This is a genomic window from Streptomyces sp. CWNU-52B, from assembly GCF_047444975.1.
Lineage (GTDB): Bacteria > Actinomycetota > Actinomycetes > Streptomycetales > Streptomycetaceae > Streptomyces.
Window position 1 is genome coordinate 396,124 of the sequence record NZ_JBLFJV010000005.1, and the last position, 55,818, is coordinate 451,941.

Sequence of the window (55,818 nt, forward strand, 5' to 3'; positions counted from 1 at the left end):
GCGCGCAACGAGCACGAGTGGCGTGACACGCATGTCGAGGTCCGGGGTCCGTCGGTGGACGGCATCGCCGCCGCGTTCGCGCAGAACTGGGCCGAGTGCCACGACGAGCTCTTCGACGCGCGCGACCGGTTCGTCACCCATGACCCCCAGGGCGGGGCCGTGGTGCAGGTGGTGCGCGGCTCGGCCAGCTTCGGCTGGCAGGACATGCAGACCCTGCTCCGGGTGATGCTGGAGTCCGCCGAGGAGCGCTTCCGGCTGTGCACGGCCTACTTCTCGCCGGACGCCTTCTTCGTCGAGCTGCTGTGCGCCGCGGCCCGCCGGGGTGTGGAGGTGGAGATCCTGCTGCCGGGCCCGCACACGGACAAGCGGGTCTGCCAGCTGGCCGGCCAGCACCACTACGAGGACCTGACCGCCTGCGGTGTGAAGATCCACCAGTACCAGCCGACGATGATGCACGCCAAGGTCGTCACCGTGGACCGGGTCGCCGCGCTGGTCGGCTCGACCAACTTCAACCGGCGCTCGCTCGACCACGACGAGGAGATCATGCTCGCCGTGCTGGACGAGGAGTTCACGGCGACGCTCGACGCCCACTTCGACGAGGACGTGGCGGCCAGCACCCTGATCAGCAAGGGCCGCTGGAAGCGACGCTCCGTCGTGCAGCGGGTCCGGGAGACCGCGGTCATCCCGATCCGCCGCTTCCTGTAGACCCGCCGGCGCGGGCCCGTACGGTCAGGCGGGCTTCTCGCCCGTCCGGCAGATCTGGCGGGCGATCTCGCGCAGTTTGACGTTGCGGTCCTGGGACGTCTTCTTCAGCAGCTTGAAGGCCGTGTCCTCGGTCAGCCGATAGCGTTCCATGAGGATGCCCATGGCCTCGCCGATCTCGTGGCGGGTCTCCAGGGCGTGGCTGAGCTGCTGATGCGTACGGGCCGCGGAGAAGGCCACGGCCGCGTGGGAGGCGAGTATCCAGCCGGCCCGCTGAGCGGTGTCGTCGAAGGTGTCCGGGCTCTCCGAGTACAGGTTCAGGGCGCCGAGGTCGTCGTCCTCGGTGAACAGGAGGAAGCCCATCATGCTTCCCATGCCCATCTTCCTCAGCTCGGGGGCGAAGAGCGGCCATCGCGTACTCGGCTGTCTCAGGTCCTGGATGGTGTAGATCTGCTGACGGTCGGTCACGGCGTCGAAGCACGGGCCTTCCCGCAGATCCCCCTGGATCCGGTCCGCGAGGCGCACCCGGTCGCTCGTCGCCGCCAGGGCGTGCACCTGGCCCTGGCGCACGGTGAGGATGCCGGCTTCGTCGCACCCGTTGATCAACACCGTCGCGTGCTCCACGACGCGGTCGAGGGTGCCCTGGGCGGAGTCCTGTGCCAGCAGGTCCCGTGCCATCTCCGCCACGGCGATCGCGAACTGCTCCCAGAGTTCACCCGGCTCCTGCGACATGTGTCACCTGCTCATTTCTCTGAAGAGTCCCGACTCTGAAGCATCCCGGACGCCGTTTCGGGAAGACAGGGCTCATCCTGCCACCCGTGTGTCACCCGTCGGGTCGGGGCGAGGTGTTTCGGGTCGGGCCCGTCCGCGCACCGCCTCGGAACGGTCTCCGCAGGAGCCCTCGGCAGGGGTCGGAGCATCGGTGCCCGGGGAGGCGGGAGCGAGGTCGGAGAACGAGCTTCGAGGAGGTGCGGCCGTAGCCGCACTTCCGGGGTCAACAGTGCGTAGGCTGGGGGGTGTGCAGGGGTGAAACCCGAGGTGCGAAGCACTTTCGGGTCTCATCGACCGGGCTTGACCACCCGGCGCTCAGGGCTCCCCCGAAGCAGCGGGACTCGTCACCGTCGACAGGTGTCGGTCCCGGCGACGGGGGCAGACGAAGCCTGCTGAAGGAAGCTTTTGGTGCGGTACCCGAACGGGGTGGAGAAGTGAGCCTGGAGCAGGACCGAGCGTCCGGTCTCGTCGACGACATGAGCGACGAGGTGGCGGAGCCGTCCGAAGACGAACGTGACGCCTGGACGCGGGTCCGCCGCTCGGCCACGGGAATGCGGCATCACGAGGCGAAGAGCGCACTGGACCGGGCCCGCAGGGCGGCCGGCGACGGTTCGCTCACCGGCCGCGACGCGCTGATCGCGCGGGCGGAGGTCGAGGAATGGGAGCGCATCACCGAAGCGCTCTCCGACCACGCGGGGGTGTACGACGCCGCTGACGACCCTTTCGTCCAGGGTGAAGCGGAAGGTCGCACCCATCACGCGCCGACACCGCCCGACCGCCGGTGAACGCCGGTCGTGGAGAGGCCACCACGCGGCTCGGGCCGCGTTGTCAGTGCCCTCCGGAAGAATGCCGAGCAGCGAGCACACCGTCGCCCCTGGCGACACGTGATCGAACCCGTCCGTCGAAAGGCCGCCCGCACATGACCCCCACATTCCACCGCCGTGCCGTGCCGCCAGCCACGAACGGGGAGCGCTGATCATGCTGCGAGCTCTTCCGCACACGTCCGCTCCACTCGACACCGCCGGTGCCGAGGTCCTGCGTCTGATCACGGTGCAGCGTGTCCCCGTCTGCCTGACGGTGCACGCCAACGGCCGCCGCAGATACGGCTATTGGCAGTCCGCCACCCCCGGCTCCGGGTACGGAGGCTGCTATGTGGCCCTGCCCACGGACGAGTGCGACGCGCTGCAGGCGGCCGGCCGGATCGTGCTGGGGGACCCGATGGTCGACCCGTCGAAGACCACGTACCCGGTGCGTCCGGCCGAGCGTCCCGCGCCGCGTCCAGCGGCACGCCCCGCGGTCCGTCCCGCGGTGCGGCCCGTCCCGCGTTCCCCTGAGCGTCCCGCACCGTCGGCGGTGGCCGACGTACCCCGGCGTCAGGCCCTCACGGCCTGACGGACGGGGCATCGGGGCAGGGCGGGGAAGCGCGGTGTGCGGCGGTCGGGGTGGGGGACCCGGCCGGTGAGAGGCCACGCCTTGCGCGGTCCCCTTCGTGGCCGTCACGTCCTCGGACTCTTTGCGCCGTTTGCGTTCCGGCCTTCGCCCTGGTCCCAGGACGGGTGATGTTCCTCCCCGGATGCCTCACCTACGGGTCAGCGGCACCACGGCCGTGATGCGTTTTCCACCGGTCCCGAGCTCCGAGATCGTGATGTCGCGGGCCAGCCGGCAGACGATCGGCCAGCCGTGGCCTCCGGGCCGCATGGCGTCCCGCCCGCTCACCCGCCGGGTGGGGACGGGGAACTCCTGGCTGCGGTCGCTCACCGACAGACACACCCCCCGGTCGTCCAGCGTCACCTCGAAGCCGGTGACGCCGCCGCCGTGCAGCATCGCGTTGGTCGTGAGTTCCGAGGCGACGAGCAGGGCGTCCCCGATGATGTCGTCGTCGCCCACGATCTCGCGTCGCCGGGACCGCCGCGCCTCTGCGAGCGCGTGCCTCACCTCCTCGCGCACCTCGGCCGGACTGCGCGGTCCGGACGAGGTGCGCCGAAGCGGCGCGGGCGCCGTCGTCGGACTGCTCCGCTCTGTCATCTGGTTCTTGGCCACTGCGGATCAATTCCTTACCTGGCCTCGTCCGTTCGATCTACTGATACGGCTGACCGCGGAGATCCGGTCCAAACGCGGTGATTCGCGAAGCGGAAGAGTTTCCCCCGAACGGCCGGATCGCTCCCGTCCACGAAGGCGGACATCGGCGTCGGACGGCCTCCTTGTCCGGAGTACTGACAGGGCCAACCCAGCTCTGTAGATTTCTGCCGTCACGAAAATGCACAACCTGAGCCGAGCTGCTCAGCAGGGTCCGGCGCGCGAACGTACTTCCACCAGTGCTTTCCGTCAGGAGGAGCCCATGCGAAGGCGCATTCTGGGGCTTGCCGCAGTGCTGACCACGATCGTCGCCGCGGCCGGATGCGGATCCTCGGACCCGGGGTCCGACGGCTCGTCGTCCTCGGGCGGGGACAGCACCACGCGGGTCAAGGTCGGCATCATCCCGATCGTGGACGTGGCCCCGCTCTACCTGGGACAGAAGAAGGGGTTCTTCGGCAGCCGCGGCATCGACCTCGACATGGTGAGTGCCCAGGGCGGCGCGGCGATCATCCCCGGTGTGGTGAGCGGCCAGTTCCAGTTCGGGTTCAGCAACACCACCTCGCTGATGGTCGCTCAGGTCAAGGGAGTCCCGGTCAGGTCCGTGGTGAACGGCGCGGCGTCCAACGGAAAGGTCGGCGGTGACGTCACCGGGGTGGGCGTCAGGAAGGACAGCTCGATCAAGTCGGCCGCGGACCTCGCCGGGCACACGGTGGCGGTGAACACCCTGCGGAACATCGGAGACACCACGGTGCGCGAGTCGGTCCGGGTGGCCGGCGGCGATCCGTCCGAGGTCAAGTTCGTGGAGATACCGTTCGACCAGATGCCCGCCGCGCTGGACGACGGACGCGTGGACGCCGCGTGGATGGGCGAGCCCGCGATGACGATCGCCAAGGGGCAGGGCGTACGCGTCGTGGCGTCGCCGTTCGCCGAGACCGACCCGAAGCTCACCGTGGCGACCTGGTTCACCTCGGCCGAGCTGGAGAAACGGGACCCCGAGCTGGTGAAGAGGTTCACCGAGGCGATGACCGAGTCCCTGCGGTACGCCACCGACCATCCGGACGAGGCACGCCGGATCCTCACCACGTACACCAAGATCAGCGGCGATGTCCTGGCGAAGCTCACGCTGCCGAGCTGGCCCGCGGAGGTCGACACCGCCTCCCTGGCGAAGCTGGCGGCCCTCGGCGAACGGGACGGGCTCTTCGGGGACAAGAAGCCCGACCTGGATGTCCTCTTCTCCTGACCCCACCCCTGTTCTCCTGACCCCACCCCTGGCGACACGGTCCCGATACGCCGTATCGTACGATGACCCGCATGCCACGGAACTCCCCGTCCCTGGACCGGGCGACCCCCGACCGCATCGCCCGGACCGCCCTCCTGCTGGTCGACGAGGCGGGTCCCCAGGCGCTGACCTTCCGCGCGCTGGCCGCCCGGCTGGGTATCTCCCTCGCCTCCCTGCAGCGTCGCTGCACCGACCTGGCCGGACTGCTGGACCTCTGCACCGACCACCTGGCGGCCCGGCTGCCGGAGATCGAGCCGGACACCGGCTGGGCCGCGGCCACCGAGGCGCGGTTCACCGCCCTGTACCGGCTGCTGTCGGCCCATCCGGGCCTGGTCGCGCTGCGCGGCGCCCGCCCCTGGCTCGGCCCGAACCTGCTGGCCCGTCTCGTCGAGCCCCAGCTCGCCGACAGTCTCGCGGCCGGGATGACCCCGCAGGAGGCGATCACCGCCTATCGGCGGATGTACCTGCTCACCCTCGGCAGCGCGAGTTTCGTGGACCACCGTGATCCCCGGGCCACCCGGGCGGCCACCCGCACCGCCCTCGCCTCGCTCGACCCGGCGGACCACCCGGCGCTGACCGGCCACGTGGCGGCGATCCTGCCGGCCCTGACGGACCACGAGGTCTACTACGGGGCGCTGCGGCAGCTCATCGCCGCCGCCCCGGCCCGCTCGTCCACCGGCGGGCGCCCCCGGTGACCGTGCCCGAAACCCACCCTCCCCGTCGACGGAAAGCCAGGACTCCCCGCATGAGCGACAGCACCACCACAGCCGCCCGCATCTTCACCAGTGACAACGCGGCCGGCGCGTCCCCGGAGATCGTCGACGCGGTGGTCAGGGCCGCCTCGGGGCAGGCCTCGCCGTACGGGGCGGACACCCTCACGGCCGCTGTCGGGCGCCGGCTCTGCGAGATCTTCGAACGTGACGTCGACGTCCTGATCGTCTCCACCGGCACCGCCGCGAACGCCCTGGGCCTGGCCGCCCTGACCCCGCCCTGGGGCAGCGTCCTGTGCCACCGGGACAGCCACATCAACAACGACGAGTGCGGGGCGCCGGAGTTCTACACCGCGGGCGCGAAGCTCGTCCCGCTCGGCGGCGACGACGCCAAGATCGACCCGGACGAACTCCGCGCGGCCGTACGGAACAAGGCCGGGGACGTGCACAGCGTGGAGCCCGCCGTCGTGAGCGTCACCCAGGCCACCGAGACCGGCGCCGTCTACACCCCCGACGAGATACGCACCCTCGGTGCCCTCACCAAGGAGCCGGGCCTGCGCTTCCACATGGACGGCGCCCGCTTCGCCGGAGCCGTCGCGGCGCTCGGAGCCACCCCCGCCGAGCTGACCTGGCGGGCCGGAGTCGACGTGCTGTCCTTCGGAGCCACCAAGAACGGCACGATGACCGCCGAGGCGATCGTCGTCTTCGACCGCTCCCTCACCGCCGAACTCTCCTTCCGCGCGAAGCGGGCCGGCCAGCTCGCCTCCAAGACGCGCTTCCACGCCGCCCAGCTCGACGCCTACCTGACCGACGACCTGTGGCTGCGCAACGCGGCCCACGCCAACGCCATGGCCGCCCGCCTCCAGGACGGACTCAAAGCCGTGCCGGAGGTCGAACTCCTGGGCGCCGCGGAGGCCAACATCCTCTTCTGCCGGCTGCCCCGGCAACTGACCGAGCGGCTGCTGTCCGACGGCTACGCCTTCTACCACGACCGTTACGAGCCCGGTGTCGTCCGCTTCGTCGCCTCCTTCGCGACGACCCCGCAGGACATCGACGGGCTCCTCGACGCCGTCCGCCGCCCCTGACGGAGCGTCACCTCCGGGCGGCTCCGAGCCGGTGGAAAAGAACGGCGCACAACCCTAGGGACCGACTGGACGGTATGTCATTCTACGGGGCAGGACGAGCCGACGCCCCGGGAGAACGCGATGCATCAGGCAGTACGGTCCCGAGTCGAGCCCGGCCACGGACCGCCGTCCGCCGCGCTCTCGCGTGCCCCCAGGGTCCGTTCACTGATCGACGCCGACGCGCTGCGCGTACTGCACCGGTCGGCGCGAGTGCTCCTGAACAACCTCCCCGAGCTGACCGACCGGCTCGTGGCGGTGCTGCGGGACCGCGAGCCCGCCTACCGGACCACCCTGGAGAGCGATCCCGTCGGCACCTGGCAGGAGGTGCACCGGTCGCTGCGGCACAGCGTCAGCTCCCTGCTCGACCCGCGCGGCGCCCGGGACGCGGCGCTGCGCTGCTCGTGGAAGATCGGCGCCACCCGCGCCGAACAGGGGCTGCCGCTGGACGCGCTCCTGCACGCCTTCCGGCTCGGCGGCTCCCTGATCTGGCAGATGCTGGTCGAGGAGACCTCCCGGACCGCTCCCGAGGACGTCCGGCTGCTCGTCCATGTGGCCGCCGACGTATGGAACTTCGTCGACGAGCACTGCACCCTCGTGGCGGACGTCTACCGCAAGGCGGAACGGCAGCACGCCTGGCGCCAGGAGCACCGGGTGCGCCTGCTGACCGCGGCCCTGCTCGACGGTACGAGCCGTATCGCCGACGTCGCCGAGACGGCCGAGGCACTGAACCTGCCGGAACAGGGCCGGTACGCCGTGATCGCCGTCGCGGGCGGGCGCCCGGCGGGTCGCGCGTCCGTACCCGGCGCCGTCGTGCCGGCCGGTGCGCGCGTGCACTGGCACATGGGGGTGGACGTCGACCACGCCATCGTCCTGGTGGACGACGGTGACGGCGCCGCTCCCGGGCCGGCGCTCGGGCTGACCGCACCCGCCGGTACGCGGGCCGGTGTCGGGCCCGTCGTGGCGGGACTGGCCGCGGTGGGCGACGCCCGGCGGCTGGCGGACATGGCCCTGAGCATGTGCGCGGCCGACGGCGGCACCGTACGGCTGACCGAGCGGCTGCCCGCGGCCCTCGTGATGTCGTGCCCCGAACTCGGTGGCGCGCTGGCCGAGGAAGTGCTCGGGCCGCTGCTGCGCCTCGAACCGTCCGACCGGGACATCCTGCTCGACACGCTGGCGGCGTGGCTGGAGTGCGACGGTTCGGCGCAGCGGGCGAGCACCCGCCTGTACTGCCACCGCAACACCGTCCTCAACCGGCTGAAGCGGTGCGAGCAGCTGACCGGCCGTTCGCTCGCCCGTCCCGCCGACATGGTGGAGTTCAGCCTCGCACTGACCGCCCGGCGACTCCTGCGCGACTGAGGGCACGCGGGGGCACGGGGGGCGGGCGGGGGCCAGCCGCATCACGGGGTGTACGGGATGCCCCGTATGCGATCGTTCGAAAGTTACCTCAGGGTATGGCGTGACTTCTCACGAGGGTATCAGTAGAACCCGTTTCACTCTATGGAGAGTGAGGAGCCGCGCATGAACGACAGACCCCCACGTGGGAAACGCCTCGAAGGCGTCTCCCGGCGAAGATTCATCGCTGGAACTGGTTCTCTTCTCGGATCGGCCGCACTCGCCGGACAGACGGTCGGGGTCCACGCCGCCACCGCCACCCCCGACGCGGCCACGTCCGCGGCCGCGGTGATCGAACCTGGCGCGCATGTGCCCGCCCTGGTGATCGGCACCGGCTACGGCGGCTCCGTGGCCGCGCTGCGCCTGGCCGAGGCGGGTGTCGACGTGCACATGGTCGAGATGGGCATGGCCTGGGACACCCCCGGTACGGACGGCAAGATCTTCGCCAACACCACGAGCCCCGACTACCGGTCCTACTGGCTGCGCACCAGGACGAAGCAGCCGCTCAGCAACTTCCTCGGCTTCCCTCTCGACAAGGACGTGCCGCGCCACACCGGGATCCTGGACGCCGAGGAGATGGGCGGCATCGTCGTCTACCAGGGCCGCGGCGTGGGCGGCGGCTCGCTGGTCAACGGCGGCATGGCGGTCACCCCCGAACGGGAGAACTTCGCCGCGATCCTGCCGTCGGTCGGTGCCGACGAGATGTACTCCGTCCACTACCCGCGCGCCAACGCGGGGCTCGGGGTCGGCACGGTCGACCCGACCTGGTTCGAGAGCGCCGACTGCTACCAGTACGCCCGGGTCGGCCGTAAGCACGCCGAGCGCTCGGGCTTCCCGTTCGTCTTCGTGCCCGACGTGTACGACTGGGACTACATGGAGAAGGAGGCCGCCGGGACCGTGCCGAAGTCCGCGCTCGCGGGCGAGATCCTCTACGGCAACAACTATGGCAAGAAGTCCCTGCAGAAGACCTACCTGGCTCGGGCCAAGGCGACCGGACGGGTCGCCATCTCACCGCTCCACAAGGTCACCTCGGTCGCGCCGGCCGGTTCGGGCGGCTACACGGTCGTCATCGACCAGCTGAGCACCACCGGCACCACCACGGCCACCAAGACCGTCACCGCGGACCGGGTGTTCTTCGCGGCCGGCAGTGTCGGCACCAGCAAGCTCCTGGTCCGGCTCAGGGCGACCGGCGCGCTGCCCGGCCTCAACGGCGAGGTGGGCAAGGGCTGGGGCGACAACGGCAACGTGATGTGCGGCCGTGCCAACCACCTCTGGGACCCCACGGGCGCCCTGCAGTCGTCCATCCCGTGCTCCGGCATCGACAACTGGGCCGCGGGCGGCGCGTTCGCCGAGGTGGCTCCGCTGCCCACCGGCATCGAGACCTACGCCTCGTTCTATCTGTCGATCACCAAGAACCCGCACCGAGCCCAGTTCTCGTGGAACGCCGCGACGGGCAAGGTCGACCTCGACTGGCAGACCGCCTGGAAGCAGCCGTCCATCGACATGGCCAAGACGATCTTCGACAGGATCAACGCCAAGGAGGGCACGATCTACCGGACCGATCTCTTCGGCACCTACAAGATCTGGGGCGACCACCTCACGTACCACCCGCTCGGAGGCGCGGTCCTCGACAGGGCGACGGACAACTACGGCCGGCTGCACGGGCATCGGGGCCTGTACGTCATCGACGGCGCGCTCATCCCGGGCAACACCAGTGTCAACCCGTTCGTCACCATCACGGCGCTCGCCGAACGGAACATCGAGACGATCGTCGCCGCGGACCTGTAGCGGCGCCCGGGGCGCGGAACGAGACAGGGGCCGCCCGGACGCACCGGACGGCCCCGCCGGGCTCAGTGCCCCGGCAGCACGCACATGGCGTCGATCCCGAGGACGCGATTCAGCCGCCCGAACGCCAGCCACGAGCCGAGGCTCATGGTCAGCTCCACGATCTCGGCCTGGCTGTAGTGCGCGGCCATCCGGTCCCAGAACTCCTCGTCGAGGCCGTGGTGGTCCAGGGCGTACCGTTCCGCGTACTCGGCGGCCAGCCGGGTGCGCTCGTCGAAGGCGTCGGCCGTGCGCCACTCGGCCACCGCGCCGGCGAAGCCCTCCTCGACCTTGAGCCCGTCCCGCTCGGTCCGCCAGTCCAGGCAGAAGAGGCATCCGTTGATCTGCGCGATCCGCAGCCGCGCGGCCTCGAACTCACGGAGCCCCAGGGTCGTATGGGCGTAGACGGCCAGCGAGAAGTTCGCGGCGGCGGGTCCGATGCCGGGGACCATGTCGCCCCACACGTATTCGATCGCGTTCCTGCCTTCGGGGATGTCGACGTTCATCCGGGACTCCTTCGGGGCTCCTGCGGGACGGCCTTCGATGGGGCGGGCTGCCGGCGGGGCGGCGGCGTCACTTCCTGCCGAGCCTTCCGACCGCCGGTCGCAGCGGGACGTCGAGCGCGTCGTACAGGCCGGGCGCCGCGTCCACGAGCCACTCGACGGCGCCGACCAGCCGGCCGACCGCCGTGGCGTTCCCGCCCGCGGAGCGGTTCTCGCCCTCGTCGGTCGCCTCGACGGTGACCTCGATGCGCGGGCGGCCCTCGACGATCACGCGATGCGCCCCGTCGCCGCCCGGCGGTACCGGCCAGTCCGGCGCGCAGGACGGGTGGATGCGGGTCACGTGCTCGATGACGATCCTGGGCTCACCGTCGACGAACCCCTGCACCTCGAAGCGCACCGCGCCCTGGGTGCCCGCCTCGAACTCGCCCATCGTCCGGGTGCTCACCGTGGTGTCGAGCGCGCGGCGCCGCAGGGTCTCCCGGATCTCGTCGAGTTCGACGCCCAGGGCCCTGGCCATCAGCCGTATCTGCCCGCCCCACACCATCGTCGGCACCGACGGGGCGAGCATCGGCGGCTCGTAGTCCATCGGCTGCCCCATCCCGACCAGGTACCGCACCGACTCCTCCTGCTCGTACGTGGAGTAGTCGAAGATCTCCTGGCAGCGGATGGCGTCGACGACCGTACCGAGCCCGCTCATCAGCAGGGGCAGTACGTCGTTGCCCCAGCCGGGGTCGACCCCGGAGGCGAACAGCGCCCCCGCGCCGTCCGTGACGGCGGCGAGCACGGGTTCGCGGAACTCGGGCGGGGCGTTGCGCTGGTCGTAGAGGGGGTACAGCGCCGGAGTGACGACCACGGCACCGCCGCGGATAGCCCGGCAGACGTCGGCCAGCGCCTCGTCGGGCCGGATGTCGCCGGACGCCGCGTACACCACCGCGCGGGGTCCCGCGCGCAGTACGGCCTCGATGTCGTCGGTCGCCGGCACACCCAGGCCCCGGCCGAGGCCGGCCAGCTCGCCCGCGTCCTTGCCGACCTTGCCGGGGGTGTGGACGAGCACGGCCGTGAGGTCCAGCGCGGGGTGCGCGTCGACGGCCCTGATGGCCGCGCGGCCGACGTTGCCGGTACCCCAGACCACCGTGGAAATCATGCGCGGAGCGTAACCTGACGTGCCGTCAGTTGCCATAGTCCTGCACCGGCGGGCGGGCGTCGCGCGAACCGGGTGCGGGGCCGGGCGGGCGGTCCGTAGGTAACGGTTTCCGAGGGGTGTGGCTCTGCCGTTGCCTGACGGGCCCTGCGTGATAGTCTTGATCCAGTTGCAGTTGTAGTTCCCGCACACTTCAAGTGCCGCAGGCGAATTCGTATTCGTCGGGCACTTTTGTATTTCCGGCGTTTCTTATTCCGGACGGGGTCAATTGCGGCGTCACAGGGGTCCACACAGTGCGGGCCCCCGGGTACTGCCCCGAAAGGGATATTAAAATGGCTAGTGGAACCGTGAAGTGGTTCAACTCGGAAAAGGGCTTCGGCTTCATCGAGCAGGACGGCGGCGGCCCGGACGTCTTCGCCCACTACTCGAACATCGCCACCCAGGGCTTCCGTGAGCTCCAGGAAGGCCAGAAGGTGACCTTCGACGTCACGCAGGGCCAGAAGGGCCCGCAGGCGGAGAACATCACTCCTGCCTGATGCCGTAGCGCACACAGCAGCTGGGGTCCCACCTCGCGGTGGGGCCCCAGCTTGTTGTATTCTCAAGGGCTTCGGGGATCGACCACCGGAGATTCTGCCGCCCACGGCTGTTCTGTCCGCTGCGCCGCGCCGGCACTCGGCACCGTCGGATTCGGCTTCGATCTCGGTTTTCCGCGGTCGGATTTCGGCTTCGGTCTCGTCTTGCACCCGGCTCGTTCTTGCAATTCATTCGGTTCTCACCTGCCGAGGATTCCTCGATACGTGCCATATCGAGGAAGGTTCTTTCCATGAACCGATCAGGTCGTACCAACGATCGTTTCGCGAACAAGCGCAAGGACGGCTTCGGCGGCTCGGGCCGGCCCCGTTCGCAGGGGCAGGGGCGTCCCGTCACCCGTTCGGGCGGCGGTGGCCCCCGTCCTTCCCCTGTGCAGGGTGAGTTCGCCCCGCCGGCCACCCTCACTCCCGCCCTCCCGGCGGTGGCGTCCTTCGGTGAACTGGGCCTGCCCTCCGCACTGCTGGAGACACTCACCGGTCTCGGCGTGGTGGAGCCCTTCCCCATCCAGGCCGCCACGCTGCCGAACTCCCTCGCGGGGCGCGACGTGCTGGGCCGTGGCCGCACCGGCTCGGGCAAGACGCTCGCGTTCGGCCTGGCGCTCCTGGCCCGTACGGCCGGACGGCGTGCCGAGCCGAAGAAGCCGCTCGCCCTGATCCTCGTCCCCACCCGTGAGCTGGCCCAGCAGGTCACCGACGCGCTCACGCCGTACGCCCGGTCGCTGAAGCTGCGGCTGGCCACCGTGGTCGGCGGGATGTCGATCGGCAGGCAGGCCGGGGCGCTGCGGTCCGGCGCCGAGGTCGTCGTCGCGACCCCCGGCCGCCTCATGGACCTCGTCGAGCGCAAGGACTGCCGGCTCGACCGGGTCGGCATCACGGTGCTGGACGAGGCGGACCAGATGGCCGACATGGGCTTCATGCCCCAGGTCACCGCGCTCCTCGACCTGGTACGGCCGGACGGCCAGCGCATGCTGTTCTCGGCCACCCTCGACCGCAACATCGACCTCCTGGTCCGCGGCTACCTGCACGACCCGGTGGTCCACTCGGTCGACCCGTCGGCCGGTGCCGTCACCACGATGGAGCACCACGTGCTGTACGTGCACGGCGCCGACAAGTACGCCGCCGCCACGGAGATCGCCGCACGGGACGGGCGGGTGCTGATGTTCCTGGACACCAAGCACGCCGTCGACCAGTTCACCAGGCACCTGCTCGGCAGCGGGGTGCGGGCCGGGGCGCTGCACGGCGGCAAGTCACAGCCCCAGCGCAACCGCACCCTGGCGCAGTTCAAGAGCGGCGAGGTCACCGTGCTGGTGGCGACCAACGTCGCGGCGCGCGGCATCCACATCGACGACCTCGACCTGGTCGTCAACGTCGACCCGCCCGCCGACCACAAGGACTACCTGCACCGCGGGGGCCGTACCGCGCGGGCCGGCGAGTCCGGCAGCGTCGTCACGCTGGTGCTGCCCAACCAGCGCCGCGACATGACACGTCTGCTGTCCGACGCCCGTATCAGGCCGCAGGTCACCCAGGTCCGCTCGGGTGAGGCCGAACTGAGCCGCATCACCGGCGCCCAGGCGCCCTCCGGCGTCCCCGTCGCCGGAAGCGCTCCGGTCACCGAGCGTCCGCAGCGCGGCGGCGCCCCCTTCCGGGGCATGGGCACCCGCCCGGGACGGGCCGGCGGCGAGTCGCGCCGGACGGCCGAGGCACGTATGACGGCCGAGGCCCGCAAGGCCGCGCGGATCCGCCGCGGCGCGTAGCGGCGGCGTCCCGCGGCTTCACCTGGCTTCGAGCGGCGGTGAGCGCCGTGATCGACCATCCTTGACATAGATGCGATCACATTGCCCACATTGGGGAAGTCGAGACCCATGACTGAATCAGAGTTCCCGTCGCAAGGCCGGCCCGTCGATCTCTACCTCGATCTGTTGCGGGTCCGCATGACCCCGACCGACTACGCGCTGCTGCTCCGCATGGTCGAACCCGTGCTCGAAGCGATGCAGGAGCAGCGGGCCGGGCCCATCGAGCTGAGTCTGGAGGGCGAGGAGGGCGACAACGTCTCGCAGGAGGTCCGCGACGAGGCGTCCCTCGTGGTGGCGGTGGCCGTCACGGGCCGGATGGACAACGAGATCGTCGAGATCGAGACCGAGGAGGGCGGACCCGTCAGGGTGGTGACCGACTCGGGTACCGCGGCCGACCCCGCCCGGTGCCAGGAGATCGCCGACTACATCGGTGAACGCCACCGCCAGGACGAGGAGCTGCGGGGCATCGCCGAGGCGAGCGGACTGCCCACCGACGTCTGACCGCGGATGTCCGACGCCGGCCGTCCGACCCCGACGTCCGCAACCCCGTACGGACCGGTGCCAGACGCGTCACACGGCACGGATTCCCGGTGTGCGCGCGGCGCGTCCCTGCGATGCTGCGCCCGTGCCGATCACTTCACCCGTGCCGGAACCGGTCACGCCCGACGCCCCCGTCGCGCTCCGCCGCCCCCTGCTCACCCAGGAGTGGCTGGACCTCACCTTCGTGCACTGGGCCGTGGACCCGGGGGCCGTGGCCGGGCTGCTGCCGGCCGGCACCACCCCCGACACCCTGGACGGCGTCACCTACGTCGGACTGGTCGCCTTCCGTATGCACCGGGTGGGCTGGCTGCGGCTCCCGGGCGTGCCCTACTTCGGCTCGTTCCCGGAGACCAACGTGCGGCTGTACTCGGTGGACGGGCACGGGCGGCGCGGTGTGGTCTTCCGTTCCATGGACGCGTCCCGGCTCCTGCCGGTCGCCCTGGGGCGCCTCGGGTTCCGGCTGCCGTACGTGTGGTCCCGGATGTCCGTGCGGAGGGGCCAGGGCCTGGTCGTCTACACCGGCGCCCGGCGGCTGCCGGGCCCGCGCGGCGCGTACAGCCGTCTGGTCGTGCGGCCCGGGGAGCGCATAGCGGAGCCGACCGCTCTCGAACACTTCCTGACCGCCCGGTGGGGTATGCACAAGCCGGTCTCCGACGGCACGGGTTTCCTGCCCAACGACCATCCCCGCTGGCCGCTGCACCGCGCGACGCTGATCACCTGCGAGGAGAACCTCGTACGGTCGGCCGGCCTGCCCGCCCCCACGGGGGAGCCGGTGAGCGTGCTCTACTCGCCGGGCGTCCCCGTACGGCTCGGCCGCGCCATGGCGGGACCGCCGCGCGGGTGAGGCCGCCCGCGCCTCACCGGCCGGGGCCGGGCTCCGGGCGCCGCGTGGTGAGCAGCAGTGCTATGTCGTCGGGGCGGTCGGCCACGTGCCGCGCCCTGGCGGTGAGCCGGTCGGCGACCGCCGCGAGCGACCGGCCCCCGGAGCGGCCCCCCGGGCGCCCGGCGGGGGACCCGGCACGGGCCAGGGCGACCCGCAGCGCGGTGATGCCCTCGTCGATGTCGACACCGGGCCGCTCGACCAGCCCGTCCGTGTAGAGGGCCAGGATCGAGCCGGGGTCCAGTCGCAACTCCGTCACCGGGTAGGTGGCCCCCGGATCCACCCCGAGGACGACCCCGCCGGGGATGTCCAGGACGTGGGTGCGGCCGTCCGGGAGGCGCAGGACCGGCGGCGGATGTCCCGCCCTGGCCACCCGGGCCAGACCGGTCAGCGGATCCAGCCGGATGTAGCAGCAGCTGGCGAACAGACCCGGGTCGAGGTCGATCAGGAGATGGTTGGTGCCGCTCATGACCTCGTCGGGCGGCCGGTCCCCGAGCGCGAAAGCCCGTACGGCGCTGCGCAGTTGCCCCATCGTGGCGGCCGCCTGGACGCCGTGTCCCTGGACGTCGCCGATGACCAGCGCGAGACCGTCGCCCGACTCGACGACGTCGTACCAGTCGCCTCCCACGTCCATGCCCTGGGTGCCCGGCAGATAGCGCCCGACGGTCTCCACCCGCGGGTGCGCGGACAGACGCCGGGGGAGGAGCGCCTGCTGAAGACCTCGTGCGAGCGCGGCCTCGGTGTCGTAGCGGTGGGCCTTCTCCATGGCGTGCGCGATCAGCCCGGCGAGCGCCGTGAGGACCGTGCGTTCCTCGGTGCTGAAGTCGCGGGGGCGGTCGAAGCCCAGGATGCAGGATCCCACCGGACGCCCGGAGGCGATCAGGGGCAGGAAGGCACGGGAGCCCTCCGTGGCGTCGAGCGGGATGCCCGGGTAGGCGGCCGCCAGTTGCTGCATCGACTCGAAGAAGAGCGGGTGGCCACTGGTGAGGGTCTCGACCCCGGGCAGCCGCGCGTCCAGACCGACCCCTTCGAACGGTGCGAGGAACCCCGAAGGGAAGCCGGTTTCCCAGGCCAGATAGAGGTGGCGCTCCTGCAGCAGATAGATGGCGAGCCGGCCCCCGCCGAAGGCCGGCAGCAGCTCCTGCATCACCACCGCGGAGACCTGCCGCGCGGTCACCGCCTCGGTCAGCGCGATGGCCAGGACGATCGGCCGGTACAGCGGAGCCATGGAGGTGACTTCGGCCGTCGGTCCGCCGGGCGGCGGCATCCCGGCCACCGCGGCCCCCTCGTACGGGGGCGGCGGGCCCGCCGCCGGCTCGGCCATCCGGTTCGCCGGCACCACGGTGCAGGTCAGGATGTCGGCCCCGGGATAGACGGAGAGCGCCAGCCAGTCACCGCCCCCACGGGCCTTCGGGGGCGGGTCCTCGCCGTCGGGGAGCGGCCGTACGACGTGGAAGTGCGCCGGTTCCGAGGACAGCAGGGCCTCGCGCAGATGGTCCTCGTAGGAGGACCGCTCCAGCCAGGGCACCTCCTCGCCCAGGGGCCGGCCCAGCAGCCGCGCGCGTGGCCGGCCCAGCAGCCGGGCGGCCCGCTCGTTCGCGTAGACGATCAGGCCGAGGCGGTCGAGACAGAACACACCCTCCGGAAGCAGATCGGCCGCTCCGTCGGCCGCCGACCCGATGCCCGGATCGAGGACGAGGCCCCGCACGGCCCGCGCCCCGTTCGGCACGGCCGTGTCCTGCGGGTTCCAGAGCTCCAGCAGCCGCAGGCTGCCGTCGGCGGCGCGCACCGGCAGGGGCAGGGACGGGGGTCTCCCCGCGGCCGTCTCCCGTAAGGCGGCCAGGAGCTGCTGGGCGTCGGGGGCAGCCATCGCGTCCGCGAGCGCCCCCGGGGTGTCCGTGCACGCATTCGGCGCCACGCCGAGCAAGGCGCGCAGAGGGCTGTCCGTGGTCATGACGTCGGACGCCGGATCCCAGCTGAACCGCCCGACGCGGCCGGCCGGAGGACGGGTGGCCGGTGGCCGTACGCACAGCGGCTCGCCGTCCCAGGCGACGTCCGGCCCGCCGTCCTCCTCCAGGTTCCACAGCGCCCGCCCCAGGTCCTCGGCCAGGCGCGCCATACGGTCGCGGTCGGGCAGGACCTCGGTGGCGTCCGAGGCCGAGCGGCGCAACAGCGTCAGCACGCCGTACGTCGTCGACTTCCCCACGACGGGTACGTACAGGGAGCCGAACTGGAACGGCAGGCTCGCCGCGAACTGGGGATAGCGGCGCATCGTCTCGGTGGCGTCCGGGAGCACCACCTGGACGCCCAGCCGGTAGGCGTCGGCCACGGGGAACCTGCGGTCCACGTGCAGGCGCCACCAAGGGCGGAACAACGGCCCCGGCAGTCCCGAGAGCACCGCCAGCCGTAGGAGGCCCGGCGTGCCGGAACGCAGGTACACGCCTCCCGCGAAGCCGCCGGCCGCGCCGATCGCCTCCGTCGTGACCCCGGTGAGCAGCGAGTCCAGGCGTCCAGGGGTCCGGGTCTCGTGCTCGGCTCTCCCAGTCATCGGCCCTACCTCATCCGTGCGCCGCCCGGGTGGCTGACACAGCAAGAATGCGCCACGAGCCCCTCGGCCTGCACCCGGGAGGAGCGTTTGCGCGCATGGACCGGACGAGGCTACCGGGGTGTACGCGATCCGTGGTCCGCCGCGCGGGTCGGTCCGCATGTCCCGCCGAAGGAGGGGAACGTGGAATGTGGATCACACGCCGCCCCGGCGCGTCCTGGTAAGGAGCTCCCATGACCACGTACGTCATCACCGTCCCCGGTACGTTCGTCAACGGTGTCGCGGACGCGGCGCGCTCCGACATCGAGCGCAGGCTCCGCCCCCGGGACCCCAAGAACACGGAGCTGGGCGAGAACGAGGAGCTGAGCCTGCTGTCGGTCGAGGAGGGCGGCATGTTCTCCGCCCGGATCGAGGTCGAGGCGGCGGATCAGGCCGGTGCCGAGGCGGAGGCGGTCCGGCTCGTCTCGCAGGCCCTGCGGGACAGTGGCTTCCCCGAGAAGGACGTCCCCCTGGGGCCCGCCTTCGTGACCGGCATCGACCGCGAGTTCTGAGGGACCCGAGGGCCGAAGCCCCTCACCGGCCGGGCCGGCGCCGCGCCGTCCGCTCAGAGCCGTGCGCCGTTCTCCCCCGCCTGCTCGACCAGCCGGGACAGCTCGACGCGTGAGCGCACCCCGAGCACGGCGAAGACCTTCCGCAGGTGGTAGTCGACCGTCCGGGTGCTGACGGACAGGTGCAGGGCCACCTCGCCGTTCGTGGCGCCCTCGGCCACGCACCGCGCTATCCGCAGCTGCTGGGGTGTGAGGCCGTCCAGCGCGCCGGACCGGGCCACGGCCGGGGCCGCGCCGTTCGCCCGCAGCTCGGCGCGCGTCTGGTCCGCCCAGATGCGGGCTCCGCAGCGCTCGAAGCCGACCAGCGCGTCCCGCAGGCAGGCGCGCGCCTCCCGGAGCCTGCGCCGCCTGCGCAGCCACTTGCCGTACAGCAGCCGGGTACGCGCCGACTCGAAGCCGCCGCCCGCCCGCGTGTGCAGCGTGAGCGCGTTCTCGTACCAGGCGTCGGCCCGGTCCGCGTCGGCCACCAGCGCCCGGCACCGGGCGAGCTGGGCGGGCGCCTGCACGTCGGCGCCGAAGCGCGCCCACAGCGCGAACTCCTCCACGACGGCCCGCGCGGCGTCCCGCTGCCCGGCGACCACCGCGGCCTCCACGTAGCAGGGCATGGCCAGCATGCGTACGGCGAAGTGGCCGCCGTCCGGGCCGGGGCGGACCAGCGGGCCCAGCCGGGCGGCCGCCTCGAAGGGGCGCCCGCGGCCCAGTTCGGCGCGGCCCAGGGCCCATTCGGCGAGCGTCGCGGCCTGGCGGAGTCCATGGCGCCGCGCGGTCGCCAGCGCGGCGTCCGCGTGGTGTGCGACCTGCGCCGACTCGTCCGCGATCGACGCCGCCAGGGCCAGTACGGCGTGGTGATGGGCCGCCACGTTGCTCTGTCCGTACCGGTGCGCGGCGCGCAGCCCCTCCTCGGCGTGTGTCCGGGCCCGCGCGTGCCGGCCCGTCCTCAGCTCCGCGTAGGCCAGCAGTTCCAGGGCCCGCGGCAGGGACGCCTCCGGCCCCCGTGACCGGGCCGCCGCGAGTGTTCGGGCGCCGATCCGGCAGGCGGCGGGCACGTCTCCCAGGAGGAGGGCCGCCGCGCCCGACCACAGCAGCCGTTCCGGTTCGTCCTCCTGCCAGGCGTGCTCGACCACGTGGCGCAGCGACGGGACGGCCCGGCCGAAGTCCCGCTCCAGCATCGCGCGCAAGCCGTGCAGATAGTCCCGCGGCAGACCCGGCTCCGCGGCGGCCGGGGCGGGCGCCCGCTGTGCGACGGTGACCGCGCGGACGGGCACGACCGTACGGTCCGCCGCGTTCAGGGCCCGCAGACAGGCGGCCTCGTCGCCCGTGGCCCAGGCCGCCTCCGCGGCGCCGAGACCCGCGAGCAGGGCGTGGGCGGGCTCGTCGGCGGCGAGCAGCGACCGGGCGAGCAGCAGGGACTCACCGGCGTCGGCGGCGGGCCCGTCGCGCAGCGCCAGGGTGCCGCGCAGCCCTGCGGAGCGGCCCCTGACGGCGGCGGGCAGGGCGCTGTCGTGCGAGCGGCCGATCAGCCGGCGGGCCGCCGGCGCGCGGCCCGCGAGCAGTGCCTGTTCGGCCGCCGCCGTCAGACGCTCCGACCGCAGCGGTCCGTCCGCCGTCAGCTCCGCGGCGCGCGCGAACGCCGCCGAGCGCTGTCTTCGGGAGGCGGTGACGCGCGGGTCGGCCGCCGCGGCGGCCAGCTGGTCCGCCAGCGGCGGGGCGTGTCCGGTGACGGACCAGGCCCGGTGCAGCAGCGCGCCGAGCCCGGATCCCTCGCCCGCCAGGGCCGCGGCGAGCGCCCGGTGGGCGGCGCGGCGCCGGTCGGGACGGGCGCAGGCGTACACGGCTCGGCGGACGACGGGGCTGGTGAAGCGGTACCGGCCGGCGGAGAGCACGAGGACGTCCGGGACGCGGTCCAGGGCGCGTACGGCCTGCGGGCGGTCGAGCCGCGCTGCCGCCGTATGGACCAGTTCGGCGTCGGCGCCGGACTCCGACTCCGGGTCCGGGTCCGGGTCCGGCTGCTCAGGACCGTACTTGAGTGCGGCCGCCGCCAGGAGGAGGAGTTCGCACGCTTCGGCGGGGAGCCCCGCCAGGTGCGGGCCGGCCACGCTCCTCAGCGTCTCGGCGTCGGCGAGCGGCCAGGGCAACCGGCGCGCGCCGGACAGCTCGTCGGGCGACAGCCGGGCGACCAGGGCGCGCAGCAGGGCCGGGTTGCCCCGGGCCTGTGCCAGCAGTTCCGCGCGGACGGCCGGGTCGACGGGACCGCTCGTCGTGCCGTCGAGGAGGGCCTCTGCGGCGTACGGAGGCAGCGGGGCGAGTGTGCGGACGGGCAGCGCCGCGAAGTCGGGGCCGGCCGCGTGATGCCTGGCGACCGTCAGGAGCAGCCGCACCGGCCCGGCCGTGTGCAGCCGCCGGGCCGCGAAGCCGAGGGCGGCCCGCGAGGGCACGTCCCACAGGTGCGCGTCGTCGACACACACCAGCAGGGGCGAGCCGGCGGCGATCGAGGCCAGCAGCCGGAGCAGGCACTCGGGGTCCGTCCGGACGTCGAAGGCCCGTGCTCCCGGCAGGCCGCCCGCGGCACACCGCAGCGCGTGCACGCCGCTTCCGCGGAGGCCGGACTCCGCGAGGCCGGCCCGCACCCGCAGCGCGCGCCCGCCCCCGGCCTCGAAGGCGCGGGCCGCCCACTCGGCCAGCGCGGTACGGCCGAGGCCGGGGTCCCCGGCGAGTACGAGCACCGGGGTGTCCGCGCCGGACGGGTCCGGGTCCGACAGGGCGGCCAGCGCCGCGAGTTCCGCGCTTCGGCCGTGCAACGGGGGAGACTGGGGCACGTTCGTCCGTCCGGTCATCCCTGTGACGTTACGTTCGCGCGGCGCGGGGCGGAAGCGGTCGGTCCGCGCCTCCCGCCGCGCGGTGTTCGCCCCTCCCACCTGCGCCGACGCGGCCGGCATCCGGTGCTTGCGTGTACCCCTGCCCAGTGGCGTGCCCATAGTTCTGTGCACACGCACAGCGCCGGTGGGCGGCCCGTGTTCCCCGCACGGCCGCCCACCGGCTGCTCCTTGTGGTGCCTGTCTCAGGAGGTGTGCGGGCAGTTGCCCCGGTACTCCTCGATGGTCAGGCTCGGCCGCGGCAGCGGGCAGAGGAACTGCTCGTAGCGGGTGTCGTTGTCCACGAACCGCTTGAGCCACGAAACGCTGTACTTCGCGATCGTCGTGTCGGACGAGTTCGGCGTGAAGTGGGTCGCGTTGTTGAGCTCCAGGTACGCCTTGTCGGTGGAGGACGGCAGGCTTCCGTAGAACGGCTCCGCGTGCGAGGCGACGGGCGCGATCGTGTCACCGTCCGCTCCGAAGATCAGGGTGGGGGTGCTGACCTCGGGCCAGGACTTGTCGAGGTTCCAGGGCGTCAGCGGGATCGCCGCCTGGAGGGACGGGCGGGTCTTCGCGGCCTCCAGACTGCCGCCGCCGCCCATCGAATGCCCCATCACCGCGAGCCGGGTGCTGTCGATCCGGGTGCGTACGCTGCTGCGCTGGGTGAGGTAGTCGAGCGAGGCCAGCAGCTGCCGGCCGCGCGAGTCGGGCTGGTCCAGGGTGGTGAGGGTGTCGATGGTGAAGACGACGAACCCCTGGGAGGCCAGCCGGGCGCCCAGCCATGAGATCGAGGACTGGGTGCCGGTGTACCCGGGCGAGATCGTCACGGCGCCGAACGTGCCGTCGCCGGTGCTCGTCGGGTAGTAGACGGTTCCGCCGCCGAAACCGGTGACCGCCAGCGACGAGACCGTCGTCTGGGAGACGCTGTACGGACCGCGGACCGCCTCGATGCTCGACGTGGTGGGGGCCGGGCCGCGCTCGTAGGGGTTGTCCGCCGCGTGCGCCCCGGGGGTCGCCAGGGAACTGAGACCCACGACGGTGGCGAGCGCCGCGAGGGCGCCGGTGACACGCCTCGCGGCCCACCCGCCGGGGCGCCGCGGGCGACGGACACCGGACACGGGCGGGACCGTACCGGGGGTGAGCGAGCTGTTCTGCGAGTGCTGCTGCACGACGAAGTCGTCCTCTCGGTCGTGACGAACCGCCGGACCGGGCCGGGCACACGGAGGACCCGCGTGACACACCCGGAAGCTCTGCCGACGGCACCGACCTGCGGCCGGCCACGCCACTGTCGGGGCACGCGAGGGGCGCGGCCATCGGCAATATCACCGGTCATCGGTGCCCCCGGACCCGGACGTTCGTCAACCGGCGCGGATCGGACACCCCCTTCGAGCAGGCTCGGGCCACCCGCGCGCGGCACCTCTAGGCTCTGAGGCGCGACCCCTTCGGGATCCGGGCTCCGGCCGTGCACGCGGGGAGAGGCAGAAGGAGAGGCTGATGGACTACTACGACCTCGGCACCCACGGACGTGCCGTGACGACGGCGTCCGCCCAGGCCCAGCTGTGGTTCGACCGGGGGCTGGTCTGGTCGTACGCCTTCCACCACGAGGAGGCCGTCTCCTGTTTCGAGGCCGCCGCCGCGGCCGACCCCGACTGCGCCATGGCCCACTGGGGCCTCGCCTACGCCCTCGGCCCGAACTACAACAAGCCCTGGGAGTCCTTCGACGGCGCGGATCTGGCCCGTACCGTCGACCGCACACACGCCGCCGTGGAGCTCGCGCGGGAGAAGGCGGCCGGTGCCACCCCCGTCGAGCGGGCCCTGATCGGCGCGCTGCGCGCCCGCTACCCGCAGGCGAAGGCCGTCGAGGACTGCTCGGTGTGGAACGAGCCGTACGCCGACAGCATGCGCGCCGTGTACGAACTCGCCCCCAACGACCTGGACGTGGCGACGCTCTACGCCGACGCGCTGATGAACCTCACTCCGTGGGAGCTGTGGGACCAGCGCACGGGCGAGCCGGCCGCCGGCGCACGCACCGCGGTGGCCAAGGAGGTGCTGGAGCGGGCCATGGCCACCGAGGAGGGCGCGCGGCACCCGGGGCTGCTGCACCTGTACATCCACCTGATGGAGATGTCCTCGGCCCCCGAGACCGCGCTGCCCGCCGCGGACCGGCTGCGCGGGCTGGTCCCCGACGCCGGTCACCTCCAGCACATGCCCACCCACCTGGACGTGCTCTGCGGCGACTACCGGCGCGTCGTGGCCGACAACGGCACGGCGATCGAAGCCGACGAGAAGTACCTCGCGCGGTCCGGGCCGATGAACTTCTACACGCTGTACCGGTCGCACAACTACCACTTCAGGATCTACGGCGCGATGTTCCTCGGACAGTCGGGGACCGCCCTGGAGACGGTGGCCCGGCTGGAGGCCTCGGTCCCGGAGGAGCTGCTGCGCGTGCAGAGCCCGCCCATGGCGGACTGGCTGGAGGGCTTCCTCGCCATGCGGGTCCACGTCCTGATCAGGTTCGGCCGCTGGGCCGACATCCTGCGGCTTGAGGTGCCCGCCGATCCGCGGCTGTACTGCGTGACGACGGCGATGCTCCACTACGCGCGCGGCGTCGCCCTCTCGGCGACCGGCCGGATCGACGAGGCCGAGACCGAGCGCGGGCTGTTCCGGGAGGCGCTCACGCGGGTCCCGGAGACACGGATGCTGTTCAACAACACCTGCGCCGACATCCTCGCCGTCGCCTCGGCGATGCTCGACGGCGAACTGGAGTACCGCAAGGGTGATCACGACGCGGCCTTCGCCGCCCTGGAGCGGTCGATCGAGCTCGACGACGGCCTGCCCTACGACGAGCCCTGGGGGTGGATGCAGCCCACCCGGCACGCGTACGGCGCCCTGCTCCTCGAACAGGGACGGGTCGCCGAGGCGGAAGCGGTCTACCGGGCCGACCTGGGGCTCGACGACACGCTTCCCCGCGCCTCGCACCACCCCGGCAACGTCTGGGCCCTGCACGGCTTCCACGAGTGCCTCGTCCGGCTGGGCAGGACCGGGGAGGCACGGATCGTGGCCCAGCAGTTGAAGCTCGCCGCCGCGGTGGCGGACGTGCCGATCGAGGCGTCGTGCCTCTGCCGCCTCGACCGCGACGCGGCCCCCGTCGCCGACGGCACGGGAACGTCCGGCGCCTCTGTCACCCCGGTGGCTGACGGCGGTTGCTGCTAGCGGTGGTGCCGCTGATGCGGCAGCCGCCGTGCTGTCCGGCCGGCCGACGGCCGCAGCCTCTTGTCCGCCTCGAATGGCTGACCGTACGCTGACAAGTCATAGCACGTCGGGCGTGAGCGACCGGGGGAGCCGTCATGTCCTGGGACCACAACGACTTCCGTGACGGGTTCGTCATACCGCCGATGCCGACCGCGCCGCCGCCCGCACCCGCGGACCGCCGGCGAGCGGCCGCGGTGGCGCTGCTGAACCTCGGCGGGCTCGGGCTCGGCTACGCGATGGTGCGCCGCTGGTGGCTGACGGCGGCCTGCTGGGCGGCGACGGGGGTGCTGTTCCTGGTCGCGCTGCCCGCGGACCCGGACGGCGTCCCCACCGGCGCCCTCGTCGCGTATCTCGTCCTCCTCGGCCTCGCGGCCGTCCACGGCGCGGTCGTGGGCCTGCGGACCCGGCCGGCCTGGCCGCCCTCACCCTGGCTCGCCGTCGTCCTCGGGCTCGTGCTCCTGGCCGTGCCCGCCGGAGGCGTCGCCCTGTACGACGGCGCGCGCGACGAGGCCACCGAGCAACTGCTCCTGGACCGTCTGGAGCGCGCGGACGAACTGGTCCGGGCGGCCGGCGAGCGGCCCTTCTCGACGGCGGAGCCCGACTACCGGCGCGCCCTGGCCGTCTACCACGACCTCCGCGGCGACCACCCCGGCTCGCGGGCGGCCGACCGGGTCCCGGACCGGCTCACGGCCTACTACGCCACCGTCGGTTCCGCGTACGAGCGGCGGAACTACTGTGACGCCGTCGAGCCCTTGAAATACCTCCGTACGGTTCCGCGCACCCTGGACAAGAAGGCCCTCGGAGCGCTGGCGACCTGGCCCGACGGCCGGCTGGCCACCTCGCTCTACGCGTGCGGGGCGCAGTCGCTGTCCGGCGGATCCGGCGACTGGACCACCCACTACGGCGAACTCCTGTCGGCCTTCCCGCGCTCCGAACAGACCGCGAAAGTGGAGCCCTCCGTCAGGGCGGCGGTCGACAAGGCCGTCGAGGACGTCGGCGGAGACGACCCCTGCGCGGCCGTCGAGCGCCTGGAGACCCTCAACTCCCAGGTCGTCGGACTGCCCGGAGAGCGTGCGGGGCTGGCCGAAGCCCTCGGCGAGGACGCCGACCGGGCGGACCGGGGCGCCGCCACGGGGATGTACGCCTGCGGGGTGGACCAGTACGAGGAGGGGAGCTTCGCCGAGGCCGTCACCACCATGAACGACTTCGTCAAGAACAACGAACGGCACAAGAACCGGGCCCGCGCCAAGAAGATCGCCATCGCCGCCGAGGTCGCCCAGACCGTGCCCGCCGCGGGCAGGCGGCTGCCGACCACGGCGTCCGGCGGCGGCATCACCGTCACGGTCAAGAACGACAGCCCCGACGACATCAAGGTCCTGTACACGGGGCCCGTGACGGGAAGCTTCACGCTCAAGGCCTGCGGAGGATGCACCTCGTACTCCCTCGCCGCCACGGTGGTGCGGGGCTTCGAACCGTGCAGCGACAGCGGCAGGAACTACCCGCAGCGGACCATCAGGCTGCCCGCCGGTACGACGTACTTCGTGCACAAGTCCCAGAGCGGCCTCGGGAAGTCCCCGGCGTCGGACACCGCCGAGCTGTCGTCCGGCTACATCTACACGGAGTGCGCGTACACCACGAGCTTCGGCTACTGACGCGGTACGCCATTCCGGCAGCGGTGCGGTTCCGGCACCCGAGGCATATCGACCCTTTCCGTGTGCGGAATTCATGTCGATTTGAGGCGTTCGGCGCGGGAGATCCCTCTGGGGGCCCGGTGACGGGTGTGTGGATTCTGTGGGCCATGCGCCGGGCGGGGGTCGTCGGCCGGTCTGCGGGTATGAATCCGGTAAACTCGTGGATCTTGGTTTGGGTTGCGGAAATATCTATTGCGCAATAGCTAGGTGAGTCATGAATCTTTTTAGTCGAGGTGCTTCTCCCCGCCGCTCGACCACTCTCGTCGAACCGGAACGGCCCGCGGGACCGCCCGTTTTCCCCCAGGGCGGTCCGTCGGAACCCGACCCGAGAATGCTGACCGGAAACTGGGTCATCGACCCCGCGCACAGCAGGATCGGCTTCTCCGTCCGGCACGCCATGGTCACGACGGTGCGGGGCGCGTTCACGGACTACCAGAGCCGCCTGTACTTCGACGGCCGCGACCCGTCTCGCTCGGGGGCCGAGATCGTGATGTCCACCGCCAGTGTCGAGACGGGTGTGGACCAGCGCGACAGCCACGTGGCCGGACGTGACTTCCTGGATTCCGCGACCTACCCGCACATGCGGTTCCTCAGCACCTCGGTGCAACTCGCGGACAGTGACGTCTACCGGATGACCGGCGACCTCACCATCAAGAACAGGACGCGTTCCGTCGTCCTGGAGCTGACCTACATCGGCTATGTCACCGACCCGTTCGGCTACGAGCGCGTCGGCTTCGACGGCACCACCACCATCAACCGCTCGGACTGGGGCCTGACCTACAACGCCAGGCTGGCCGAGGGCGGCGCCATGGTGAGCGACAAGGTCCGCCTCCAGTTCGACATCGCCGCCATCCGCGCCACCCCGCCGACGGGCTGAGCCCCGCTCCGGCAGCAGTCCGCGGCCGGGCGGGGGCCCGAGCTCCCTCCGTTCCGCCGTCCGGTCAGACGCTCCGGGGCGCGAACGCTCCGGTGGCGCCGAAGACCTGCTCGGCGAAGCGTTCGCCGATGAGACGGTGGGTGGCCGCGTCCGGGTGGAGCTGGTCGGGCAGCGGCAGTTCGGCGAAGTCGGCCTCGTCGTAGAGCCGGAGACCGTCGAGGTGGTGCAGGTTCGGGTCCTCCTGCGCCCGCTGCGCCACGATCCGGGCCAGCTCGTCCCGGATGACCCGCAGGGTCAGCTTCCCGGCGGCCTTCTCCGCCGGGTCGCCCATGGCCACGAACCGCAGTTTCCCGTCGGACATGTCGGCGAGGTCCGGGGCGCTCGGGCCGGGGGTGTCCTCGTGGATGGGGCACAGGATCGGCGAGACGACCAGCAGGGGCGTGTCGGGGTGGCCCTCGCGGACGGTGTCGAGGAAGCCGTGGACGGCGGGGGTGAACGCGCGCAGCCGCATCACGTCGGCGTTGACCAGGTTGATGCCGATCTTGAGGCTGATCAGATCGGCCGGGGTGTCCCGCAGGGTGCGCGCCACGAACGGGTCGAGCAGCGCGCTGCCGCCCAGGCCCAGGTTGATCAGCTCCACGCCGCCGCGGGAGGCGGCGAGGGCGGGCCAGATGCTGGTCGGCCCCGCGGCGTCGGAACCATGGCTGATGGAGCTGCCGTGGTGCAGCCACACCCTGCGCCCCCGGTCCGGCGCGGGCTCGACCGGGGCGTCGGTGCGCAGCGCGACGAGCTCGGTGGTCTCGTTGTGCGGCAGCCAGATCTCGACGTCCTTGTCGCCGTCGGGCAGGCCGGTGAAGCGGAGGGTGCCGACCGGACCGGTCTTGAGCTCGAAGCTTCCGTCGGTCATGTCGACGGTCAGCGTCCTGCCGCCGCGCACACTGTCCTGGCCCGCCGGAACTCCGTCGACGAGGAGTTCGTACACGCCGTCCGGGCGCGGTGGGGCGCCCACGTAGACCCGCTTGGTGGGCAGGGTGTCCAGTTCGACGGCGGTGGCCCGGGTGCGCAGGACCAGCCGTACGCCCGACGGCTGGGACTCGGCCATGGCCAGCTGTCCGTCGGTGTACTGGGCGCGGGCCCAGGCGGGCAGCCGGTGCGGCAGCACGCCGTGCTCGGTGGGTTCCAGGTCGAGGGCGCCGCGCAGGAGGTCCTCGGTGATGGGCGTGGTGATCCAGTTGTCCTTGGTGTGCATGGCTTCGACCTTGTCGGTTCGGTGGGGGCGGTTCGGTGGGGCGGGGCGTGCGGGCGGGCCCGGCTCTACGGGGCGGGCCAGTTCCGCAGCAGCGCGTCGAGGGCGTCCAGGACCCGGGTCCAGGTCTCCTGCGAGTCGGGGGCGCTGTGGCTGAACCCGCCGGCCAGTTCCAGGCTGACGTAGCCGTGGAAGACGCTGCCCAGCAGCCGGACCGCGTGGGTCTGGTCGGGTTCCGTGAGGTCGTAGCCGCGCAGGATGGCCCGCGTCATCTGTGAGTGCCGGCCTCCGGCGCTGGCCGCCGCGGCCTCGGGGGTGAGCTTGAGCTGCGCGGCGGCATAGCGGCCGGGATGCTCGGCGGCGTAGTCGCGGTAGACGTTCGCCATGGCGACGAGGGCGTCCTTGCCGGCCCGTCCGGCCAGTGCGGCGGCGCCCCGGTCGGCCAGCTCCTCCAGGGCGAGCAGCGCGATCCCGGTCCTGAGGTCCTGGGAGTTCTTCAGGTGCGAGTACAGGCTCGCGACCTTGACGTCGAACCGCCTGGCGAGCGCGGACAGGGTCACCTGGTCGAAGCCGACCTCGTCGGCCAGCTCCGCGCCCGCCCGCACGAGGCGTTCCGTGGTCAGTCCTACGCGAACCATGAGGTCCCTCCCGTCGGGTAGGAACCATTATGCATTTGCCTAAAGCGTTTAGGCAAATGAGTGCACGGTGAAGGTAGGGGAGCCGCTGTGGGCCGCCCGCCCGGGTCGCTCGCCGGCCGCCTCCGTCAGTGGGTGATGCCGTCGATCAGGTCGCGGGCGCCCTGGCGCAGCAGGGCGACGGCCACGGAGGTGCCGAGGGTGGCGGGGTCGAGTCGGCCGGCCCACTCGTGGGCGTTGAGCTGGGTCTTGCCGTCCGGGGTGAACACACAGGCGCGCAGGGACAGTTCACCGCCCCGGCCGGCCGTGGCGTAACCGGCGATCGGTGAATTGCAGTGCCCCTGGAGGACGTGCAGGAACATGCGCTCCGCGGTGGCCTCGCGATGGGTGTCCGGGTCGCCGAGGGCACTGACGGCGTCGATGACCGCGCTGTCGCCCTCACGGCACTGCAGGGCGAGGATGCCCGCCCCGATCGGCGGCATCATCGTCTCGGGGGAGAGGACCTCGGTGATCACATCGGCGCGGCCGATGCGCTCCAGACCCGAGACCGCGAGCAGCAGCGCGTCCGCCTCGCCCGCCGCGAGCTTCTCCAGGCGCCGGTTCGCGTTGCCCCGGAAGGGCACGCACCGCAGGTGCGGACGGGAGGCGGCGAGCTGCGCGACGCGGCGCACGGAGGAGGTCCCGATCCGGGTCCCGGCGGGCAGTTCGTCGAGACGGAGCCCGTCCGGGTGGATCAGGGCGTCACGGATGTCGTCCCGCTTGAGGAACGCGGCGAACACGGTGCCCGCGGGGAGCGGCCGGTCGGCCGGCACGTCCTTGACGCAGTGCACCGCCAGGTCGGCCTCACCGGACAGCAGCGCGGCGTCGACCTCCTTGGTGAACGCCCCCTTGCCCTCGACCTCGGCGAGGTCGCCCAGCCACTTGTCGCCGGTCGTCTTCACGGGGACGACCTCGGTGCGTGTGCCGGGGTGGAGCGCGGCCAGCTCGGCCCGTACGCGCGCCACTTGGGACAGGGCCATGGGCGAGTCGCGGGAGACGATGCGGATCAGTTCGGGAGCGTGCATGGCCACCACGATAGACCGTGGGCCGCACGCGCACCGTGGGCCTCCCGGTGGACCGTCGCACCGCTCGGCGGGCGCGAACTCAGGGGCCGGGGGCGCTTCGCAGGCCGGGGTGGTCCAGGTCGTCCTCGGCCGAGGGCAGCGTGTTGGAGCCCTCCGACCAGTGGTTGACCCAGCCGCAGTACGAGCACGCGTAGCGGTTGTTGAGCCCGCTCACCTGGGCGCCGCACTGGCGGCAGTCCGTCGTGGTGATCTCCGCGCCGGCCGGCGGAGGCAGCTCCTGCGTCATGGAGGCAGCGTACCCGCGCGGGTCGGTCAGCCGGTGGGCATCAGGACGGTGTCGATGATCTCGACGTTGGCGTTGGCGGTCTTGACGTCGCCGCAGACGACCTTGGCGGAGTCGTTGACGGTGTAGGACTCGCCGGAGCCGGAGGTGGTGAGCTTCGACTTCTCCAGGGTCGGGTAGGAGCCGTTCTCCAGGTCCTTGGGGGCGAGCTTCTGGCCGACGACGTGGTAGGTGAGGATCTTGGTGAGCTGGGCCTTGTCGGCGAGGACCTTGTCCAGGTCGGCCTTCGGGATCTTCGCGAAGGCGTCGTTGGTCGGCGCGAACACGGTGATGTCCTTGGCGTTGTTGAGGGTGTCGACCAGGCCGGCCTTCTTGACGGCTGTCACCAGGGTGGACAGGTCGGGGTTGTTGGAGGCGGCGGTGGCGACCGGGTCCTTGGCCATGCCGTCGAAGGAGCCGGAGCCGCTCGTGGGCACCGACGCACAGCCCGGGCCGAAGGGCTCGTCCTTCGTGGCGGCGTCGCCGGAGCTGCCCATGTCGTCGTCGGACGCGGTGGCGGGGGCCGAGGCCTTGCCGGAGGAGTCCGCCTTGGCGGAGTCGTCGCTGTCGTCGGAGCAGGCGCTCAGGGACAGCGGGAGCACGGCGGCCACGGTGACGGCGAGGGCGACACGGCGGATACGGGTGTTCATGGTGTTCTCCTAGCGGGTTGGACACAGCCGGAGCTGCGTTCGTTCGGGGATGTGGATTCGGGTGGGAAAGGTGGCTGAAGGGGGGCGAGCGGCTCGGGGCGCGCGTCGCAGGTCAGGGGTCAGTCGACGGTCACCACGACCGAGTGCCGGCCGCTGGCGCCGTCGGGGACGGTGCCGGTCCGCTTCTCCGTCTGCACCGCACCGGTGCGGTCCGTGGCCCGGACGGTGAGGGTGTGGCCGCCCTGGGTGGCGGGCCAGTCGTAGGACCACTGGCGCCAGGTGTCCCGCGAGTCCTCGGCCGCGAGCCGGGCCTCCTGCCAGGGACCCTCGTCGACCCGGACCTCGACCTTGTCGATGCCGCGGTGCTGCGCCCAGGCGACCCCCGCGACCATGACCGAGCCGGCCTGGGGGCGGGCGAACGGCTTGGGGGTGTCGATCCGTGACTGGGTCTTGATCGGCGCCCGCCGGGCCCAGGTGCGCTTGACCCAGTAGGCGTCGTAGTCGTCGAACGTGGTGAGTTCGATGTCCTGGATCCATTTGCAGGCCGAGACGTAACCGAACAGGCCGGGCACCACCATCCGGACCGGGAAGCCGTGGGCGAAGGGCAGCGGCTCACCGTTCATCCCGACGGCGAGGAGGGCGTCGCGGCCGTCCATGACGTCGTCGACCGGGCTGCCGATCGTCATGCCGTCCACCGAGCGGGCCACCAACTGGTCGGCGGGGCCGCCCCGGGAGGGCGGCTTCACCCCGCACTCGGCCAGCAGTTCGTCCAGCCGTACGCCGATCCAGCGGGCGTTGCCCACGTACGGGCCGCCGACCTCGTTCGACACGCAGGTGAGCGTGATGTCCCGCTCGATCAGTTCGCGGCGCAGCAGGTCGTCGAAGGTGAGCGTGCGGGGCCGGGAGACCCCCTTGCCGTGGATGCGCAGTTTCCAGGTGGTCGCGTCCACCTTGGGCACCACGAGTGCGGTGTCCACGCGGTAGAAGTCCTTGTTCGGGGTGGTGAAGTCACTCACGTCGCGGATCCGGAGCTGGGCGCCCCTGGGAATCGCGTCCGCGCGGTCGGCAGGCGTGGGGAGTACGACGTCCGCGCGTGAGGCGGCAGCCTCACGGCTCTTCGAACCGCTCAGGGTGCGGCCCAGCAGTCCGACGCCGGCGGACGCGGCCGCGGCGGCACTCGCCGCGATCACGAAGCCACGGCGGTCCCATCCCGGATCACCGGGCGAACCCCCCTCCACGGAGTCCGCGGCACCCGCGCCGGTGCGGTCGGGCCGCGTGGAGCGGACCTGGAGCCTGCCGATGAGGAGGTACAGAAGCCCGGCCGCGACCACCGCGCCCGCCACGGAAGGCAACGCGTCGGTGAAGCCGGTCGAATCGGGCCGACCGGTCGCCGCCGCCGCGCCGACGACACCGAACAGGAGGACGCCCGCGGCGCCCGACCGCCGGTGGCGCAGAGCGAACAGACCCAACACGATCGCAAACAGCACCAGTGCGGCAAGAATCCCGAGCTGCAGGATCAATTTGTCGTTGGTGCCGAAATTCCGAATGGCCCAGTCCTTCACGGCCACCGGGGTGCGGTCGATCGCCGCGCCGCCGACCGCGATGACCGGGCCGGACTGGGGACGCACCCCTGCGGCCGCCAGTTCGGCGACGGCGAGCGCGGCGAAACCCGCCAGGAGGCCGCTGAGCGCGGCGAGTGCCCGCCGCAGCCAACTGCGGGTAATTCGCGATTGCTTCTTGTCGTCCGTCACGTGGGGAATCCGGTCCTGACGGGCGGACGGATTGGTCGATCACTCGATCAGAGGCACTTCTTTTCCGGACCAATCCGGGGAGCTCCCGGCAACGGATGAAGACAATGTGCGTCCGTGGTTTTCCGGGACACCCGTTGTCGTATAACCAGCTCATGATCTATCACGTTGTGACGCTCGGTGACTGGAGCGCCCACCCCGAGGCCCCGTACGCGCCCGCCTCCCTCGCGCAGGACGGGTTCGTCCACTGCGCGCCCGACGAGGCGACCGCTCTGGCCGTCGCCGACGCCTTCTACCGGACCCTGCCCAGGCCGCTTCTCGCGGTGGTCCTCGACGAGACCCGGCTCACCGCCAGGCTGGAGTTCGAGGCGGCGGACCCCGCTCCGCCACCCGGGGTCGGCGCGGACGTCCTGTTCCCCCATCTGTTCGGTCCCATCGACCGGGACGCCGTCGAGCGCGTCCTGGAGATCCGGTGGGACGCCGACGGCCGGGCGGCGGGACTGCAACCGCCGGAGTGACGACGGCACCCTTCACGGCACGCTGCCGGCCGGGTCTACGGCTCGCGGGGGCGCAGGTCCGGATCCAGGTCGCCGTCCAGGTCGCCGTCCAGGTCCGCGGCGAACGTGGCAGGGTCGAAGAAGTCCGGGGCCGGTCCGTCGGCCGTCCGGTCCTCGTGGCCGCCGTCCGGGCCGAGCAGGACCTGCTCCGTCCAGATGCACTTGCCCGTCGACGTGTAGCGCACCCCCCAGCGCTCGGAGAGCGCCGTCACCAACTGCAGCCCGCGGCCCCCCTCGTCGCTCTCCGACGCGCGGCGGATGCGGGGCATCGTCAGGCTGCCGTCGAAGACCTCGCAGATCAGCTCGGCGCCGTACAGCAGCCGGAGGCGGACCGGGCCCTTGGCATGCCGTACGACGTTGCCCACCAGCTCGCTGACGAGGAGTTCCGTGGAGGGTACGAGATCGTCGAGGCCCCAGACGGCCAGTTGCCCGCGGACATGGCGACGGGCCTGGCCGGCCGCCTTGGGGTCCCTGGGGAGGGGCCAGGCCGCCATCCTGTCCTGGGGCAGCGCGTGCAGACGGGCGACGAGGAACGCCGCGTCGTCGGCCGCCTGCACCTCGGTGGGCAGCAGGCCGGCCGTGAGAGCGTCGCAGAGGTGCTCCAGGTCCGCGCTGGTGCCGTCCTCGTGCGTGGTGCGCAGCAGCCGCGCCAGGTCCGCCATGCCCGTGTCGATGTCCCGCTTCGCCGACTCGACCAGGCCGTCGGTGTAGAGCACGATCAGGCTTCCCTCGGGCACCGCCATCTCCACCGTCTCGAACGGCGGCTTCGCCGCGCCGAGCGGCGGGTCGGCGGCCGGTTCCGGGAAGTGGACGCTGCCGTCGGGGTGGACCAGGGCGGGCGGCGGGTGCCCCGCACGGGCGATGGAGCACGTCCGGGTGGTGGAGTCGTAGAGCGCGTACAGACAGGTGGCGTACGACTCCTCGGCCATGCCGCCGACGATGTCGTTCAGGTGGCTCATGATCTCGTCGGGGGGCAGTTCGAGGTCGGCCAGGGTGTGCACGGCGGTGCGCAGACGGCCCATGGTGGCCGCCTCGGGCAGGCCGTGGCCCATCACGTCGCCGACGACGAGGGCGACCTGGCCGCCGGACAGCGGGATGATGTCGTACCAGTCGCCGCCCACGTCCATGCCCTGGCTCGCGGGGAGATAGCGGGCGGCGGCCGTGCACGCGGCCAGGTCGGGCAGCCCCTGGGGCAGCAGGCTGCGCTGGAGCTCGCGGGACCGGGCGTGCTCGGCGTCGTAGAGCCTGGCCCGTTCCAGGGCCTGCGCGACGAGCGCGCTGATCGTGGCCAGCAGGGTGCGCTCCTCGTCGGTGAGCAGGCGCGGGCGGTCGAAGGACACGACGCATACGCCGAACGAGTTGCCGGACGCGGCCAGCGGCAGGAACGCCCAGGCCTGCTTGCCGGCCAGCGCGGGGATGCCGGCCCGGTCCGGCGCGTGCGCGGCGAACTCCGCCACGGAGGACAGGAACAGGGGCCTGCCCGACCTGATCGGTTCCCAGGCCAGGTCACCGAGCGGCCGGGTCCGGCCGTCGAGCAGTTCCAGGAACTCGTCCGAGTAGCCGACGGCTCCCACGCGGTGCAGCCGGTCGCCCTCGACGACCTGCATCAGGAGCCCGGTGGCGGCGAACGGCGGCAGCACCCGCCGGGCCACGGTGTCCACCACGTCCTGGGAGGTCGTCGCCTTGGCGAGGTCCGCGGTCAGCTCCGCGATCCGGGCCGCCCGGTCGGCCGTGGCCCGCTCGGCGGCCCGCTGTGCCTCGGCCTGGCGCCGGCTGTCGGTCTCGTCGGTGAAGTAGAGCGTGCGGCCGTCGGGTCCGGGGACGAGCCGCACGTGGTAGACGCGCCCGGTGTTGGGTCCCCGGACGTCGAAGCCGACGGGCTTGTCCTGGGCCGCGGCTTCCCGGCAGCGCTCCTCCAGACCGGTGATGTGCCGGGTGGAGGGGAGGTCCCACAGGGCCCGCCCGAACAGCTCCTCCTCCGAGAAGTGCAGCGTGCGTTCCGCCTCCAGGTTGGCGAAGGTGATCCGCCATTCCTCGTCCACGGACAGAAAGCCGTCGCTCATATGGCGCAGTGCCCGGCTCAGGGCGTCCCGGGCGGAGCGGGACTCGTCGCTCTCCCAGCCCACGCCGACCATCCGCAGGGCCTCGCCCTGATCGTCGTACGTCGCCCGGCCGCGGGCCTGGGTCCAGCCGTACGAGCCGTCCGGGCGCCGCACCCGGTACTCGGCCTCGAAGACGGTGCGGCCGTGGATCGCCCGCTGCACGGCCGCCAGGGTCGGTGGCAGGTCGTCGGGGTGGACGACCCTCATCCAGTTCTCGATCCGGCCGCTGAAGTCGGCGGGCCCGGTGCCGTAGAGCTCCAGCGCCGCCTCGTCCCAGAGCAGCTCGCCGGTACGGATGTCCCAGTCCCACGATCCGACGCTGACTTCCTTGAGGGCCTGCCGCAGCCGTTCACCGCTCGGTTCGGTCTGCACGGGTCCGGACGTCGGCGGGGACTGGAGGATGCGTTCCTCGGCCCAGCCGACGACGGCCCGCAGGAAGTCCCACTGCCGCGCGGTGGGTTCGCCCTGCTCGCCCGTCAGGACGGTGAGCGCACCGATGCGGCGGTTCCCGCTGGACACCGGCAGGGCGGCGAAGCCGGAGCCGGGCCAGTCCGCGGTGGAGTCCGGCGGGACCCATACGCCGCTGCCCTGCTGGAGGGCGAGGGCCGGTGCCGACGGCCCCTCCTGGTCGGCGATCTCCCACGCGGCGGTGAGGGCGGACGGCAGACCGACCGCCGACACCAGTCGCAGTGCGGACATGGGCCCACGCAGGTGGATCGCTCCTCCCAGCGCGCCCAGTTCGCCCATCGCGTGCTGCAGCGCCAGCCGGAAGACCTCGCTTTCCGTGGCACCGGGGGCCACCGTGCCGAGAAGATCCAGCCGCGCGTTCATATTGCGAACCTTAGCGCTCAGACCTTGGCAGAAGCCGTGCTCCGCACGACCCTCACTGACCCGCGGGTGCTCGCGTTCGCGAACACCACCGGCGGGAGCCCTGCTCGGGACCGCGGAAGGGGACGAGCGGGCGAGGAAGAAGGGGCGGGGAACGGGGCGCGGGGAATAGGGCCGCCCGGGGTCCGGTTGTACCGGGTGTGCATGACATGGCCCCATCAACCGAGATGGGGTGGCCGTCGCCCGTCGGCGTACGGCCGCAAGGGAGGAAACCTCATGAAGCTCGGCATCCATCCCGTCTCCCGTCCGGTCGTCTTCCGTGACCGCGCCTCGGACGCCGCGTTCCTCGTCCGCTCGACCGCGACCTCGGCGGCGACGATCGAGTGGGAGGACGGCAACACCTACCCGCTGATCGACGTGGAGGTCTCGTCGGCCGGCCATCCCTTCTACACGGGGAACGCGCGGATCGTCGACAGCGCGGGGCGCGTGGAGCGTTTCGAGCGGCGTTACGGCCGTACGGCGTCGGCCGCCCGGTGACGGCACGCGGGACCCGATGACGGCCGGCCGACGTGCAGGCGGCGGATGAACAGGAAGGGAGTGCGGTCATGAAGGTGCGCAATTCGTTGCGTTCGCTGAAGTCCAGGCCCGGGGCGCAGGTGGTGCGCCGGCGCGGCAGGGTCTTCGTGATCAACAAGAAGGACCCGCGTTTCAAGGCCCGCCAGGGCTGACGCGGCGCGGGCGTGCCGGTGGGCCCGGTCCCTGGAGAAGGGGCCGGGCCCTCGTGTGTGCCACGACTGCCCGGTGGCGGACGGATCGACGGATCGGTGTCGGTCCTTGCGGGGAAGGGAGCCAGGGTATGTCATGTCATGTGCACGACTACCTTTCCCCCACAAGGAGGTCGACCATGCACGTCCGAAAGCTGACCGGAGGACTCGCCGCCGTCCTGGCGGTGACCTTCTCCCTGATGGGTGGCCAGGCCGTGGCCGCCCAGGCCCCGGTCGCGGACCACACCGCGGCCGCACGCGTCGTCACCTACGACGCGAGCGGCACCGCGGAGTTCAGGACCGCGGTGGACCGAGGCGCCGCGATCTGGAACGAGAGCGTCGACGCCGTCGAACTGCAGCCCGTCGCGTCCGGGCAGCGTGCCAACGTCCGGGTCGTGGCGGACGACGGCTGGCCGCGCGCCCAGACCACCTCGCTGGGCAACGGAACCGTCTGGATCGGACGGCAGGCGGTGGATCAGGGCTACGACACGATCCGTATCTCGTCCCACGAGCTGGGGCACATCCTCGGCCTGCCGGACCGCAAGCCCGGTCCGTGCTCCAGTCTGATGTCCGGTTCCAGCGCCGGAACCGCGTGCACGAACCCCTATCCGAACGCGGCGGAGAAGACCGAGGTCGAGGGCAACTTCGGTGGCGCGCTCGCGGGGAGGGCCGGAGCGGTGCCGTTCGGTGCCGTGCTCGTGGACTGAGGAGCCCGAACCGCCTGACGCGTAGGACGGCCAGGTGAGAGAGCCGTAGGCCCCGGAGCGAGCGCCGTGTTCCGGGGCGTACGGGCGTACAGGTACGCAAGGCGTACGGGCGTACCCGGGGGCCTGTGGGGCCTGTGGGCTCTGTGGGCTCTGTGGGTGTACGGAGCCGCGCCTGACGGGTGTCAGAAGGTGTCGAGGTCGGGATCGGAGAGCAGGGCGATCCGGGCCGTGATGTGTTTGCCGACCGGCTCCCTGCGGGCCTCGAAGCTCTCGCAGATCGCCATGACGATCTCCAGGCCGTGCTGACCCACTCGTCCGGGATCCGCCGTTCTGGCCACCGGCAGCACCGGATCGCTGTCCCAGACAGCCACCTCGAGCGTCCCCTCGGCGATCCGCAGATCGACCAGGACCGGTCCCGGCGCGTACTTCAGCGCGTTGGTGACCAGCTCGCTCACCACCAGCTGGGTCAGGGCGATCGTCCGGTCCGTCACCGGCAGGCCGTGTTCGGCCTGGGCCCGCGAGAGGAAGTCGGCCGCGAGATGGCGGGCCTCGGCGATGCAGAGCGAATCGCCTTCCAGAGCAACTGTGGTCTCTATGCGGCCACGCTGCGGCGCCATACGGCCTCCGCCCTCGATCAGTGGTTCCATGCAGTCCGCCCTCACCCTGTGCTCGCCCGCTTGTACCCCCGGCCTCGCTTCGTACGCATCCGCCGCTCACGAAATTCAGCCGGGCGGCAACGGCGCCCCGTGACCCCGAGGTTCACGATCCTTCGCCGGGGTCGAGCAGAGGGGTCGAGGAGCGGGTGGAGTAAGGCCGCGGCTCGGGGGTAGTCCATGTCGCGGGAAAGTGGGACGTGGAGCCTGGGGAGGTCGCACGTCCCGCTTTTCCCCTCGGTGGTCGCGAATCCGTTGAACGCGGGACGTGGCTCGCTGCGTATTCCTGGTGACTGGGAGCAAGGCTTCAGCGAGGGATGGGCATGGGTGACGCGGGTCCCGCTGCACACGAGTTGGTCGCCGGAAGATATCGGCTGCAGGAGGTCGTCCACAGTGAGGTGAACTGTGTCTGCTGGTACGGCGAGGACATCGAGTACGCGCGTCCGCGGCTGCTGACGCAGACGCGGCTGCCGCCCGATCCGTCGCCCGGCCGGGCCGGTCGGGCCGCCGCGCGGATCGTGTACACCTCCGAGGTCATGGGGCTGCGGTGTCCGGGCAGCGTGGCCGGCGTCATCGACGTCGTCGAGGAGTCCGGCAACCTGTGGACGGTCGTCGAGTGGATCGACGGCATGCCGCTGGGCGAGTTCCTCCACCAGTACGGCGCACTCGACCACGTGAGGGCCGCCCGGATCGGACTCGACCTCCTCGACGTGCTGGAGTCCGCGCACGGCCAGGGCCTCGTCCACGGCGAGCTGAGCCTCGGCCAGGTGTTCGCGCGGGACCAGGGCGGCGTGGTCGTGACGGGGTACGGCCTGGCGGGCGCGGTTCCGACGGCACGGATCGGCGCTCCGGCGTACGCGTCCCCGGAACAGGCCGGTGGTGGGTCCTACGGTTCGCCGGCCGACCTGTGGGCGCTGGGCGCGCTGCTCTACACGATGACCGAGGGCCGCCCGCCCTTCCGCGACCGTGGCCATCCGGAGGCGACCCTCAAATCGATCGGCAGGCTGCCGGTGGCCGGCCCGCGGCGCGCCGGTCCACTCGGCCGGATCGTCCAGGGCCTGCTCCGCAAGGACTCCCGGGAACGGCTCACGGGACCGGTGGTCCGCGACGCCCTCGTCCGCATCGTCGACGACGCCTCCGCGACCGTGCGGACGGCGGTCGTGCCGCCGGAGCCGTCGGCCCACCGCCTGGCGGCCGTGGTGGGCAGGGTCCGGGACCGGCGGAACCTCGGCCGCGTGACGCTCGTCGGAGCCGCGGTCGCCGCCGTCGCCGTGACGGTCACCGCCCTCGCCGCGACCGGGGACAGCTCAGGTGTCGACTCGTCGGTGTCCGGCGCGGCGGCCTCCCACACCGGTCCCCGGCTGCCGACCGGAGACGGAGGTGCGAACGGAGGTGCGAACGGGGACGGGGGCGGCGTGCGTACGCCCGCGCCCGGAACCGAGGGCTCCACGACCGGCTCCTCCGCCGCCCCCTCCTCCGCTCCTCCGCTGTCGCCCTCCGCCACGCCCACGCCCTCCGCCACCGGGGCCCTTCCGGCGGGCTTCCGCCTCTACACGGCGTCGGAGGGCTTCGCCGTCGCCCTGCCCGAGGGCTGGCGGCGGCTGAGTACCGACCGTGCCGAGGACCGCTCCTACCGGGTCGTCTTCGGAGCCGACGGCGACCCGCGGAACCTGGCGGTCACCTACAGCACCCGGGTCGGCTCCGACCCCGTCGCCGTGTGGCGGGACACCGTGGAGCCCACGCTGCGGCAGGCGGACGGTTACGACCGGGTGGGCGCGATCCGTGCGACGACCTACCAGGGGCGCAGGGCCGCGGACATGGAGTGGGTCGAGGAGTCCGGGACCACCCGGGTACGCACCTTCGGACGGGGGTTCCTCATCGGGGGCGGCGAGGGCTTCTCGCTGCGCTGGACGGCCCCGGACGCCGACTGGGCGACCGCGGGGAACCGGCAGGCGCTGAAGACCTTCCTGGCGACCTTCCGCGGACTGCCGGACTGACCGGCGCCTGTCGCACCGGTCGAGGCCGGGCGGACCGCGCTCACGGTTCGATGAGGCCCGCCCGGATCGCGTAACGCGTGAGTTCCAGGCGGTCCTTGAGGCCGAGCTTCTGCAGCAGGTTGGCACGGTGGCGTTCGACGGTCTTGACGCTGATGACGAGAAGGTCGGCGATCTCCTGCGAGGTGTGGCCCTCGGCGACGAGTTTGAGGATCTCCTCCTCGCGGTCGGTGATGGCCTTCGCGGGGAGGTCGACGCCGTCCCTGGCCCGGTCGAGGTAGTTGCGGATGAGGGCGTTGATCGCCCCGGGGTAGATGAAGGGCTCGTCGCGCATGGTGGCGCGGCAGGCCTCGACGAGGTCACGATCGGCGACGGATTTGAGGACGTACCCGGCGGCGCCTGCCTTGAGCGCCTCGAAGAAGAACTGTTCGTTGTCGTACATGGTCAGGATGAGGATGCGCAGGTCCGGCTGGAGGCGCGAGAGTTCGCGGGCCGCCTGCAGGCCGGTCAGCCGAGGCATGGCGATGTCGAGGATGGCCAGGTCGGGCTCCTCGGTGCGGGCCGCCTCGATGGCCTCGGCTCCGTCACCGGCCTCGGCGACGACGGTCAGATCCGGTTCGCTGTCGAGGATGAGGCGCACCCCGCGGCGTACCAGGGCGTGGTCGTCGGCGAGCAGGATGCGGGTCTTCGTCGGCTCGGGCATGGTCACTCGCTCCTGTTGCGGACGGGCACGACGAGGCGCACTTCGGTGCCTCCCTCGGGGCTGGGGCCGAGGGCGAGGTCGGCGCCGACGAGCAGGGCGCGTTCGCGCATGCCCCGGATGCCGGCTCCTTCGGGGGCTCCGCGGAGCCCCCGGCCGTCGTCACGGATGCGCAGTTCGATGCCGGCGGGAATGCGGCTCAGGGTGAGCTCCAGATGGGTCGCGTGGGCGTGGCGGACGGTGTTGGTGAGGCTTTCCTGGGCGACGCGGTAGAGGACCAGTTCGGCTTCCGCGCCGAGGTCGGGCAGCGGGGTCTCCAGGCGTCGCCTCGCGGTGAGTCCCGAGTGGGTGGGGATCTCGGTGGTCAGCGACTTGAGGGCGCTGACCAGACCGAGTTCCTCGAGTACGCCGGGGCGCAGCCTGCGGGCGATACGGCGGATCTCGTCCAGGCTGTCCCGGGTGGTCTCCTGGACCTGGTGCAACTCGGCCCGCAGGGACGCGGGGGCCTGGTCGGCCACGCGTTTGAGTTCGAGCAGGACGGCGGTGAGGGTCTGCCCGATCTCGTCGTGCAGTTCCTGGGCGATACGGCGGCGCTCGGCCTCCTGCGCGGACAGCGCGCGGGCGTTGCTGGTGGCGCGTTCGGCCTCCAGCCGGCCGAGCATGCTGTTGAACGTCTTGATCAGGTCGGCGATCTCGCCGTGCCCGGCGGGAACCGGGCGGGGACCGGGGCGCAGCAGGTCGATGGTGGCCATGGCGCGCGTGAGGCGCTGCAAGGGAGCGAGGCCGAGCCGCAGCAGGACGACGTCGGCGATCAGCATGACGGCGAGTCCGGCGGTCAGGATCAGCGCCTCGGTCAGCAGTACCGGGGTGGACACGGTGACGGGGCCGAGCAGGAGCAGGGCCGTGGCGGCGATGAGTACCGCGGCGTTGAGCAGGAAGATCCGCCAGAACAGAGACACAGCCGGTTTGCCTCCTCGATGCATATGACCCACTATGGCCCGTTCGGGTCGGCCGCTCGGCCCATGAGGCACCTCTTCTCCTGACCGTCGTGTCCGCGGCAGCCGACTGGCGTGGGTGCCGCACTTGTCAGCCTGCGGGGGCGGACGGGAGTCCGTCCATCGGGGGCAGCACCCATTTCGCCGTAGGCGCGGTGGCTTCGCCTACATGTTCACCGCCCTCGGAAATGGGTGTCGATGCGGATGGTCGCGGTGTCGCGCACCGGGTGACCGTTGAGGCCAGGCCCTGTCCCCGGCGTCCGAGGCGCCGGTCGACGCATGGACATCGGTGGGAGGGGAGGGACGGCGGGGCGAGGAAGAGGCCGGAGTGCTGTGGTGGTCCTTCGCGCTGGGCGCGGACCTGGGCGGCAACGCCACGATCATCGCCTCCTCGGCGAACGTCGTCGTGGTCGGGCTCGCCGAACGCAGCGGCCACCACATCTCGTTCTGGCAGTTCAGCCGCTACGGCCTGGTCGTCACCGCCGTCACCGTGAGCGTGGCCGCCGCGTATGTGTGGCTGCGCTACTTCGCCCTGGCGTGATCGTGACAGCCCGACCGAGAGACCGACCCAGGAACCGACTCAGGAACCGACCGATGAGGAGACGCCCATGAGTCCCCGAACCCCCCGCCGTCCCCGTCCACCACCACCGTGCCCAGGTACCGGCACCGACCCCGGGGAGGAGGAGCCATGTCCCGCTTCGACGACGAGCGTCTGCGTGGCATCGAGGCCCGGCTGCGGCGCGACGACCCGCAGTTCGCCGAGGCCCTCGGATCGGGGCGCCCGTGCAGTCCGCGCGAGTACCGGCACGGACGGGCCTGGCTGCTGCTGGCCGTCGCTCTGGCGGCCCTGGGCGTCGGCATCGGGGTCGGCCACGGACTGCTCATCGCCGCGAGCCTCGTCCTGGCAGGTGTCGCGGGGGACCTGTTCGACCCGCAGCGCACCCGGCCCCGCGGGCACGGGCCGCCTCCCCCACGACACCGGCGGCCATGAGAACACCGGCCAGGAGGGGACCGGTCGCGGAGTCGTCGGATCCAGGAAGGAGACACCTGGATGACCTTGCAGCAGCTGTATCTGGTGCTGCTCGTCGGCGGCACGGTCCTGCTCGCCAGCATCGCCGCGGCACGCACCGCCAACCGTCTCGGTCTGCCCAGCCTGCTGCTGTTCCTCGCGGTCGGCGTGATCGTCGGAGAGGACGTCATCGGCCTGGAGTTCGGCGACGCCCAACTCGCCCAGTCCCTGGGCACCGCGGGGCTCGCCGTCATCCTCGTCGAGGGCGGGCTGAGCACCCAGTGGTCGGACGTCCGGCGTCTGCTGGCCCCCGCCGGGGTACTGGCCACCGCGGGCGTGGCCGTCTCGGTGGCCGTCACCGCCACCGGGGCGCATCTGCTGCTCGGCATGGACTGGCATCTGGCGCTGCTGCTCGGGGCGATCGTCTCCTCCACCGACGCCGCCGCCGTCTTCGCCGTGCTGCGCGCGCTGCCGCTGCCGAAGAAGGTCACCGGGCTGCTGGAGGCCGAGTCCGGCTTCAACGACGCCCCGACCATCATCCTGGTCCTGGTCTTCTCCACCGCGGCCGCCGAGCTGCCGGGACCGGCCTCCATCGGGGGCAACGTGCTCTACCAGCTGGTGGTGGGCGCCGCCCTCGGTCTGTTCATCGGCCGTATCGGTGTCGCCGCCCTGCGGCACATCGCGCTGCCCGCCACCGGTCTGTACCCGCTGGCCACCGTGGGCTTCGGCATCATCGCCTTCGCCGCCGGCGGCGTCGCGAACGCCAGCGGCATCATCGCCGCCTACCTGTCCGGACTCGTCCTCGGGAACTCGAAGCTGCCGCACCGCGCCGCGACCCGCTCGTTCGCGGAGGGGGCCGGCTGGCTCGCGCAGATCGGCCTGTTCGTCATGCTCGGGCTGCTCGTCACGCCCAGCGAACTGCCCGCGGCGATCCTTCCGGCCCTCGGTGTGGGCCTGGTCCTGCTGCTGATCGCCCGCCCGGTCTCCGTCCTGATCTGCCTGCTGCCGTTCCGTACCCCCTGGCGCGAACAGGTGTTCATCTCCTGGGCCGGGCTGCGCGGCGCCGTACCCATCGTGCTCGCCACCTTCCCCATCGTGGCCGGCATCGACGGGGCGTGGCACCTGCTGAACATCGTGTTCGTGCTGGTCGTCGTCTTCACCCTGGTGCAGGGCCCCAGCCTGCCCGCCGTCGCCCGCCGGCTCGGTCTGACCCGGCCCGGCGCACTGCGCGACGTACAGGTGGAGACCGCACCTCTGGACGTGCTCGACGTCGATCTGCTCACCGTCGCCGTACCCCCTGGCTCCCTGCTGCACGGCGTCGCCGTCTTCGAGCTGCGGCTGCCGCCACCCGCCGTCATCACTCTGATCGTCCGCGACGGCACCAGCGTCGTTCCCCGCCCCGACACCGTCCTGCGCGAAGGGGACGAACTCCTGCTGATCACCACGCCGGGCGTCCAGGACGCCGCCGAACGCAGACTGCGCGCGATCGGCAGGCGCGGCAGACTCGCCCGCTGGCACGGTGAACGGGGAGACGTCGAGCCGGCCGGCCGATCCGCCGTCTCCGACTCCGCCTCCACCACCTCCGCCTCCAGCTCCGACGCCCTTTAGGAGCGGCCGCGGAGTCATCGGCCGACAGACAGGGGCGGCGCGCGCCCGACCGATGGAAGAATTCGACTGCGGCCCGGACCCGGCGAAGTCCCCCTGCTCCCAGAGCTCGGGGGACCGCGCCCTGTCCCGCGCCCGTGCGGAAGCGGGGTACGAGGAGGGACTATTGAGCATGATCGAGTGGGTGCGACTGAGCAGAGGCGTCCGGGTGGTTCCCCGTCCCGTCGCCACCCCGTTCGTCTGGTTCGCCGCCTTCACCGGCGCCCTGCTGCTGGTGGCGGTCACCAACCACCTGGGCGACGACGGACACCCCACCACGGCCCTGATAGCGCTGTCGCTGCTCGCGGCCCTGCTCGGACTGTGCGCCCGCTTCACCGCCGCGCCCGGCACCGCCGCGCTGTGCTGGCTGTTCCTCAACGGCTTCGCGATACCGCCGGCCGGGCAGCTCACCTGGGCGGGACACCGCGACACCACCTGGCTGGCCTGCCTGCTCACCGCGGCGGTCGCCGGGACCGCCGTCGCCCGTATCGCCAACGCCCGCGCCGCGTACCGCCGCGTCATCTGGAAGAACGACACCTGGTGACGACACACCTGGTGACGGCATCGGATGACGACACCTGGTGACGACACCTGGTGACGGCACCGGATGACGGCACCGGATGACGAGACGTCAGTCTCCTTCCCCGGGGCTCCGTGGTTGCCCCGAGCGTTCCCCGGCGGGGTGGTCCTCGGGATGCAGACCGGGGCCGGCGCCGTCGGGCGACAGCGGGGTGGGGGACAGGTCCGTCGGCTCCTCGTCGTTCTCCAGCAGGGTGTTGGCGGAACCGATGATCAGCGGATCGGCCGTTCCGACGGCCTCCTTGTCCTTCGCCGTGTAGTCGCAGAGCAGCAGCAGATGGCGCATCGCCTCCAGCCGGCCGCGCCGCTTGTCGTTGCTCTTCACCACGGTCCACGGCGCGTACGGCGTGTCCGTCGCGCGGAACATGTCGACCTTGGCCTCGGTGTAGGCGTCCCACAGGTCGAGGGAGGCCAGGTCGGTGGGGGAGAGTTTCCACTGGCGGACGGGGTCGACCTGGCGGATGGCGAAGCGGGTGCGCTGCTCACCGCGTGACACCGAGAACCAGAACTTGACCAGCACGATCCCGGCGTCGGTGAGCATCTTCTCGAAGACGGGTGCCTGCGTGTGGAAGTGGCGGTACTCGGCGGGGGTGCAGAAGCCCATGACCCGTTCGACACCGGCCCGGTTGTACCAGGACCGGTCGAAGAAGACGATCTCACCGGCCCCCGGCAGATGAGGCACGTACCGCTGGAAGTACCACTGCCCGGCCTCCTTCTCGGTGGGCTTGTCCAGCGCCACCACATGGGCGCCGCGCGGGTTCAGGCGCTCGGTGAAACGCTTGATGGTGCCGCCCTTGCCCGCCGCGTCGCGCCCCTCGCACACCACGACGATCCGCTGGCCGGTGTCCCGCACCCATTTCTGCAGCTTGAGGAGTTCGATCTGCAGGATGCGCTTCTGCCGCTCGTAGGACGGACGGCGAAGCTTCGTCTCGTACGGGTAGTTCTCACGCCAGGTGTCGAGGGGCTTGCCCTCGCCGTCCAGGAGGACGGGCTGCTCGGGCCGTTCCTCGTCCACCGACAGCCCGGCGAGCAGCCGCGCCTCGGCCTGCGGGTCGTCTCCGCCGACGTGGGCCGGCGTCTTCCACGGATCAACCACAGGTGGGTCCCTTCGTAGCCCGGACAGCCGCTCCCGCCGACGGATCGGCGTACGGGTTCCGCACCCCGTCAGAATGGCACGGGACCGGCCGCCCGGCGTCCCGCGGACCGGCCGAGGCCCCCAGGCCCGGGGCGGCGGGCCGGGCCGGACAGAAGCAGCCACGGCATGTCCGGTTTCGGAGCTGAAGGCAACCCTCCTCCCACCGCAGGGCTCTTATCTGGGTACGGGACGTTTGCCGGCAGGGAACGCACACGGGGGAACCATGCTCAAGTTCCACTTCACGCACACCGATATGGCCCGGATCCGTATGGCGGCAGGTCCGGACCCCATGTGGGAGCTGCTGCTCAGTCTGCATCTGCTGGGGGGAAGGGACGGATCGGTCGTCTTCGGGGCGTGGAAACGGCACATCCGCAGCAGGCTGCCCGGCAGCACCCGTCTGCTGTTCGAGCTGGCACCGCACCGTGGATATTCAGCCGACTTCCTGACGGCGGTGTCCGCCCGGGGAGAACTGGAGACAGGCATCGACGCCGCCCTGTCCACCCCTCGCGGCCGGCTCCGGGAGGATGTCGCCCGTCTCGCCGCCGTACGGGCCCTCGGCGCGCGAACCCTCTCGCTGGCCGAGGCGGGCTCCGACGCGTTGCGCTACCTCGGCGCCGCTCTGCGCGGGTACTTCAACGTGGCGCTGCGGCCGTACTGGGCCCAGGTGGAAACGTCGATCGAGGCGGATCGCGCGGTGCGCGTACGGGCCATACTGGACGGCGGGACCGAGCGGCTGCTGACCACGCTGCATCCCTCCCTGAGCTGGCAGTCCGGTGTCCTCAGCGTGGCCAGCTCCTACGACCGCGACATCCGTCTCGAGGGGCGTGGCCTGCTGTTGCTGCCCTCCTTCTTCTGCTGGCGGGCCCCCATCACGCTGCGCGATCCCGGTCTGCCTCCGGTGATCGTCTACCCGGTCGCCCACGATCTGGGATGGTCGCAGTCCGAGGCAGGCCAGGGGCGTGACGCGGGGGAGGCGCTGGGCGCCCTGCTGGGCAGGACGCGCGCCGATGTGCTGGCGGCCGTCGCGGACCGCGGCGGATCGACCAGTGACCTGGCCCGGCGGCTCGTCGTCTCGCCTGCGTCGGTCTCCCAGCACGCCGCGGCACTGCGCGACTCGGGCCTCATCGTCACCCATCGCCGCGGGCAGAGTGTTCACCACAGTGCCACCGCGCTCGGGAGCGCCCTCCTGGACGGCCACCGGCGCATCCCGCAGCCGTCTTTGCTCAAGGGGTAGGCGGCGGAGGGGGCAGAGGGAGGGGTGGCCGTCGCCGTCAGTGTGCCGACAGCCAGTCGTCGAGGGCGTCGATGAGGCGGTCCAGGGCGGGACGCTCGGTGGAGCGGTCCGTGGTGACCGTACGGCCGTCGAATCGCAGCGTGTACTGGAACAGGTCGGCCGCACCAGGGTCCCTGGTCACGTCGGGGACGTCGTCCAGCGCCGGATCCGCGAGCAGTGTGCGTACCCGCTCGAACCGGGCCGCGCTGGTGCGGCGTACCTCGGAGTCGCCCTTGTCGCTGGTGCGGACGGTGCCGTCGGTATGGAGGACGACCTCCTGCTGAACACCTGCGAAGCCGCCGCTGACGGTCATGGCCACCAGCCGCCGCTCCGGTGCGGTACCCGGGGACGCGGTGAGCTCGGGAGCCGTCCGCGTCTGCGCCGACGTCGGCTTCGCCGAGCCGTGGCCGTCCCCGTCCCCGTCGCCGGCGTCGTCGGCCGCGCAGCCGGTCAGGCCCGGTCCGGTCAGGCTCAGCAGCGCGGCCGTGAACACGGCCGCCGCCACCTGGGTCCCACGCCTCGTACGCACTCCGCCTCCGCCCGTCGCACTGTCCCCGCCGCACCGTGGGTACCACGGAACCACCGGTCCGAGCGTGAACTCGGCCGCCACCGGCACCGGGTGGGAATCCGTACGTTCGGCTGAACGGCCGCCCCACCCGACTGGCATGCTGGCAGTTCTTCCGTCGTCCCAGGAGGCCCCATGCCCGAGCCGTCCGTCCTCGCCGCGCTGGTGTCCGGGTTGCGAGGGGGGTCCATCCAGGTCGTCGACCTCACATCGCCCCTGTCGTCGTCGACGCCGGTCCTCCGACTGCCGCCCGAGTTCGGCCAGACACAGGTGTTCGAACTGGAGGAGATCAGCAGGTACGACGACCGGGGGCCGGCCTGGTACTGGAACAACTTCCGCAGCGGTGAGCACACCGGAACGCATTTCGACGCCCCCAACCACTGGGTGACCGGCAGGGATCTCGACGACGTGTCCTCCGTGCCGGCGGGACGGCTGATCGCGCCGGCCGTCGTGCTGGACTTCACCGCCGAAGCGGCGAAGGACCCCGACTTCCTCGTGGAGGTGGAGCACGTGCGGGCCTGGGAGACACGGAACGGGCCGCTGCCCGACGGCGGCTGGCTGTTGCTGCGGACCGGCTGGGACGCCCGCTCGCACACGCAGGAGGAGTTCCTGAACGCGGACGACAACGGCCCGCACACCCCCGGCCTGTCCCCGGAGTGCGCCCGCTGGGTGGCCCAGGAGTCGCCGGTGATCGGCCTCGGCGTCGAGACGGTCGGCACCGACGCCGGACGCGGGCACGCGTTCGACCCGGCCTTTCCGTGCCACTCCTATCTGATGGGCGGCGACAAGTACGGGCTGACCCAGCTGCGGAACCTGGCGGAGCTGCCTCCGACGGGCAGCGTCGTCGTCGCGGGACCGCTGCCCATCGTCTCGGGCTCCGGCTCCCCCGCGCGGGTGCTCGCACTGGTGGAGCGCTCATGAAGGTCGCGGAGGCCGTCGGACGGGCGCTGCACGCGGCCGGGGTCGAGCAGGTCTTCGGCGTCGTCGGGTCGGGCAACTTCCACCTGACCAACGCCATGGTCGCGGCCGGATCGCGGTTCGTCGCCGCGCGCCACGAGGGCGGCGCGGCGACGATGGCCGACGCGTACGCGCGCATGAGCGGCGAGGTGGCCGCCGTGAGCGTCCATCAGGGACCCGGCCTGACGAACGCCATGACCGGAGTCGCCGAGGCCGCCAAGAGCCGTACACCGCTGCTGGTCCTGGCGGCCGAGGTGACCGAACCGAGGTCCAACTTCCACATCGACCAGGAGGCGCTGGCGCGAGCGGTGGGCGCCGTCCCGCTGCGGATCACATCGGCCGAACTCGCCGTGGAGCAGGCACTCGCCGCCGTCGAGCGAGCCGTGCACGAGCGGCGGACCGTGCTCCTCAACCTTCCGCTGGCCGTGCAGGCTCTGGACGCGCCCGAGGGCACCTCGCCCCAGGCCGCGCCGCCGCGGCGACGGAAGGCGGTCGAGCCGTGCGCGCAGGAGGTGGCGGCACTGGTACGCGTCCTCGAACAGGCGCGGCGGCCGGTCTTCGTGGCCGGCCGAGGCGCCCGGTCACCGGGTGGACGAGCCGCCCTCGAAGCGCTCGCCGAGCACTGCGGAGCCCTGCTCGCGACCTCGGCAGTGGCCCGCGGCCTGTTCCGGGACAGCCCGTGGTCGCTCGACGTGTCCGGAGGCTTCGCGTCGCCGCTGACGGCCGAACTGATCGGGGCCGCGGACGTGATCGTGGGCTGGGGCTGCACCCTGAACATGTGGACGATGCGGCACGGCCGGCTGATCGGCGCCGACACGACCGTGGTGCAGGTCGACGACGACACCTCGGCGCTCGGCGCGCACCGGGAGCTACGGTTCGGCGTCACCGGCGACGTGGAGGCCACCGCACGGCGCGTCCTGGAGGCGGGTGGCGCGCCGCGGCAGGGCTACCGGACCGCCGCCACCGGCGAGGCCGTCGCCGCACGCGTGCGCTGGCGGGACGTGCCGTACGAGGACACGAGCAGCCGGGAGCGGATCGACCCGCGCACGCTGAGTGTCGCGCTCGACGACATCCTCCCCGCGGAGCGCGTGATCGGCGTCGACTCCGGGAACTTCATGGGCTACCCGAGCGCGTATCTGTCGGTGCCCGATGAGAACGGCTTCTGTTTCACCCAGGCCTTCCAGGCGATCGGCCTGGGACTGGCGACGACGATCGGCGCGGCCCTGGCGCGGCCGGACCGCCTCGCGGTGGCGGCGCTCGGCGACGGCGGCGCCATGATGGGCGCCGCGGATCTCGACACGGTCCGCAGGCTCGGACTGCCGATGGTCGTGGTCGTCTACAACGACGACGCCTACGGCGCGGAGGTGCACCACTTCGGCCCGGACGGACACCCGCTCGGCACGGTCGAGTTCCCGCCCACGGACATCGCCGCGGTGGCCCGCGGCTACGGCTTCGAGGCGGTGACGGTGCGCGCGCGGACGGACCTGAAGGCCGTGCGGGACTGGGTCGCCGGCCCACGGTCGGCCCCGTTGCTCATCGACGCGAAGGTCACCCGGGACCGAGGTGCCTGGTGGCTGGAGGAGGCGTTCCGCGGACACTGAGCGGACGCCCGGCCTCGACGCCCCGGCGCCCGGCTCGGCGGTCGCCGAACTCCGGGAAAAAGGCCGGGCCCTGAACACCTCAGGCTGTGATCATGGAACTCCTTGACGACGTACGAGGAGTTGATCCGTGATGCCCGCCGTGCCCGCCGATCCGAACGTGGTCCACCCGATGCCCGAGCAGCCGCGTGTGGTCCTGCTGCGCCCTCTGGTCACCTCACCGCTGATCGAGGTGGGGGAGTACTCGTACTACGACGACCCGGACGATCCGACGGCCTTCGAGACCCGGAACGTGCTGTACCACTACGGGCCGGAGAAACTGGTGATCGGCAAGTTCTGCGCACTGGGCGAAGGGGTGCGGTTCATCATGAACGGCGCCAACCACCGGATGGACGGCCCCTCGACGTTTCCCTTTCCGATCATGGGCGGTTCCTGGTCCGAGCACTTCGATCTGATCACCGCTCTGCCCGGCAGGGGCGACACCGTGGTCGGGAACGACGTCTGGTTCGGGTACCGGACCATGGTGATGCCCGGCGTACGCATCGGGCACGGGGCCGTCATCGCCTCCGGGTCGGTCGTGGTCGACGACGTGCCCGACTACGGCGTCGTCGGCGGCAACCCGGCCAGGCTCCTGCGCCGCAGGTACGACGACGAGGACGTCGCCCGCCTCCTGGCCCTCGCCTGGTGGGACTGGCCCGCCGAGCACATCAGCGAGCAGGTGCGGACCATCATGTCCGGCAGCGTCGACGCCCTGGAGGCCGCGGCCCCGGCCACGCGGTAGCCCGCACCACCGGGTGGCACGGCAGCTCGGCCCGCCCCGCGCCTGCCGCGTATATGAGCTTTGTCTGCTTAGCATGCGTGATGATCCACTTCCCGTGGACCAGCCGTTCGTGGACCAGCCGTTCGTGACCCGTATCCGGTAGCCCGTGTCTCGTAGCCCGTGTCTCGTAGCCCGTGGGCCGCGGAGTCGTGGGGCGGTGGGTCCGCTGCGGCGTCCATCGTGAGAGGAGCCCTCCATGGCCCCGGCAGGCCGTCGCAGACCGCTGACGCAGGACGCCTCGTCACGGCACGACCCCGCGGCACACGCCGCCGCGCGGCACTTCGGGCGCCGCCGCTTCCTCTCGGTCACCGCCGCGGCGGCCGCCCTCGCCTTCGCCACCGATCTGCCGGCCCGGGGAGCGGCGGGCACCACCGGGCTCGACACGGCGAGGATCGCCGGCGATCCGTTCACGCTCGGCGTCGCCTCCGGAGACCCGCTGCCCGGCTCCGTGCTGCTGTGGACCCGGCTCGCCCCCGCCCCGTACGAACCGGGCGGAGGCCTCCCCGCGCAGAACGTGACCGTCGACTGGGAACTGGCCGACGACGAGCGCTTCGCCTCGCCCGTGCGCAAGGGCACCGCCGTCGCCCACCCCGAGTACAACCACAGCGTGCACGTCGAGGTCGGCGGCCTCCGGCCCGGCCGTGTCTACTACTACCGGTTCAGGGCCGGGACCTGGATCAGCGAGACCGGCCGCACTCGCACGGCACCGGCCGCCACGTCCGCCGCCGCCGAGCTCACCTACGCGGCCGTGGCCTGCCAGGCCTACCACGACGGGTACTTCACCGTGCACCGCCATCTCGCCCAGGACGACGTCGACGTGGTGCTCCACCTCGGCGACTACCTGTACGAGTACGCCGTGGACGCCGCGGGCGGCGCGCGCCGCTACACCGACCGGAAGCTGCCCGACCTCTTCAACCGGGAGGCCAGGACCCTGGCCGACTACCGGCTGCGCTACGCCCTCTACAAGAGCGACCCGGATCTGCGGGCGGCGCACGCGGCGCACCCCTTCGTCGTCACCTGGGACGACCACGAGACCGAGAACAACTACGCGGGCGCCGTGAGCGAGAACGGCGACCCGCCGCAGGAGTTCCTGCTGCGCCGCGCCGCCGCCTACCGCGCGCACTGGGAGAACCAGCCCCTGCGCGGCGCGCAGCTGCCCAGCGGCCCGGACATGCGGCTCTACCGCCGCCTCCAGTGGGGCACACTCGCGCAGTTCGACGTCCTCGACACCCGCCAGTACCGCTCCGACCAGGCGTACGGGGACATCCCGCACGCACCGGGCCCCGAGTCCGACGATCCGGCGCGCACCCTCACCGGGGCGGCTCAGGAGAACTGGCTGATCGACGGCTGGCGCGCCTCGGCGGCCCTGTGGAACGTGATGCCGCAACAGGTGTGCTTCTCGCAGCGCAAGTTCGACCTCACCGCCCAGGCCAAGATGTCCATGGACGCCTGGGACGGCTACCGGGCCTCGCGCCGGCGCGTCCTCGACGGCGCACGCGCGGCCGGGGTGGAGAACCTCGTGGTCATGACGGGGGACGTGCACGTCGGGTACGCCTTCGACATCAAGGACGACTTCGACGACCCGGGGTCCAGGACGCTGGGCACGGAGATCGTCGCCACCTCGGTCGCCAGCGGCAAGGACGGCGCGGACAAGCCCGCCAACTGGGACACGTACCTCAGGGCCAACCCGCACCTGAGGTTCTACAACGGGCGGCGCGGTTATGTGCGGGTCGCGCTGGACCGCCAGAAGGCGCGGGCGGACTTCCGGACGGTCTCGGCCGTGACGACGCCGGGCGCGCCGGTCAGGACCGCCGCGTCCTTCGTGACCGAGGCGGGCGCCCCGGGGCTCAAGCCCGCCTGACAGCGGTACCCGGTGAGCCGGGCCACGGGCATCCGGTACTCCGCCGGGCGGGTCCTTCCTGTCGGCCGAAGAGCCGAACCGGCCGGAAGTGGACATTTTCTGAGTCCGTGTCGGCAAGGTCTAGGTTCTCCACGCCTTTCCGCCCACGCATTCCGCCCCCTCCAGGAACGAGGAGTCACCCGATGGCCCACAGACACACCGGCAGAGCCACCCGGACCAACCGGACGACCCGGACCACCCTCGGCGTGCTCGGCGCCTTCGGCGCGCTCGTGCTCACGGGGCTGCCCGCGACCGCGGCCGCCGCCGGGTCTCGCGCACCCGCCGAACCCCCGGCGCCCACCTCCGCGCAGACGCTCGGTGCCGACAAGCCGTCGTCGGCCCTCGTCCGCGCGTTGGTACGTGACCTGGGGCTGACGGGTGCGCAGGCCAGGGAGCGACTGGTGAACGAGGCGGAGGCGGGCACACGCGCCGGCCGCCTCCAGAACGAGCTGGGCAAGCACTTCGCCGGTGCCTGGGTGCACGGCACGACCTCCGGCGGCCTGACCGTCGCGACCACCGACGCCGCGGGTGTCTCCGCCATCAAGGCCGGCGGGGCGCAGGCGAGGATCGTCCAGAACGCGTTGCGGGACCTGCGGGCCGCCAAGACGAAACTCGACGCCGCCGCGGTGGGCGAGGCCCTCGACACACCGGTCCGGTACGTCGACGTGCGGACCAACCGGGTGACGGTGCAGGCGACGAGCCGGGGTGCCGCCGACAAGCTCATCGCGGCCGCCGGGGTCGACCGGCGGCTCGTGGACGTCAAGGTGTCGGCGGACCGGCCGCGTGTCCTGCACGACGTCCGGGGCGGCGACGCGTACTACATCGACGACAACGCCCGCTGTTCGGTGGGGTTCTCCGTGACCAAGGGGGAGCAGCAGGGGTTCGTCAGCGCCGGGCACTGCGGCGAGGCGGGGGCCAGGACCAGCGGCTTCAACAGGGTCGACCAGGGTGTCTTCGAGGCCTCGGTCTTCCCCGGCCAGGACATGTCCTGGGTGGGCGTCAACAGCCAGTGGACCGCCACGCCCACCGTCAAGGGCGAGGGCGACGCGGACGTTCAGGTCGCCGGTTCGGTGCAGGCGCTGGTGGGGGCGGCGATCTGCCGGTCGGGATCCACCACCGGCTGGCACTGCGGAACGATCGAGCAGCACGACACCACCGTGAGCTACTCCGAGGGCGACGTCAACGGAGTGACCCGTACGACGGTGTGCGCGGAGCCCGGCGACTCCGGTGGCTCCTACATCTCCGGCACCCAGGCGCAGGGCGTCACCTCCGGTGGCTCCGGCGACTGCAAGAGCGGCGGCATCACCTTCCACCAGCCCATCAACCCGGTGCTCAGCGCGTACGGCCTGACGCTCAGCACCGCCACGGACCAGAGCGGCACCCCCGCCCCCGAGGACGGCCGGGCGGCGACCTGGACCTCGGGGCAGGTCTACGAGGTCGGGACCCGGGTGACCCACGACGGTGTCTCCTACCAGTGTCTGCAGGCACACCAGGCACAGGGGGCGTGGCAGCCCGGCCTCACCCCTGCTCTGTGGCAGCGGCTCTGACCGTCACGCGACCGCGGCGGCGCGAGGGCCTGTCTCCGGACCCGGCCCTCGCGCCGCTCCGTGTGCCTGCACAGCATCCACCGCGTCCACAGCACGCACCGGCTCATGCCTCGGCCAGCAGCGCGTACGCCGTCGACACGAACGTCTCGCGCGGGCGGAAGCGGCGGGTGCACAGGCCGACCAGTGCCGTGCCGGTGTCGGGTCTGAACCCCAGGAACGCCTGCTGACCGAGTGTGGCCCCGCCGTGGAAGTACATGGGGCCGTTCCCGGTCGGGTGCTGGAACCAGGCCACCGTGTGCACATGCCGGTGCCCGAGGCCGCGCCGGAGGACCGGACGGCGTACCGCCCGCAGCGCACCGGCCAGGGGGCGGCCCGCGGGGCCCGGACCCGGGCCCGACGGATCCAGGTGGGCTTCGAGGAACGTCAGCAGGTCGTGCGGGGTGGCCCGGACGGCGCCGGCCGACCGGAATCCGCCGACGGTCAACGGGGGTGTGGGTGTGCTGCCGTCCCTGCGGTGCCCGGTGGCGTCGATGTCCTGTCCGCCGGGCCACAGGGCGGTGCCGCCCAGCCCCAGCGGCCGCAGCACCCGACCGGTGAGCAGGTCGTCCCAGGGCGTCGCGGTGGCCGCGGCGAGGGCGTGACCGAGCACGGCGACACCGAAGTTGGAGTAGTGCCA

Annotated in this window: 49 protein-coding genes, 1 tRNA gene and 2 pseudogenes (2 of these 52 cut by a window edge); 32 read left to right on the plus strand and 20 right to left on the minus strand. The window is 72.1% G+C overall.

Translation table 11 applies throughout. The features are described from left to right. A protein-coding gene (locus ACLVWQ_RS04605) for a phospholipase D-like domain-containing protein (protein WP_414106846.1) crosses the window boundary here: on the plus strand, positions 1–705 show its 3' portion. It extends 525 nt beyond the left edge of the window; the window shows 705 of its 1,230 coding nt (coding positions 526–1,230); its start codon lies beyond the left edge, outside the window; it ends in the stop codon at positions 703–705. A gap of 24 nt (positions 706–729) precedes the next feature. On the opposite strand, the gene ACLVWQ_RS04610 is transcribed toward ACLVWQ_RS04605, so the two are convergent. Continuing rightward, positions 730–1,434 carry a GAF and ANTAR domain-containing protein gene (locus ACLVWQ_RS04610; protein WP_414106847.1) on the minus strand — a complete coding sequence of 235 codons (705 nt, stop codon included), beginning with the start codon at positions 1,432–1,434 and terminating at the stop codon, positions 730–732. A gap of 473 nt (positions 1,435–1,907) precedes the next feature. Between ACLVWQ_RS04610 and ACLVWQ_RS04615 the strand changes: the two genes are divergently transcribed. Beyond that, positions 1,908–2,258, plus strand: coding sequence for a hypothetical protein (locus ACLVWQ_RS04615; protein WP_414106848.1), 351 nt, complete (start codon positions 1,908–1,910; stop codon positions 2,256–2,258). Between the two features lie 193 nt (positions 2,259–2,451). Next, complete coding sequence (locus tag ACLVWQ_RS04620) at positions 2,452–2,865, plus strand: hypothetical protein (RefSeq protein WP_414106849.1); 414 nt, start codon at positions 2,452–2,454, stop codon at positions 2,863–2,865. A 186-nt stretch (positions 2,866–3,051) separates the two neighbouring features. Here the strand turns inward: ACLVWQ_RS04620 and ACLVWQ_RS04625 are convergent, their stop codons facing one another. Beyond that, entirely contained in the window at positions 3,052–3,498 is a 447-nt protein-coding gene (locus ACLVWQ_RS04625; protein WP_414107393.1) for an ATP-binding protein, read from the minus strand. 313 nt (positions 3,499–3,811) lie between these two features. Between ACLVWQ_RS04625 and ACLVWQ_RS04630 the strand changes: the two genes are divergently transcribed. The 5 genes from ACLVWQ_RS04630 (at position 3,812) to ACLVWQ_RS04650 (ending at position 9,842) form a co-directional block, all read left to right on the plus strand. Beyond that, a complete protein-coding gene (locus ACLVWQ_RS04630; RefSeq protein WP_414106850.1) occupies positions 3,812–4,789 on the plus strand; it encodes an ABC transporter substrate-binding protein in 978 nt (325 codons plus the stop codon). A 71-nt stretch (positions 4,790–4,860) separates the two neighbouring features. After that, positions 4,861–5,523, plus strand: a complete 663-nt coding sequence (locus ACLVWQ_RS04635; RefSeq protein WP_414106851.1) for a TetR/AcrR family transcriptional regulator — start codon at positions 4,861–4,863, stop codon at positions 5,521–5,523. Between the two features lie 50 nt (positions 5,524–5,573). Continuing rightward, positions 5,574–6,623: a threonine aldolase family protein gene (locus ACLVWQ_RS04640; RefSeq protein WP_414106852.1), complete on the plus strand. Its 1,050-nt coding sequence runs from the start codon at positions 5,574–5,576 to the stop codon at positions 6,621–6,623. A 120-nt stretch (positions 6,624–6,743) separates the two neighbouring features. Continuing rightward, entirely contained in the window at positions 6,744–8,018 is a 1,275-nt protein-coding gene (locus ACLVWQ_RS04645; protein ID WP_414106853.1) for a PucR family transcriptional regulator, read from the plus strand. Positions 8,019–8,180: 162 nt separating this feature from the next. Further along, the gene (locus ACLVWQ_RS04650; RefSeq protein WP_414106854.1) at positions 8,181–9,842 is read left to right on the plus strand and encodes a GMC oxidoreductase; all 1,662 of its coding nucleotides are present in this window, start codon (positions 8,181–8,183) and stop codon (positions 9,840–9,842) included. Between the two features lie 62 nt (positions 9,843–9,904). On the opposite strand, the gene ACLVWQ_RS04655 is transcribed toward ACLVWQ_RS04650, so the two are convergent. After that, positions 9,905–10,384 (minus strand): carboxymuconolactone decarboxylase family protein, encoded by a 480-nt coding sequence (locus ACLVWQ_RS04655; RefSeq protein WP_414106855.1) that lies wholly within the window; start codon positions 10,382–10,384, stop codon positions 9,905–9,907. 67 nt (positions 10,385–10,451) lie between these two features. Beyond that, on the minus strand, positions 10,452–11,525 hold the full coding sequence (locus tag ACLVWQ_RS04660) for a dihydrodipicolinate reductase (RefSeq protein WP_414106856.1): 1,074 nt from the start codon (positions 11,523–11,525) through the stop codon (positions 10,452–10,454). A gap of 329 nt (positions 11,526–11,854) precedes the next feature. On the opposite strand from ACLVWQ_RS04660, the gene ACLVWQ_RS04665 reads away from it, so the two are divergent. The 4 genes from ACLVWQ_RS04665 (at position 11,855) to ACLVWQ_RS04680 (ending at position 15,289) form a co-directional block, all read left to right on the plus strand. Further along, positions 11,855–12,058 carry a cold-shock protein gene (locus ACLVWQ_RS04665; RefSeq protein ID WP_328492202.1) on the plus strand — a complete coding sequence of 68 codons (204 nt, stop codon included), beginning with the start codon at positions 11,855–11,857 and terminating at the stop codon, positions 12,056–12,058. Between the two features lie 287 nt (positions 12,059–12,345). Next, on the plus strand, positions 12,346–13,866 hold the full coding sequence (locus tag ACLVWQ_RS04670; protein ID WP_414106857.1) for a DEAD/DEAH box helicase: 1,521 nt from the start codon (positions 12,346–12,348) through the stop codon (positions 13,864–13,866). A 108-nt stretch (positions 13,867–13,974) separates the two neighbouring features. Then, positions 13,975–14,406, plus strand: coding sequence for a hypothetical protein (locus ACLVWQ_RS04675; RefSeq protein WP_414106858.1), 432 nt, complete (start codon positions 13,975–13,977; stop codon positions 14,404–14,406). 124 nt (positions 14,407–14,530) lie between these two features. Further along, positions 14,531–15,289: a YqjF family protein gene (locus tag ACLVWQ_RS04680; RefSeq protein WP_414106859.1), complete on the plus strand. Its 759-nt coding sequence runs from the start codon at positions 14,531–14,533 to the stop codon at positions 15,287–15,289. A 13-nt stretch (positions 15,290–15,302) separates the two neighbouring features. On the opposite strand, the gene ACLVWQ_RS04685 is transcribed toward ACLVWQ_RS04680, so the two are convergent. Beyond that, on the minus strand, positions 15,303–17,873 hold the full coding sequence (locus tag ACLVWQ_RS04685; protein ID WP_414106860.1) for a SpoIIE family protein phosphatase: 2,571 nt from the start codon (positions 17,871–17,873) through the stop codon (positions 15,303–15,305). A gap of 230 nt (positions 17,874–18,103) precedes the next feature. Between ACLVWQ_RS04685 and ACLVWQ_RS04690 the strand changes: the two genes are divergently transcribed. Beyond that, complete coding sequence (locus ACLVWQ_RS04690) at positions 18,104–18,421, plus strand: hypothetical protein (protein WP_414106861.1); 318 nt, start codon at positions 18,104–18,106, stop codon at positions 18,419–18,421. 53 nt (positions 18,422–18,474) lie between these two features. Here ACLVWQ_RS04690 and ACLVWQ_RS04695 read toward each other — a convergent pair whose 3' ends face one another. Both ACLVWQ_RS04695 and ACLVWQ_RS04700 read right to left on the minus strand, forming a co-directional pair. Beyond that, positions 18,475–21,312, minus strand: coding sequence for a LuxR C-terminal-related transcriptional regulator (locus ACLVWQ_RS04695; RefSeq protein ID WP_414106862.1), 2,838 nt, complete (start codon positions 21,310–21,312; stop codon positions 18,475–18,477). Between the two features lie 224 nt (positions 21,313–21,536). After that, the gene (locus ACLVWQ_RS04700) at positions 21,537–22,499 is read right to left on the minus strand and encodes an alpha/beta hydrolase (protein ID WP_414106863.1); all 963 of its coding nucleotides are present in this window, start codon (positions 22,497–22,499) and stop codon (positions 21,537–21,539) included. 325 nt (positions 22,500–22,824) lie between these two features. On the opposite strand from ACLVWQ_RS04700, the gene ACLVWQ_RS04705 reads away from it, so the two are divergent. The 4 genes from ACLVWQ_RS04705 (at position 22,825) to ACLVWQ_RS04720 (ending at position 27,408) form a co-directional block, all read left to right on the plus strand. Beyond that, entirely contained in the window at positions 22,825–24,543 is a 1,719-nt protein-coding gene (locus ACLVWQ_RS04705; protein ID WP_414106864.1) for a tetratricopeptide repeat protein, read from the plus strand. Positions 24,544–24,677: 134 nt separating this feature from the next. Then, positions 24,678–26,234 (plus strand): hypothetical protein, encoded by a 1,557-nt coding sequence (locus ACLVWQ_RS04710; protein ID WP_414106865.1) that lies wholly within the window; start codon positions 24,678–24,680, stop codon positions 26,232–26,234. A gap of 253 nt (positions 26,235–26,487) precedes the next feature. Beyond that, positions 26,488–27,150, plus strand: coding sequence for a YceI family protein (locus ACLVWQ_RS04715; protein ID WP_414106866.1), 663 nt, complete (start codon positions 26,488–26,490; stop codon positions 27,148–27,150). 168 nt (positions 27,151–27,318) lie between these two features. Continuing rightward, positions 27,319–27,408, plus strand: a tRNA-OTHER gene (locus ACLVWQ_RS04720). A 175-nt stretch (positions 27,409–27,583) separates the two neighbouring features. On the opposite strand, the pseudogene ACLVWQ_RS04725 reads toward ACLVWQ_RS04720, so the two are convergent. From ACLVWQ_RS04725 to ACLVWQ_RS04750, 6 genes and pseudogenes are all read right to left on the minus strand, one after another. Next, positions 27,584–28,399: pseudogene (locus tag ACLVWQ_RS04725) on the minus strand (SGNH/GDSL hydrolase family protein); the annotation flags it as partial. Between the two features lie 65 nt (positions 28,400–28,464). Next, complete coding sequence (locus ACLVWQ_RS04730) at positions 28,465–29,034, minus strand: TetR/AcrR family transcriptional regulator (RefSeq protein WP_414106867.1); 570 nt, start codon at positions 29,032–29,034, stop codon at positions 28,465–28,467. Between the two features lie 125 nt (positions 29,035–29,159). Beyond that, on the minus strand, positions 29,160–30,101 hold the full coding sequence (gene hemC, locus ACLVWQ_RS04735) for a hydroxymethylbilane synthase (protein WP_414106868.1): 942 nt from the start codon (positions 30,099–30,101) through the stop codon (positions 29,160–29,162). A 73-nt stretch (positions 30,102–30,174) separates the two neighbouring features. Next, on the minus strand, positions 30,175–30,381 hold the full coding sequence (locus ACLVWQ_RS04740; protein ID WP_414106869.1) for a hypothetical protein: 207 nt from the start codon (positions 30,379–30,381) through the stop codon (positions 30,175–30,177). 26 nt (positions 30,382–30,407) lie between these two features. Continuing rightward, positions 30,408–31,067: a fasciclin domain-containing protein gene (locus ACLVWQ_RS04745; protein ID WP_414106870.1), complete on the minus strand. Its 660-nt coding sequence runs from the start codon at positions 31,065–31,067 to the stop codon at positions 30,408–30,410. Positions 31,068–31,186: 119 nt separating this feature from the next. Next, a complete protein-coding gene (locus ACLVWQ_RS04750) occupies positions 31,187–32,818 on the minus strand; it encodes a molybdopterin-dependent oxidoreductase (RefSeq protein WP_414106871.1) in 1,632 nt (543 codons plus the stop codon). Between the two features lie 152 nt (positions 32,819–32,970). Here ACLVWQ_RS04750 and ACLVWQ_RS04755 point away from each other — a divergent pair, with 152 nt between their 5' ends. Further along, positions 32,971–33,333: a DUF952 domain-containing protein gene (locus ACLVWQ_RS04755; protein WP_414106872.1), complete on the plus strand. Its 363-nt coding sequence runs from the start codon at positions 32,971–32,973 to the stop codon at positions 33,331–33,333. A 35-nt stretch (positions 33,334–33,368) separates the two neighbouring features. On the opposite strand, the gene ACLVWQ_RS04760 is transcribed toward ACLVWQ_RS04755, so the two are convergent. Continuing rightward, complete coding sequence (locus ACLVWQ_RS04760; RefSeq protein WP_414106873.1) at positions 33,369–36,305, minus strand: SpoIIE family protein phosphatase; 2,937 nt, start codon at positions 36,303–36,305, stop codon at positions 33,369–33,371. Positions 36,306–36,578: 273 nt separating this feature from the next. Between ACLVWQ_RS04760 and ACLVWQ_RS04765 the strand changes: the two genes are divergently transcribed. The 3 genes from ACLVWQ_RS04765 to ACLVWQ_RS04775 all read left to right on the plus strand — a co-directional run bounded on the left by ACLVWQ_RS04765 (position 36,579) and on the right by ACLVWQ_RS04775 (position 37,773). Continuing rightward, positions 36,579–36,839, plus strand: coding sequence for a type B 50S ribosomal protein L31 (locus ACLVWQ_RS04765; RefSeq protein ID WP_414106874.1), 261 nt, complete (start codon positions 36,579–36,581; stop codon positions 36,837–36,839). Positions 36,840–36,907: 68 nt separating this feature from the next. Next, positions 36,908–37,030 (plus strand): type B 50S ribosomal protein L36, encoded by a 123-nt coding sequence (gene ykgO, locus ACLVWQ_RS04770; protein WP_414106875.1) that lies wholly within the window; start codon positions 36,908–36,910, stop codon positions 37,028–37,030. 176 nt (positions 37,031–37,206) lie between these two features. Beyond that, positions 37,207–37,773 (plus strand): snapalysin family zinc-dependent metalloprotease, encoded by a 567-nt coding sequence (locus tag ACLVWQ_RS04775; protein ID WP_414106876.1) that lies wholly within the window; start codon positions 37,207–37,209, stop codon positions 37,771–37,773. 182 nt (positions 37,774–37,955) lie between these two features. Here ACLVWQ_RS04775 and ACLVWQ_RS04780 read toward each other — a convergent pair whose 3' ends face one another. Further along, entirely contained in the window at positions 37,956–38,420 is a 465-nt protein-coding gene (locus ACLVWQ_RS04780; RefSeq protein WP_414106877.1) for an ATP-binding protein, read from the minus strand. Positions 38,421–38,824: 404 nt separating this feature from the next. On the opposite strand from ACLVWQ_RS04780, the gene ACLVWQ_RS04785 reads away from it, so the two are divergent. Then, positions 38,825–40,423, plus strand: coding sequence for a serine/threonine-protein kinase (locus ACLVWQ_RS04785; RefSeq protein ID WP_414106878.1), 1,599 nt, complete (start codon positions 38,825–38,827; stop codon positions 40,421–40,423). A 40-nt stretch (positions 40,424–40,463) separates the two neighbouring features. On the opposite strand, the gene ACLVWQ_RS04790 is transcribed toward ACLVWQ_RS04785, so the two are convergent. Both ACLVWQ_RS04790 and ACLVWQ_RS04795 read right to left on the minus strand, forming a co-directional pair. Next, a complete protein-coding gene (locus ACLVWQ_RS04790) occupies positions 40,464–41,123 on the minus strand; it encodes a response regulator (RefSeq protein ID WP_414106879.1) in 660 nt (219 codons plus the stop codon). 2 nt (positions 41,124–41,125) lie between these two features. Then, positions 41,126–42,079 (minus strand): HAMP domain-containing sensor histidine kinase, encoded by a 954-nt coding sequence (locus ACLVWQ_RS04795; protein ID WP_414106880.1) that lies wholly within the window; start codon positions 42,077–42,079, stop codon positions 41,126–41,128. Positions 42,080–42,425: 346 nt separating this feature from the next. Here ACLVWQ_RS04795 and ACLVWQ_RS04800 point away from each other — a divergent pair. From ACLVWQ_RS04800 to ACLVWQ_RS04815, 4 genes and pseudogenes are all read left to right on the plus strand, one after another. Then, positions 42,426–42,656, plus strand: a pseudogene (locus ACLVWQ_RS04800) (hypothetical protein); the annotation flags it as partial. A 147-nt stretch (positions 42,657–42,803) separates the two neighbouring features. Next, positions 42,804–43,106, plus strand: coding sequence for a DUF3040 domain-containing protein (locus ACLVWQ_RS04805; protein WP_414106881.1), 303 nt, complete (start codon positions 42,804–42,806; stop codon positions 43,104–43,106). A 60-nt stretch (positions 43,107–43,166) separates the two neighbouring features. Continuing rightward, on the plus strand, positions 43,167–44,732 hold the full coding sequence (locus ACLVWQ_RS04810; protein ID WP_414106882.1) for a potassium/proton antiporter: 1,566 nt from the start codon (positions 43,167–43,169) through the stop codon (positions 44,730–44,732). A gap of 169 nt (positions 44,733–44,901) precedes the next feature. After that, positions 44,902–45,312, plus strand: coding sequence for a hypothetical protein (locus tag ACLVWQ_RS04815; protein ID WP_414107394.1), 411 nt, complete (start codon positions 44,902–44,904; stop codon positions 45,310–45,312). Between the two features lie 87 nt (positions 45,313–45,399). Here the strand turns inward: ACLVWQ_RS04815 and ppk2 are convergent, their stop codons facing one another. Next, on the minus strand, positions 45,400–46,443 hold the full coding sequence (gene ppk2 / locus ACLVWQ_RS04820) for a polyphosphate kinase 2 (RefSeq protein WP_414106883.1): 1,044 nt from the start codon (positions 46,441–46,443) through the stop codon (positions 45,400–45,402). 262 nt (positions 46,444–46,705) lie between these two features. Here ppk2 and ACLVWQ_RS04825 point away from each other — a divergent pair, with 262 nt between their 5' ends. Next, positions 46,706–47,716 carry an ArsR/SmtB family transcription factor gene (locus tag ACLVWQ_RS04825; protein WP_414106884.1) on the plus strand — a complete coding sequence of 337 codons (1,011 nt, stop codon included), beginning with the start codon at positions 46,706–46,708 and terminating at the stop codon, positions 47,714–47,716. Positions 47,717–47,753: 37 nt separating this feature from the next. Here the strand turns inward: ACLVWQ_RS04825 and ACLVWQ_RS04830 are convergent, their stop codons facing one another. Further along, on the minus strand, positions 47,754–48,284 hold the full coding sequence (locus ACLVWQ_RS04830; RefSeq protein ID WP_414106885.1) for a hypothetical protein: 531 nt from the start codon (positions 48,282–48,284) through the stop codon (positions 47,754–47,756). A gap of 171 nt (positions 48,285–48,455) precedes the next feature. Between ACLVWQ_RS04830 and ACLVWQ_RS04835 the strand changes: the two genes are divergently transcribed. From ACLVWQ_RS04835 to ACLVWQ_RS04855, 5 genes are all read left to right on the plus strand, one after another. After that, on the plus strand, positions 48,456–49,241 hold the full coding sequence (locus ACLVWQ_RS04835) for a cyclase family protein (protein WP_414106886.1): 786 nt from the start codon (positions 48,456–48,458) through the stop codon (positions 49,239–49,241). After that, positions 49,238–50,878: a thiamine pyrophosphate-binding protein gene (locus tag ACLVWQ_RS04840; protein ID WP_414106887.1), complete on the plus strand. Its 1,641-nt coding sequence runs from the start codon at positions 49,238–49,240 to the stop codon at positions 50,876–50,878. The genes ACLVWQ_RS04835 and ACLVWQ_RS04840 overlap by 4 nt, the downstream gene beginning before the upstream one ends. A gap of 130 nt (positions 50,879–51,008) precedes the next feature. After that, positions 51,009–51,656, plus strand: coding sequence for a CatB-related O-acetyltransferase (locus ACLVWQ_RS04845; protein ID WP_414106888.1), 648 nt, complete (start codon positions 51,009–51,011; stop codon positions 51,654–51,656). Between the two features lie 235 nt (positions 51,657–51,891). Beyond that, positions 51,892–53,556 carry an alkaline phosphatase D family protein gene (locus ACLVWQ_RS04850; protein WP_414106889.1) on the plus strand — a complete coding sequence of 555 codons (1,665 nt, stop codon included), beginning with the start codon at positions 51,892–51,894 and terminating at the stop codon, positions 53,554–53,556. 182 nt (positions 53,557–53,738) lie between these two features. Beyond that, positions 53,739–55,142 carry a carbohydrate-binding protein gene (locus tag ACLVWQ_RS04855; RefSeq protein ID WP_414106890.1) on the plus strand — a complete coding sequence of 468 codons (1,404 nt, stop codon included), beginning with the start codon at positions 53,739–53,741 and terminating at the stop codon, positions 55,140–55,142. A gap of 103 nt (positions 55,143–55,245) precedes the next feature. On the opposite strand, the gene ACLVWQ_RS04860 is transcribed toward ACLVWQ_RS04855, so the two are convergent. Then, a protein-coding gene (locus tag ACLVWQ_RS04860; RefSeq protein ID WP_414106891.1) for a serine hydrolase domain-containing protein crosses the window boundary here: on the minus strand, positions 55,246–55,818 show its 3' portion. Its footprint extends 552 nt past the window's final position; only the last 573 of its 1,125 coding nucleotides appear in the window; the start codon falls outside the window, past its right edge; its stop codon occupies positions 55,246–55,248.

Excerpts from the sequence above, each read along its gene's own strand:
- ACLVWQ_RS04610 (WP_414106847.1), bottom strand. The coding sequence starts at position 1,434 with ATGTCGCAGGAGCCGGGTGAACTCTGGGAGCAGTTCGCGATCGCCGTG.
- ACLVWQ_RS04620 (WP_414106849.1), top strand. The coding sequence starts at position 2,452 with ATGCTGCGAGCTCTTCCGCACACGTCCGCTCCACTCGACACCGCCGGT.
- ACLVWQ_RS04625 (WP_414107393.1), bottom strand. The coding sequence starts at position 3,498 with ATGACAGAGCGGAGCAGTCCGACGACGGCGCCCGCGCCGCTTCGGCGC.
- ACLVWQ_RS04630 (WP_414106850.1), top strand. The coding sequence starts at position 3,812 with ATGCGAAGGCGCATTCTGGGGCTTGCCGCAGTGCTGACCACGATCGTC.
- ACLVWQ_RS04635 (WP_414106851.1), top strand. The coding sequence starts at position 4,861 with ATGCCACGGAACTCCCCGTCCCTGGACCGGGCGACCCCCGACCGCATC.
- ACLVWQ_RS04640 (WP_414106852.1), top strand. The coding sequence starts at position 5,574 with ATGAGCGACAGCACCACCACAGCCGCCCGCATCTTCACCAGTGACAAC.
- ACLVWQ_RS04645 (WP_414106853.1), top strand. The coding sequence starts at position 6,744 with ATGCATCAGGCAGTACGGTCCCGAGTCGAGCCCGGCCACGGACCGCCG.
- ACLVWQ_RS04650 (WP_414106854.1), top strand. The coding sequence starts at position 8,181 with ATGAACGACAGACCCCCACGTGGGAAACGCCTCGAAGGCGTCTCCCGG.
- ACLVWQ_RS04655 (WP_414106855.1), bottom strand. The coding sequence starts at position 10,384 with ATGAACGTCGACATCCCCGAAGGCAGGAACGCGATCGAATACGTGTGG.
- ACLVWQ_RS04660 (WP_414106856.1), bottom strand. The coding sequence starts at position 11,525 with ATGATTTCCACGGTGGTCTGGGGTACCGGCAACGTCGGCCGCGCGGCC.
- ACLVWQ_RS04665 (WP_328492202.1), top strand. The coding sequence starts at position 11,855 with ATGGCTAGTGGAACCGTGAAGTGGTTCAACTCGGAAAAGGGCTTCGGC.
- ACLVWQ_RS04670 (WP_414106857.1), top strand. The coding sequence starts at position 12,346 with ATGAACCGATCAGGTCGTACCAACGATCGTTTCGCGAACAAGCGCAAG.
- ACLVWQ_RS04675 (WP_414106858.1), top strand. The coding sequence starts at position 13,975 with ATGACTGAATCAGAGTTCCCGTCGCAAGGCCGGCCCGTCGATCTCTAC.
- ACLVWQ_RS04685 (WP_414106860.1), bottom strand. The coding sequence starts at position 17,873 with ATGACTGGGAGAGCCGAGCACGAGACCCGGACCCCTGGACGCCTGGAC.
- ACLVWQ_RS04690 (WP_414106861.1), top strand. The coding sequence starts at position 18,104 with ATGACCACGTACGTCATCACCGTCCCCGGTACGTTCGTCAACGGTGTC.
- ACLVWQ_RS04695 (WP_414106862.1), bottom strand. The coding sequence starts at position 21,312 with ATGACCGGACGGACGAACGTGCCCCAGTCTCCCCCGTTGCACGGCCGA.
- ACLVWQ_RS04705 (WP_414106864.1), top strand. The coding sequence starts at position 22,825 with ATGGACTACTACGACCTCGGCACCCACGGACGTGCCGTGACGACGGCG.
- ACLVWQ_RS04710 (WP_414106865.1), top strand. The coding sequence starts at position 24,678 with ATGTCCTGGGACCACAACGACTTCCGTGACGGGTTCGTCATACCGCCG.
- ACLVWQ_RS04715 (WP_414106866.1), top strand. The coding sequence starts at position 26,488 with ATGAATCTTTTTAGTCGAGGTGCTTCTCCCCGCCGCTCGACCACTCTC.
- ACLVWQ_RS04730 (WP_414106867.1), bottom strand. The coding sequence starts at position 29,034 with ATGGTTCGCGTAGGACTGACCACGGAACGCCTCGTGCGGGCGGGCGCG.
- ACLVWQ_RS04740 (WP_414106869.1), bottom strand. The coding sequence starts at position 30,381 with ATGACGCAGGAGCTGCCTCCGCCGGCCGGCGCGGAGATCACCACGACG.
- ACLVWQ_RS04745 (WP_414106870.1), bottom strand. The coding sequence starts at position 31,067 with ATGAACACCCGTATCCGCCGTGTCGCCCTCGCCGTCACCGTGGCCGCC.
- ACLVWQ_RS04755 (WP_414106872.1), top strand. The coding sequence starts at position 32,971 with ATGATCTATCACGTTGTGACGCTCGGTGACTGGAGCGCCCACCCCGAG.
- ACLVWQ_RS04760 (WP_414106873.1), bottom strand. The coding sequence starts at position 36,305 with ATGAACGCGCGGCTGGATCTTCTCGGCACGGTGGCCCCCGGTGCCACG.
- ACLVWQ_RS04765 (WP_414106874.1), top strand. The coding sequence starts at position 36,579 with ATGAAGCTCGGCATCCATCCCGTCTCCCGTCCGGTCGTCTTCCGTGAC.
- ykgO (WP_414106875.1), top strand. The coding sequence starts at position 36,908 with ATGAAGGTGCGCAATTCGTTGCGTTCGCTGAAGTCCAGGCCCGGGGCG.
- ACLVWQ_RS04775 (WP_414106876.1), top strand. The coding sequence starts at position 37,207 with ATGCACGTCCGAAAGCTGACCGGAGGACTCGCCGCCGTCCTGGCGGTG.
- ACLVWQ_RS04780 (WP_414106877.1), bottom strand. The coding sequence starts at position 38,420 with ATGGAACCACTGATCGAGGGCGGAGGCCGTATGGCGCCGCAGCGTGGC.
- ACLVWQ_RS04790 (WP_414106879.1), bottom strand. The coding sequence starts at position 41,123 with ATGCCCGAGCCGACGAAGACCCGCATCCTGCTCGCCGACGACCACGCC.
- ACLVWQ_RS04805 (WP_414106881.1), top strand. The coding sequence starts at position 42,804 with ATGTCCCGCTTCGACGACGAGCGTCTGCGTGGCATCGAGGCCCGGCTG.
- ACLVWQ_RS04810 (WP_414106882.1), top strand. The coding sequence starts at position 43,167 with ATGACCTTGCAGCAGCTGTATCTGGTGCTGCTCGTCGGCGGCACGGTC.
- ACLVWQ_RS04815 (WP_414107394.1), top strand. The coding sequence starts at position 44,902 with ATGATCGAGTGGGTGCGACTGAGCAGAGGCGTCCGGGTGGTTCCCCGT.
- ACLVWQ_RS04825 (WP_414106884.1), top strand. The coding sequence starts at position 46,706 with ATGCTCAAGTTCCACTTCACGCACACCGATATGGCCCGGATCCGTATG.
- ACLVWQ_RS04835 (WP_414106886.1), top strand. The coding sequence starts at position 48,456 with ATGCCCGAGCCGTCCGTCCTCGCCGCGCTGGTGTCCGGGTTGCGAGGG.
- ACLVWQ_RS04840 (WP_414106887.1), top strand. The coding sequence starts at position 49,238 with ATGAAGGTCGCGGAGGCCGTCGGACGGGCGCTGCACGCGGCCGGGGTC.
- ACLVWQ_RS04845 (WP_414106888.1), top strand. The coding sequence starts at position 51,009 with ATGCCCGCCGTGCCCGCCGATCCGAACGTGGTCCACCCGATGCCCGAG.
- ACLVWQ_RS04850 (WP_414106889.1), top strand. The coding sequence starts at position 51,892 with ATGGCCCCGGCAGGCCGTCGCAGACCGCTGACGCAGGACGCCTCGTCA.
- ACLVWQ_RS04855 (WP_414106890.1), top strand. The coding sequence starts at position 53,739 with ATGGCCCACAGACACACCGGCAGAGCCACCCGGACCAACCGGACGACC.